Source organism: Streptomyces sp. NPDC102259 (assembly GCF_044766465.1).
Lineage (GTDB): Bacteria > Actinomycetota > Actinomycetes > Streptomycetales > Streptomycetaceae > Streptomyces.
This window is the reverse complement of the sequence record NZ_JBIWMA010000014.1, coordinates 170964-227284: the sequence shown is the minus strand read 5'-3', so window position 1 is coordinate 227284 and position 56321 is coordinate 170964. Positions and strand designations below refer to the sequence as shown.

50 protein-coding genes (2 of these 50 cut by a window edge) are annotated in these 56321 nt (G+C 71.3%); 24 read left to right on the top strand and 26 right to left on the bottom strand.

The genetic code is table 11. The features are described 5' to 3' along the window. Positions 1 to 686, bottom strand: partial view of an acyl-CoA carboxylase subunit beta gene (locus tag ACIRPU_RS29195; RefSeq protein ID WP_403872427.1) — the 5' portion only. 928 nt of this gene lie to the left of the window's left edge; only the first 686 of its 1614 coding nucleotides appear in the window; the start codon lies at positions 684 to 686; the stop codon falls past the left edge of the window. Positions 687 to 796: 110 nt separating this feature from the next. Between ACIRPU_RS29195 and ACIRPU_RS29190 the strand changes: the two genes are divergently transcribed. Then, on the top strand, positions 797 to 1663 hold the full coding sequence (locus ACIRPU_RS29190; RefSeq protein ID WP_403872425.1) for a biotin--[acetyl-CoA-carboxylase] ligase: 867 nt from the start codon (positions 797 to 799) through the stop codon (positions 1661 to 1663). Positions 1664 to 1778: 115 nt separating this feature from the next. Beyond that, complete coding sequence (locus tag ACIRPU_RS29185) at positions 1779 to 2930, top strand: adenylate/guanylate cyclase domain-containing protein (protein WP_384124055.1); 1152 nt, start codon at positions 1779 to 1781, stop codon at positions 2928 to 2930. A 3-nt stretch (positions 2931 to 2933) separates the two neighbouring features. Here the strand turns inward: ACIRPU_RS29185 and ACIRPU_RS29180 are convergent, their stop codons facing one another. After that, on the bottom strand, positions 2934 to 3623 hold the full coding sequence (locus ACIRPU_RS29180) for a hypothetical protein (RefSeq protein WP_403872423.1): 690 nt from the start codon (positions 3621 to 3623) through the stop codon (positions 2934 to 2936). A 251-nt stretch (positions 3624 to 3874) separates the two neighbouring features. Between ACIRPU_RS29180 and ACIRPU_RS29175 the strand changes: the two genes are divergently transcribed. From ACIRPU_RS29175 to hutH, 3 genes are all read left to right on the top strand, one after another. After that, positions 3875 to 4678, top strand: a complete 804-nt coding sequence (locus tag ACIRPU_RS29175) for an enoyl-CoA hydratase-related protein (RefSeq protein WP_355706691.1) — start codon at positions 3875 to 3877, stop codon at positions 4676 to 4678. Between the two features lie 149 nt (positions 4679 to 4827). Then, a complete protein-coding gene (locus ACIRPU_RS29170) occupies positions 4828 to 5970 on the top strand; it encodes a diguanylate cyclase domain-containing protein (RefSeq protein WP_403872420.1) in 1143 nt (380 codons plus the stop codon). Positions 5971 to 6054: 84 nt separating this feature from the next. Then, positions 6055 to 7623: a histidine ammonia-lyase gene (gene hutH / locus ACIRPU_RS29165; protein ID WP_403872449.1), complete on the top strand. Its 1569-nt coding sequence runs from the start codon at positions 6055 to 6057 to the stop codon at positions 7621 to 7623. 83 nt (positions 7624 to 7706) lie between these two features. On the opposite strand, the gene ACIRPU_RS29160 is transcribed toward hutH, so the two are convergent. After that, entirely contained in the window at positions 7707 to 8495 is a 789-nt protein-coding gene (locus ACIRPU_RS29160; RefSeq protein ID WP_403872418.1) for a hypothetical protein, read from the bottom strand. Between the two features lie 42 nt (positions 8496 to 8537). Then, entirely contained in the window at positions 8538 to 8918 is a 381-nt protein-coding gene (locus ACIRPU_RS29155) for an LPXTG cell wall anchor domain-containing protein (RefSeq protein ID WP_403872416.1), read from the bottom strand. Positions 8919 to 9027: 109 nt separating this feature from the next. On the opposite strand from ACIRPU_RS29155, the gene ACIRPU_RS29150 reads away from it, so the two are divergent. The 5 genes from ACIRPU_RS29150 to ACIRPU_RS29130 all read left to right on the top strand — a co-directional run bounded on the left by ACIRPU_RS29150 (position 9028) and on the right by ACIRPU_RS29130 (position 14099). Continuing rightward, positions 9028 to 9384, top strand: coding sequence for a hypothetical protein (locus ACIRPU_RS29150; RefSeq protein ID WP_384124044.1), 357 nt, complete (start codon positions 9028 to 9030; stop codon positions 9382 to 9384). A gap of 200 nt (positions 9385 to 9584) precedes the next feature. Then, the gene (locus ACIRPU_RS29145) at positions 9585 to 10847 is read left to right on the top strand and encodes an Ig-like domain-containing protein (protein ID WP_403872414.1); all 1263 of its coding nucleotides are present in this window, start codon (positions 9585 to 9587) and stop codon (positions 10845 to 10847) included. A 155-nt stretch (positions 10848 to 11002) separates the two neighbouring features. Further along, on the top strand, positions 11003 to 12484 hold the full coding sequence (locus ACIRPU_RS29140) for an ABC transporter permease (RefSeq protein WP_384124041.1): 1482 nt from the start codon (positions 11003 to 11005) through the stop codon (positions 12482 to 12484). A gap of 46 nt (positions 12485 to 12530) precedes the next feature. Then, positions 12531 to 13217, top strand: coding sequence for an ABC transporter ATP-binding protein (locus ACIRPU_RS29135; protein WP_351758305.1), 687 nt, complete (start codon positions 12531 to 12533; stop codon positions 13215 to 13217). Between the two features lie 90 nt (positions 13218 to 13307). Next, positions 13308 to 14099 (top strand): group II truncated hemoglobin, encoded by a 792-nt coding sequence (locus tag ACIRPU_RS29130; protein WP_403872411.1) that lies wholly within the window; start codon positions 13308 to 13310, stop codon positions 14097 to 14099. Between the two features lie 175 nt (positions 14100 to 14274). Here ACIRPU_RS29130 and ACIRPU_RS29125 read toward each other — a convergent pair whose 3' ends face one another. Next, positions 14275 to 15174: a helix-turn-helix transcriptional regulator gene (locus tag ACIRPU_RS29125; protein ID WP_355706616.1), complete on the bottom strand. Its 900-nt coding sequence runs from the start codon at positions 15172 to 15174 to the stop codon at positions 14275 to 14277. 172 nt (positions 15175 to 15346) lie between these two features. Between ACIRPU_RS29125 and ACIRPU_RS29120 the strand changes: the two genes are divergently transcribed. After that, positions 15347 to 16387, top strand: coding sequence for an NAD(P)-dependent alcohol dehydrogenase (locus ACIRPU_RS29120; RefSeq protein WP_403872409.1), 1041 nt, complete (start codon positions 15347 to 15349; stop codon positions 16385 to 16387). Between the two features lie 144 nt (positions 16388 to 16531). Here ACIRPU_RS29120 and ACIRPU_RS29115 read toward each other — a convergent pair whose 3' ends face one another. From ACIRPU_RS29115 to ACIRPU_RS29085, 7 genes are all read right to left on the bottom strand, one after another. Beyond that, complete coding sequence (locus tag ACIRPU_RS29115) at positions 16532 to 17632, bottom strand: FecCD family ABC transporter permease (RefSeq protein ID WP_403872407.1); 1101 nt, start codon at positions 17630 to 17632, stop codon at positions 16532 to 16534. Continuing rightward, entirely contained in the window at positions 17629 to 18615 is a 987-nt protein-coding gene (locus tag ACIRPU_RS29110; RefSeq protein ID WP_403872405.1) for a FecCD family ABC transporter permease, read from the bottom strand. The genes ACIRPU_RS29115 and ACIRPU_RS29110 overlap by 4 nt, the downstream gene beginning before the upstream one ends. A gap of 6 nt (positions 18616 to 18621) precedes the next feature. Beyond that, on the bottom strand, positions 18622 to 19674 hold the full coding sequence (locus ACIRPU_RS29105; RefSeq protein ID WP_403872403.1) for an ABC transporter substrate-binding protein: 1053 nt from the start codon (positions 19672 to 19674) through the stop codon (positions 18622 to 18624). Positions 19675 to 19748: 74 nt separating this feature from the next. Then, on the bottom strand, positions 19749 to 20660 hold the full coding sequence (locus ACIRPU_RS29100) for a hypothetical protein (RefSeq protein ID WP_403872401.1): 912 nt from the start codon (positions 20658 to 20660) through the stop codon (positions 19749 to 19751). A gap of 129 nt (positions 20661 to 20789) precedes the next feature. Next, positions 20790 to 21932 (bottom strand): serine hydrolase domain-containing protein, encoded by a 1143-nt coding sequence (locus ACIRPU_RS29095; RefSeq protein WP_403872399.1) that lies wholly within the window; start codon positions 21930 to 21932, stop codon positions 20790 to 20792. Between the two features lie 114 nt (positions 21933 to 22046). Then, positions 22047 to 22676 (bottom strand): DUF4389 domain-containing protein, encoded by a 630-nt coding sequence (locus tag ACIRPU_RS29090; RefSeq protein WP_403872447.1) that lies wholly within the window; start codon positions 22674 to 22676, stop codon positions 22047 to 22049. A gap of 182 nt (positions 22677 to 22858) precedes the next feature. Further along, positions 22859 to 23959, bottom strand: a complete 1101-nt coding sequence (locus ACIRPU_RS29085; RefSeq protein ID WP_403872445.1) for an AI-2E family transporter — start codon at positions 23957 to 23959, stop codon at positions 22859 to 22861. 314 nt (positions 23960 to 24273) lie between these two features. Between ACIRPU_RS29085 and ACIRPU_RS29080 the strand changes: the two genes are divergently transcribed. Beyond that, positions 24274 to 24726, top strand: a complete 453-nt coding sequence (locus tag ACIRPU_RS29080) for a DUF5707 domain-containing protein (protein ID WP_403872397.1) — start codon at positions 24274 to 24276, stop codon at positions 24724 to 24726. Positions 24727 to 24754: 28 nt separating this feature from the next. Here ACIRPU_RS29080 and ACIRPU_RS29075 read toward each other — a convergent pair whose 3' ends face one another. Beyond that, complete coding sequence (locus ACIRPU_RS29075) at positions 24755 to 25873, bottom strand: hypothetical protein (protein WP_384112286.1); 1119 nt, start codon at positions 25871 to 25873, stop codon at positions 24755 to 24757. Positions 25874 to 26027: 154 nt separating this feature from the next. Here ACIRPU_RS29075 and ACIRPU_RS29070 point away from each other — a divergent pair, with 154 nt between their 5' ends. Next, the gene (locus ACIRPU_RS29070) at positions 26028 to 27182 is read left to right on the top strand and encodes a cystathionine gamma-synthase (protein WP_403872394.1); all 1155 of its coding nucleotides are present in this window, start codon (positions 26028 to 26030) and stop codon (positions 27180 to 27182) included. 43 nt (positions 27183 to 27225) lie between these two features. Here ACIRPU_RS29070 and ACIRPU_RS29065 read toward each other — a convergent pair whose 3' ends face one another. The 3 genes from ACIRPU_RS29065 to ACIRPU_RS29055 form a co-directional block, all read right to left on the bottom strand. Then, the gene (locus ACIRPU_RS29065) at positions 27226 to 27474 is read right to left on the bottom strand and encodes a hypothetical protein (RefSeq protein ID WP_403872392.1); all 249 of its coding nucleotides are present in this window, start codon (positions 27472 to 27474) and stop codon (positions 27226 to 27228) included. Next, positions 27471 to 27977, bottom strand: a complete 507-nt coding sequence (locus ACIRPU_RS29060) for a sigma factor-like helix-turn-helix DNA-binding protein (RefSeq protein ID WP_355706628.1) — start codon at positions 27975 to 27977, stop codon at positions 27471 to 27473. The genes ACIRPU_RS29065 and ACIRPU_RS29060 overlap by 4 nt, the downstream gene beginning before the upstream one ends. A gap of 134 nt (positions 27978 to 28111) precedes the next feature. Further along, on the bottom strand, positions 28112 to 28621 hold the full coding sequence (locus tag ACIRPU_RS29055; RefSeq protein ID WP_355706629.1) for a MarR family transcriptional regulator: 510 nt from the start codon (positions 28619 to 28621) through the stop codon (positions 28112 to 28114). Positions 28622 to 28784: 163 nt separating this feature from the next. Here ACIRPU_RS29055 and ilvA point away from each other — a divergent pair, with 163 nt between their 5' ends. The 3 genes from ilvA to ACIRPU_RS29040 all read left to right on the top strand — a co-directional run bounded on the left by ilvA (position 28785) and on the right by ACIRPU_RS29040 (position 32209). Then, complete coding sequence (gene ilvA, locus ACIRPU_RS29050) at positions 28785 to 30014, top strand: threonine ammonia-lyase (protein ID WP_384112281.1); 1230 nt, start codon at positions 28785 to 28787, stop codon at positions 30012 to 30014. 264 nt (positions 30015 to 30278) lie between these two features. Beyond that, positions 30279 to 31349 (top strand): ATP-binding cassette domain-containing protein, encoded by a 1071-nt coding sequence (locus ACIRPU_RS29045; protein WP_403872389.1) that lies wholly within the window; start codon positions 30279 to 30281, stop codon positions 31347 to 31349. Beyond that, positions 31346 to 32209 carry an ABC transporter permease gene (locus ACIRPU_RS29040; protein WP_355706632.1) on the top strand — a complete coding sequence of 288 codons (864 nt, stop codon included), beginning with the start codon at positions 31346 to 31348 and terminating at the stop codon, positions 32207 to 32209. The genes ACIRPU_RS29045 and ACIRPU_RS29040 overlap by 4 nt, the downstream gene beginning before the upstream one ends. An 85-nt stretch (positions 32210 to 32294) precedes the next feature. Here the strand turns inward: ACIRPU_RS29040 and greA are convergent, their stop codons facing one another. Both greA and ACIRPU_RS29030 read right to left on the bottom strand, forming a co-directional pair. Next, on the bottom strand, positions 32295 to 32795 hold the full coding sequence (gene greA / locus ACIRPU_RS29035) for a transcription elongation factor GreA (protein WP_384112274.1): 501 nt from the start codon (positions 32793 to 32795) through the stop codon (positions 32295 to 32297). A 229-nt stretch (positions 32796 to 33024) separates the two neighbouring features. Then, complete coding sequence (locus ACIRPU_RS29030) at positions 33025 to 33426, bottom strand: DUF4307 domain-containing protein (protein WP_403872386.1); 402 nt, start codon at positions 33424 to 33426, stop codon at positions 33025 to 33027. A 125-nt stretch (positions 33427 to 33551) separates the two neighbouring features. Between ACIRPU_RS29030 and mca the strand changes: the two genes are divergently transcribed. Continuing rightward, positions 33552 to 34412, top strand: coding sequence for a mycothiol conjugate amidase Mca (gene mca / locus ACIRPU_RS29025; RefSeq protein ID WP_403872443.1), 861 nt, complete (start codon positions 33552 to 33554; stop codon positions 34410 to 34412). Then, positions 34405 to 34671, top strand: a complete 267-nt coding sequence (locus ACIRPU_RS29020) for a hypothetical protein (protein WP_403872384.1) — start codon at positions 34405 to 34407, stop codon at positions 34669 to 34671. The genes mca and ACIRPU_RS29020 overlap by 8 nt, the downstream gene beginning before the upstream one ends. Positions 34672 to 35062: 391 nt before the next feature. On the opposite strand, the gene ACIRPU_RS29015 is transcribed toward ACIRPU_RS29020, so the two are convergent. Beyond that, a complete protein-coding gene (locus ACIRPU_RS29015) occupies positions 35063 to 38263 on the bottom strand; it encodes a tetratricopeptide repeat protein (protein WP_403872441.1) in 3201 nt (1066 codons plus the stop codon). A 157-nt stretch (positions 38264 to 38420) separates the two neighbouring features. Here ACIRPU_RS29015 and ACIRPU_RS29010 point away from each other — a divergent pair, with 157 nt between their 5' ends. The 5 genes from ACIRPU_RS29010 to ACIRPU_RS28990 all read left to right on the top strand — a co-directional run bounded on the left by ACIRPU_RS29010 (position 38421) and on the right by ACIRPU_RS28990 (position 47273). Continuing rightward, complete coding sequence (locus ACIRPU_RS29010; RefSeq protein ID WP_403872382.1) at positions 38421 to 40490, top strand: thioredoxin domain-containing protein; 2070 nt, start codon at positions 38421 to 38423, stop codon at positions 40488 to 40490. 213 nt (positions 40491 to 40703) lie between these two features. Further along, on the top strand, positions 40704 to 42008 hold the full coding sequence (locus ACIRPU_RS29005) for a glycosyltransferase (protein WP_403872380.1): 1305 nt from the start codon (positions 40704 to 40706) through the stop codon (positions 42006 to 42008). After that, the gene (locus ACIRPU_RS29000; protein WP_403872378.1) at positions 42005 to 43654 is read left to right on the top strand and encodes a phospholipid carrier-dependent glycosyltransferase; all 1650 of its coding nucleotides are present in this window, start codon (positions 42005 to 42007) and stop codon (positions 43652 to 43654) included. The genes ACIRPU_RS29005 and ACIRPU_RS29000 overlap by 4 nt, the downstream gene beginning before the upstream one ends. Next, positions 43651 to 44841, top strand: coding sequence for a glycosyltransferase family 2 protein (locus ACIRPU_RS28995; RefSeq protein ID WP_355706639.1), 1191 nt, complete (start codon positions 43651 to 43653; stop codon positions 44839 to 44841). Before ACIRPU_RS29000 ends, ACIRPU_RS28995 begins: the two co-directional genes overlap by 4 nt. Before the next feature lie 23 nt (positions 44842 to 44864). Continuing rightward, on the top strand, positions 44865 to 47273 hold the full coding sequence (locus ACIRPU_RS28990) for a galactose oxidase-like domain-containing protein (RefSeq protein WP_403872439.1): 2409 nt from the start codon (positions 44865 to 44867) through the stop codon (positions 47271 to 47273). Between the two features lie 4 nt (positions 47274 to 47277). Here the strand turns inward: ACIRPU_RS28990 and ACIRPU_RS28985 are convergent, their stop codons facing one another. From ACIRPU_RS28985 to ACIRPU_RS28970, 4 genes are all read right to left on the bottom strand, one after another. Then, the gene (locus ACIRPU_RS28985) at positions 47278 to 48003 is read right to left on the bottom strand and encodes a Mut7-C RNAse domain-containing protein (protein WP_403872375.1); all 726 of its coding nucleotides are present in this window, start codon (positions 48001 to 48003) and stop codon (positions 47278 to 47280) included. 33 nt (positions 48004 to 48036) lie between these two features. Continuing rightward, on the bottom strand, positions 48037 to 48672 hold the full coding sequence (locus ACIRPU_RS28980) for a TetR family transcriptional regulator (protein WP_355706641.1): 636 nt from the start codon (positions 48670 to 48672) through the stop codon (positions 48037 to 48039). 4 nt (positions 48673 to 48676) lie between these two features. Beyond that, a complete protein-coding gene (locus ACIRPU_RS28975; protein WP_403872373.1) occupies positions 48677 to 50332 on the bottom strand; it encodes a DHA2 family efflux MFS transporter permease subunit in 1656 nt (551 codons plus the stop codon). A 136-nt stretch (positions 50333 to 50468) separates the two neighbouring features. Further along, positions 50469 to 51182 carry a hemolysin III family protein gene (locus tag ACIRPU_RS28970; RefSeq protein ID WP_355706643.1) on the bottom strand — a complete coding sequence of 238 codons (714 nt, stop codon included), beginning with the start codon at positions 51180 to 51182 and terminating at the stop codon, positions 50469 to 50471. A 325-nt stretch (positions 51183 to 51507) separates the two neighbouring features. Here ACIRPU_RS28970 and ACIRPU_RS28965 point away from each other — a divergent pair, with 325 nt between their 5' ends. Next, positions 51508 to 53331 (top strand): phosphoenolpyruvate carboxykinase (GTP), encoded by a 1824-nt coding sequence (locus ACIRPU_RS28965; protein ID WP_403872371.1) that lies wholly within the window; start codon positions 51508 to 51510, stop codon positions 53329 to 53331. A 244-nt stretch (positions 53332 to 53575) separates the two neighbouring features. On the opposite strand, the gene ACIRPU_RS28960 is transcribed toward ACIRPU_RS28965, so the two are convergent. The 3 genes in view from ACIRPU_RS28960 to ACIRPU_RS28950 are tightly spaced (each overlapping or abutting the next) and all read right to left on the bottom strand, a layout consistent with a single transcriptional unit that may run on beyond the window. Beyond that, a complete protein-coding gene (locus ACIRPU_RS28960) occupies positions 53576 to 54178 on the bottom strand; it encodes a hypothetical protein (RefSeq protein ID WP_403872369.1) in 603 nt (200 codons plus the stop codon). After that, positions 54165 to 55700, bottom strand: a complete 1536-nt coding sequence (locus tag ACIRPU_RS28955) for a substrate-binding domain-containing protein (RefSeq protein WP_403872367.1) — start codon at positions 55698 to 55700, stop codon at positions 54165 to 54167. Before ACIRPU_RS28955 ends, ACIRPU_RS28960 begins: the two co-directional genes overlap by 14 nt. Then, positions 55697 to 56321, bottom strand: partial view of a toxic anion resistance protein gene (locus tag ACIRPU_RS28950; protein WP_403872365.1) — the 3' portion only. It continues 557 nt past the right edge of the window; the window shows 625 of its 1182 coding nt (coding positions 558-1182); the start codon falls outside the window, past its right edge; it ends in the stop codon at positions 55697 to 55699. The genes ACIRPU_RS28955 and ACIRPU_RS28950 overlap by 4 nt, the downstream gene beginning before the upstream one ends.

The following is a 56321-nucleotide window of genomic DNA, read 5'->3' as shown; positions in this document are numbered from 1 at the left end:
CCCAGCTCCTCGAAGCCGACGTCCTCGCCGGTGACCGTCTTGATGACGTCGGGTCCGGTGATGAACATGTGCGAGGTCTGGTCCACCATCACCGTGAAGTCGGTGATCGCGGGCGAGTACACCGCGCCGCCCGCGCACGGGCCGACGACCAGGCTGATCTGCGGGATCACGCCCGACGCGTGCGTGTTGCGGCGGAAGATCTCGCCGTACGCGCCCAGCGAGGCGACCCCCTCCTGGATGCGGGCGCCGCCGGAGTCGTTGATGCCGATGACCGGGCAGCCGGTCTTCAGCGCGAAGTCCATGACCTTGACGATCTTCTGGCCGTAGACCTCGCCGAGGGCGCCGCCGAAGACCGTGAAGTCCTGGGAGAAGACGGCGACCGGGCGGCCGTCGACCGTGCCGTAGCCGGTGACGACGCCGTCTCCGTACGGGCGGTTGTTCTCCAGGCCGAAGTTGGTGGAGCGGTGCCGGGCGAACTCGTCCAACTCGACGAAGGAGCCCTCGTCGAGGAGCAGCTCGATCCGCTCACGGGCCGTCAACTTGCCCTTGGAGTGCTGCTTCTCGACGGCACGCTCCGAACCGGCGTGCGTCGCTTCCTGGATGCGGCGCTGGAGATCCGCGAGCTTGCCCGCGGTCGTGTGGATGTCGATCCCTGGGATCTCGTGGCGCTCTTCCGGCTCGGACATCGGGATGTGGCTCCCTGCCTGCTCAAAAGGGGGGACGGTTACTCATCCGTAGAGTAGTGCTGGCCCTGGGGATCGGCAGTGCGGCATTCAACACACCTAGGGTGGCTTGCATGACACCGCGAGATGCAGCAGACGAGGGCGGCAGCCGGTGGTCCGATCTGGACCGGCCGCCCCTCAACGCCCCGGCGCTGCGCCGGGCGCTGGTACGGGAGGGCGGGCTGTGGTCGCAGGTGGAGGTGGTGCAGAGCACCGGTTCCACCAACTCCGACCTGGTCGACGCGGTGAACGCGGGCAGGGCGGGCGAGGGCGCGGTCCTCGTCGCCGAGGAGCAGACCTCGGGGCGCGGCCGGCTGGACCGCCGGTGGACCGCGCCCCCGCGTTCCGGGCTGTTCTTCTCCGTGCTGCTCACCCCGAGCGAGGTGCCGGTGGCCCGCTGGGGCTGGCTGCCGCTCCTCACCGGGGTCGCCGTGGCGACGGGCCTGTCCCGGGCGGCGAGCGTCGACACGGCACTCAAGTGGCCCAACGACCTCCTGGTGACCATCGGGGGAGAGGAACGCAAGGCGGGCGGCATCCTCGCGGAGCGGGCCGGCCAGGAGGCGGTGGTCGTCGGCGTCGGCCTCAACGTCACCCTGCGCGCGGACGAGCTCCCGGTGCCGCAGGCGGGGTCGCTGGCTCTGGCCGGCGCGCTGAACACGGACCGGGACCCGCTGCTGCGGGGCGTCCTGCGCTCGCTGGAGGAGTGGTACGGGCGCTGGCGGGCGGCCGACGGCGACCCGGCGGCGAGCGGTCTCCAGGAGACGTACGCGGCCGGGTGCGCGACGCTGGGACGAACGGTACGGGCCGAACTGCCGGGGGACCGGTCGATCGTCGGCGAGGCGGTCGCTGTCGACGGGGACGGACGGCTCGTGATCGCCACGAAGGAAGGGGTACAGGAGCCGGTGGGCGCGGGAGACATCGTGCATCTGAGGCCGGCGTGAGCCGAACGCCGGGCGGCGTGTCCCCGCCGAACCGGACGGAGTGAGCTGGCGCACACCTGCCGTAGAGTTGAGGCCGGTCGATACCTGACCGCGGAAGATCGGAAGGGCAGCAGGCGTGACCGTCGACGACACGGGCTCCGGCGCGGGTGCGGACGGCCGGGGAAACCTGCCGGCCGCCGAACCCGGTGAGCCGGGCGACCCCGGTGAGGACCCGCATCCTCTCGCCCTGCGCCTCGAGCAGCTCATCCTCGGCGCAGAGCGGCGCTACACCCCGTTCCAGGCCGCCCGCAGCGCCGGCGTCTCCATGGAGCTGGCGTCGCGTTTCTGGCGGGCCATGGGCTTCGCCGACATCGGGCAGGCCAGGGCGCTCACCGAGGCCGACGTCCTCGCCCTGCGGCGCCTGGCCGGTCTCGTGGAGGCGGGGCTGCTGAGCGAGGCGATGGCCGTGCAGGTGGCGCGGTCCACCGGACAGACCACCGCCCGGCTGGCGGAATGGCAGATCGACTCCTTCCTGGAGGGGCTGACCGAGCCGCCCGAGCCGGGGATGACCCGCACCGAGGTCACGTATCCCATCGTCGAGCTGCTGCTGCCCGAGCTGGAGGAGTTCCTCGTCTACGTCTGGCGTCGGCAGCTCGCCGCCTCGGCGGGCCGGGTCGTCCAGGCCGCCGACGACGAGGAGATGGTCGACCGGCGGCTCGCCGTCGCCTTCGCGGACCTCGTCGGCTTCACCCGGCTGACCCGGCGGATGGAGGAGGAGGAACTCGGCGAACTCGTCGAGGCCTTCGAGACGACCGCCGCCGACCTGGTCGCCGCCCGCGGCGGACGGCTGATCAAGACGCTCGGCGACGAGGTGCTGTACGCGGCCGACGACGCGGGCATCGCCGCCGACATCGCGCTGCTCCTCGTCGAGACGATGAGCAACGACGAGACGATGCCCGAACTGCGGGTCGGCATGGCGTTCGGCACGGTCACCACCCGGATGGGCGATGTCTTCGGCACGACGGTCAACCTGGCCTCACGGCTGACGTCGATAGCTCCCCGGGACGCCGTCCTCGTCGACAGCGCCTTCGCCGAGGAGCTGATCCGCACCGGCGACGCCCCGGCCTCCGAGGCGGAGGCGGCGGAGGAGGCGGCCGCCGCCGAGAAGGAGGGCGAGGAGCCGCCGAAGTACCGCTTCGCGCTCCAGCCGATGTGGCAGCGGCCGGTGCGCGGTCTCGGCGTGGTCGAGCCCTGGCTGTTGACGCGGCGCAACGACGTCGACGGCTAGGGCCTAGAGCCTCGGCACGGTGGCGCCCAGCGGGTCCACGCACAGGCCGATGACGGGAACGCAGACGCCCGGCCGACGTGGATCGTCGGGCTGCTCCGGCTGGGGCGTGGGTGCGGGCGCGGGTGCGGCCGTGGTCGGGGCGGGGGCCGGTGTCCGCGGGGGCGATGCGGGCCGCGGCGCGGTGGTCGCCTCGGGCGCCGGGGCGCGGGGAGCGGGCGCGGCCGGGGTGTAGGTGGTGCCCGGGGTGAGGGCGACGGACGTCGGTGCGCCGGGGACGCCGGGGATCAGGCCGGCCTCGGGGGCGGCGCCGGCTCCGCCCATCGCGCTGGGCGCGGTCGGGGTGGGGGTGGGCGCGCCGGTCGCGGACGGGCCGGCCGAGCGACCGGCGCCGGTGTCGGCGCCGCTGTCGATGTCGGCCTCCGACGTGCCCGCGACGGGTTCGGGCCGCGGTTCGGCCTCCGCGGTGCCGAGACCGCCGGCCCCGCCCGGGTCGGGGGTCAGCCGGACGAGGCTCAGCACCCCGGCGGCCAGCGCGAGGCCGCCGGCGGCGAACAGCACCTTGCGGGGGCGGGGACGGCGGTGCCGGCCCCGGGGGCGCGGGGCCCACAGCCCGCCGCTCTCCCCGGACGCCCCCTCGTCCTGCGGAGCCGTCTCGTACTGCCCGGCCCATGTGCCCACCGGCGTGCTCGTCATCGCGTTCCCTCCCCGGTGCGGTCGCGCCCCCGATGCGCCGGGGCGGACGCACGTTATGCGCTGTCGTGAGCGATGCGGGCGGAGTTGGGCGGCATGTCACTCGAACGGGTCGGCAGGGCCGCGATCCGGGGTGAGGCCCGGCCGCAGACCGGTCCGCTCTTTCGTCTCCCGGTCCCGGCTGCGATGATCGGACGAGCGTTGTTAACCCGCGTTAACCGGAGGGTGTCGTGAGCGGTGTCGGGAGCGGTGTCATGAGCGAGGAACGGTTCGGGGAGTTCGTCCTGGTGCGGCGGCACGGGGACGGCGGGCACGTCGCCGAGCTGGTCCTCGACCGGCCGAAGGCCATGAACGCCGTCTCCACCGACATGGCCCGGTCGATCGCCGGGGCGTGCGCGGCGCTGGGCGGGGACCGCGACGTGCGGGTGGTGGTGCTGACCTCGACGCACGAGCGGGCGTTCTGCGTCGGCGCCGACCTGAAGGAGCGGAACTCCTTCAGCGACGCCGAACTGCTGCGGCAGCGGCCGCTCACCCGCGCCGCGTACACCGGCGTGCTGGAACTGCCGGTGCCCTCGGTCGCGGCGGTGCACGGCTTCGCGCTGGGCGGCGGCTTCGAACTGGCGCTGGCGTGCGACGTGATCGTGGCCGACGGCACGGCCGTGGTCGGGTTGCCGGAGGTGTCGGTGGGGGTGATCCCCGGCGGCGGCGGGACCCAGCTGCTGCCGCGCCGGGTGGGGGCGGCCCGGGCGGCCGAGCTGGTGTTCACGGCCCGCCGGGTGGCGGCGGCCGAGGCGCGGGACCTGGGCCTGGTGGACGTCCTGGTGGAGGACGGGCGGGACCGGGAGGAGGCGCTGGCGCTGGCCGGGCGGATCGCCGGCAACTCGCCGGTGGGGCTGCGCGCGGCGAAGCGGGCGCTACGCCTGGGGCAGGGGCTGGAACTGCGGGCCGGGCTCGAGATCGAGGACGCGGCGTGGCGGTCGGTGGCCTTCTCCGGGGACCGGGCGGAAGGGGTGGCGGCCTTCAACGAGAAGCGGAAGCCGCAGTGGCCGGGCGAGTGAGGGAACAGGTGCCGGGCGTGTGAGGGAGCGGCGAGCGGGCGAGTGAGGGAGGGAGCGGCGGGCTGGCGACACGCGACCGGAGGTGCGCTCATCACTCTCCGTGCCCCTTCGGCGTCCCCTTTCTGGCTGAATGTCCCTAGCCTGGGGAGATGGGTGACGACAGACGCCTGGTGGCCGTGGTGGCGCTCGCGCAGGGGATGGCGGCCGCGCACACCCCCCGTGAGTCGTGGCGCGCGGCCGCGCTCGGGGCCTGCCGGGCGCTCACCGGCGGCTTCGCCGCGCTCTCGGTGTGGGAACGGGACCTTGGGCGGCTGCGCGTCCTGGTGAACGTGGGGGACCGGGCCGCCGACGAGGACGAGTTCCCGGACGGCGAGGCCTATCCGGTGCACCAGTTCCCCGAGATCACCGAGTTCCTGCACGAGCGCTGGGTGGCCGGCGGCGAGCCGAACGCCTGGGTGGAGACGGCCCAGGGCCCCGCCGCCGGGCGCCCCGGCTACTGCCACCAGAGGGTCGCCGCGCTGCGCCGCCGGGGCCGCGGCTCCTGTGTGGTCGCGCCGATCGTGCTGCACGGCCGTGCCTGGGGCGAGCTGTACGTCGCCCGTTCCGTGAGCGCCCCCGTCTTCGACCGGGCCGACGCCGACTTTGCCACCGTCCTCGCCGCCGTCGTCGCCGCCGGGCTCGCCCAGACCGAGCGGCTGGAGGAGGCCCGCAGGCTCGCCTTCACCGACGCCCTCACCGGTCTGGCCAACCGGCGCGCCGTCGACGTACGGCTGGAGGAGGCGGTCGAGCGGCATCGTGCGGAGGGGGTCGTCGTCAGCCTCGTCGTGTGTGACCTCAACGGGCTGAAGCGGGTCAACGACACCCTCGGGCACGCCGTCGGGGACCGGCTGCTCGAGCGGTTCGGGTCGGTGCTGTCGCTGTGCGGGGCCATGCTGCCCGGCGCGCTGGCCGCCCGGCTCGGCGGCGACGAGTTCTGTCTGTTGGCCGTCGGGTCGCGCGCCGACGAGGTCGTCAAGGTCGCCGACGACCTCTGCCGGCGGGCCGGTGAGCTGGAGCTCGGCGAGGGGGTGGCCTGCGGGGTCGCCTCCACCGAGGACCCCATCGGGCCGGTGTCCTCCGCCCGCCGGCTCTTCCGGCTTGCCGATGCCGCCCAGTACCGGGCCAAGGCGGTGCGGGCCGCCCGGCCGGTGGTGGCCGGGCGCGAGGGCCCCGACGATCCCGTCGTGCGCCTCGCCGACGAGCCCTCCCGCGAGCGGGCCGGCGAGCGGCGGCGGTTCAGGGGGCGGCGTTGAGGGTGTGACCCAATCGGTAAGGGGTGAACCGGGTACCCACTGGTGACATCCTGGTCTTCACTGCGTACGCTCCTGAATATGGATATGCACACTGTGGTGGTGGGGACGTCCGGCGTGACCGCGTCCGACGTGCTCGCCGTGGCGCGCGAGGGCGCCCGGATCGAGCTCTCCGGGGAGGCGGTGGCGGCCCTGGCCGCGGCCCGCGAGATCGTGGACGCGCTGGCGGCCAAGCCCGAGCCCGTCTACGGCGTCTCCACCGGGTTCGGCGCCCTCGCCACCCGGCACATCAGCCCGGAGCTGCGCGCCCAGCTCCAGCGCAACATCGTCCGCTCGCACGCCGCCGGCATGGGCCCGCGCGTCGAGCGCGAGGTCGTCCGCGCGCTGATGTTCCTGCGGCTGAAGACCGTCTGCTCCGGGCACACCGGCGTCCGGCCCGAGGTCGCGCAGACCATGGCCGACATCCTCAACGCCGGTATCACCCCGGTCGTCCACGAGTTCGGCTCCCTCGGCTGCTCCGGCGACCTGGCCCCGCTCTCGCACTGCGCCCTCACCCTCATGGGGGAAGGCGACGCCGAGGGCCCGGACGGCGCCGTACGGCCCGCTGGCGAGCTGCTCGCCGAGCACGGCATCACCCCCGTCGAGCTGCGCGAGAAGGAGGGGCTGGCGCTCCTCAACGGCACCGACGGCATGCTCGGCATGCTGGTCATGGCCCTCGCCGACCTCGACATGCTCTACAAGTCCGCCGACGTCACCGCCGCGCTCAGCCTCGAGGCACTGCTCGGCACCGACAAGGTGCTCGCCCCCGAGCTGCACGCCATCCGCCCGCACCCGGGCCAGGGCGCCTCGGCCGCCAACATGCTGGCCGTGCTGGCGGGTTCGGAGCTCACCGGCCACCACCAGGACGACGCGCCCCGCGTCCAGGACGCCTACTCGGTGCGCTGCGCCCCGCAGGTCGCCGGCGCCGGCCGCGACACCATGGCGCACGCCCGGCTCGTCGCCGAGCGCGAGCTGGCCTCGGCCATCGACAACCCGGTGGTGCTGCCTGGGGGCACCTCCCAGGCTTTCGGCACTGGGGGAGGCAGGGTCGAGTCCAACGGCAACTTCCACGGTGCGCCGGTCGCCTACGTCCTGGACTTCCTCGCCATCGCCGTCGCCGACCTCGCCTCCATCGCCGAGCGGCGCACCGACCGGCTGCTGGACAAGAACCGCAGCCACGGCCTCCCGCCGTTCCTCGCGGACGACGCCGGTGTCGACTCCGGGCTGATGATCGCCCAGTACACGCAGGCCGCGCTGGTCAGCGAGCTGAAGCGGCTGGCCGTACCGGCGTCCGCCGACTCGATCCCGTCCTCCGCGATGCAGGAGGACCACGTGTCGATGGGCTGGTCCGCGGCCCGCAAGCTGCGCACCGCCGTCGACAACCTCACGCGGGTGATCGCCGTCGAGCTGTACGCCGCCACGCGCGGTGTGGAGCTGCGGGAGGGGCTCACCCCGGCGCCGGCGACGCGTGCGGTCATCGAGGCGGTACGCGAGGCGGGCGTGCAGGGGCCGGGCCCGGACCGGTTCCTCGCGCCCGACCTCGCGGCGGCGGACGCCTTCGTGCGCGGCGGACGGCTCGTCGCCGCGGTGGAGACGGTCACCGGACCGCTGCGGTAGCGCGAAAGGGCCCCTCCGCGGGGATGCGGCGGGGCCCTTTCGAGGTGCGGCGGGGCCCTCTCGACGTGCAGGGGGCCGGCCGGCTACTTCAGCTTGGCGACCTGTGCGTCGACCACGGCCGCCGGGACGCTGCCCAGGTCGCCGCCCTTCGACATCGCGGCGAAGTTCACCGTGTAGAAGGTGGCGACGGTGTTGCCCTTGCGCACCACCACGGTGTGGAAGGTGGCCGTGCCCGCGCCGTCCATGTCGACGTCCGCGGCGAACGTCACCGCCTCGTCACCCTTCGCGGCGCTCTTCTCGGCGACGACCTTGGTGACCTTGGTGGTCTCACCCTCGGCCGTCAGGCCGTACCCGCCGGCACAGGCCGTGACGCCGTCGGAGACGGCCTTCAGGGCCTTCTGGGCGCCGTCGCCCTCGTACGAGGAGAGGCCCACGAACGTCATGTCGACGTCGAAGGCGTCCGCGAAGTCCTCGGGCTGCACGGTGGCGCCCGACGCCTTGTCCTCCGAGACCGTGTTGCTGGCGTTCGCGTCCGTGTCGCCCGGGGCGAGAGCGGCCGTGGCCCAGGCGAGCGGGTCGCACGCCGGCTTGTCGGTCTTCACCACGGTCTTGGAGGCCGGGAGGGTGTCGTCGCCCGATTCGGACTTGTAGCCCTTGAGTTCGCCCTGCGCGAGCAGCAGCTTCTCCAACTCGGCGGTGGTGAGCGCCTTCGCGGCCGGAGCGGACGAGGAGGAGCCGGCGGACGAGGAGGCGGACGCCTTGGAGTCCGCGGAGTCCTTCGACCCGTCGTCCGAACAAGCGGTGAGGAGGGAGAGCGACAGCGCGCCTATCGCGGCGGTGGCGCACAGCCGTGCCCCCGGTGATCTCTTCATGAGCGAACTATGAAGAGCCTGTCAAAGAACAGTCAAGTTAATTCAAAAACCAAGACGTTCGCGACGAACGGAATAAACCACGAACCCCGCGCCCAACGCGAGAAGCGTGGTTCCGCCGACGACGTACGGGGTCGTGTCGAAACTGCCGGTGTCGGCGAGCCGGGTGCCGTCGTCGGCGGTGATGTCCGCCGTGGTGTCGGCAGCCGTCTCGGCCGTCGTCCCGGCGGTGCCGTCGGCGGTGGTGCCGGCGGTGGTGTGGGTCGTGGTCGTCGACGCGGCCCGTGCCTGGGTCGTGATCTGCGTCGTCGTACCCGTTCTGGCCGGAGTGTCCTGGGACGCGTTCGCGGACGGGACGAACCACAGGGCGCCCAACAGGGCCCCTGCGGCGGTGGCGGTCAGCAACGGACGTCGAGCGGATGACACGGAATATCGATCCCCTTGTGGCGCTGGCGAATTGGCCGTGTGGTCCGATGCTAATGAAAGTCGCGGGTCGCGGGAAAGTTGCGGGAGCTGTGAGCCGTACGCTCCGGCCATGAGTACTGAAGAGACATCACGTTTTGTACGAATTAGAGTAGATATTCTTCTTGAGGTGCACGACGAGGACGCCGTGACGACGGCGGCGCTGCGGCGGATCGCCGACGACGCGGAGCTCCCGGACGCCGAGCGCGCGCACGCCGAGGGCGCTGTGACGGAAGACACCGCGGAGGCCCTCGCCTATCTCGTCGACCCCTTCGACCTGGTCGGTGAGGTACCCGGGGTGGAGCTCCAGCAGGCCTCCTGGTCCAGCGAACGGATCGACTACGACCCGGATTCGCCGGAGTGGGACCTCGACGAGGATGATGTCGACGAGGATGGCGAGGCGGACGGCGAAGAGGCGCGCATCGGCTGAGCGTTCCGGGAAACTCGTCACCCCGGACGGCAACCGCCGACCGGGGTTTCGCCGTCTCAGCAGACGCACGAACCGACACCCGCACCCTCCGCGCCATGAACGTGGCGTGCCCCACACCTTCGGGAATGGGGAACGGGAGGAACCGGTCGTAGCGTTGATGTTCTTGACGGGGACTCTCTGGGTTCTGGTAATCGGCAACGATGGAGAAGCGTGTGATGACGGACAGTAGGCGGCGCCGAGGTCTGATGACCGCGTCCGCACTGCTCGGCGGTGTTCTGGTGCTCTCTGCGTGTTCCGGCGGCGGCAGTGACGCCTCCGACGGCGGAGGCAGCTCCTCGCAGGCCAAGGCCGACGAGGCGGCGGCCAAGAAGTCCTCCGAGGCCCAGATCAAGATCACGCCCGCGGACGGTTCGGACAACGCCTCCATCAACAACTCGGCTGCCGTCACGGTGAGCAAGGGCACGCTCACGGCGGTGACGATGACCACCTCCGACGGCACGGCCGTCGAGGGCGCGCTCTCCGCCGACAAGACCAGCTGGAAGCCGAACGCGCAGCTCGAGCGCTCCACCACCTACAAGGTGGCGGCCGAGGCGAAGGACTCGGGCGGCCTCGTGGCGCACGAGAACGCCTCCTTCACCACGGTCTCCCCGGACAACAGCTTCATAGGCAACTTCACGCCGGACGACGGCTCGACCGTCGGCGTGGGCATGCCCGTGTCGATCAACTTCAACAAGGAGATCACCAACAAGGCGGCCGTCCAGAAGGGCGTCACGGTCACCTCCAGCAGCGGTCAGGAGGTCGTCTGCCACTGGTTCTCCACCCAGCGCATGGACTGCCGTCCCGAGGACTACTGGAAGGAGAACTCCACCGTCACGCTGAAGCTCGCGCTCGACGGGGTGGAGGGCGCCGACGGTGTCATCGGGGTCCAGCAGAAGACGGTCACCTTCAAGGTCGGCCGCAACCAGGTCTCGTACGTCGACGCGAAGACCAAGCAGATGAAGATCACGCACAACGGCGCGGTCATCAAGACCATCCCGATCTCGGCCGGCTCGCCCGACAACAAGACGTACGAGGGCCAGATGGTGATGTCGGAGATGTTCAAGGAGACGCGCATGAACGGCGCGACCGTGGGCTTCACCGATGACGACGGCAAGGGCGAGTACGACATCAAGGACGTGCCGCACGCCATCCGCCTCACCAACTCCGGCACCTTCGTGCACGGCAACTACTGGGGCGCGAAGTCCGTCTTCGGCTCGGTGAACACCAGCCACGGCTGCGTGGGTCTGTCCGACACCAAGGGCGCCAACGACACGGGCACGGCGGGCTACTGGTTCTTCACCCACTCCATCGTGGGCGACGTCGTGGTGGTCCAGAACACCGGCGACAAGACCGTGTCCCCGGACAACGGCCTCAACGGCTGGAACATGGACTGGGCGCAGTGGAAGGCGGGTTCGGCCGTCTGAGGTAGTTCCTGACGGTCTGTTCGACAGTCGACCCACAGCTTTCCGGTGCCGCCCCCAGGGGCGGCACCGGTGTTTCCGGGGTTGATCACAGCCTTCTCATCCTTCTCTTATTTCGGCCTTATCCCTTCATCACGCGCGGTACCTACCGTGCGGCCATGTTCTTCACCTACCTGAGGCGCGAACTGCGCCGCCGTAGAAAAGCGGCCCTCGTCGTCGCCTCCGGGCTCGCGCTGGGTATCGCGCTGGTCATCGTGGTCACCTCCGTGTCCTCCGGCATGGGGAAGGCCCAGGACAAGGTCCTCCAGTCCCTGTACGGACTGGGTACGGACATGACCGTCACCAAGGCCGCCTCGCCCACCGCGAGCGCCTCGGACCGTCCGCGCTTCCAGTTCGACGCGCAGGACAGCGACTCCGACGCGGAGCAGAGCACCGACCGCGTCATGGTGCAGGGTTTCCAGACCCTGTCGACCGCGACCGTCACCAAGGTCGGCAAGCAGGGCGGTGTCTCCGACGCGGTCGGCGGACTGAGCCTCCAGGTCCTCAAGGTCGACGGCCAGTTCACCCGCGGCCAGTTCCAGCAGAACGACAACGCGAGCGGCGGCGGCCAGCAGGGCGGCGGCGCCGGTGGCAACGGCGGCGGCAACGGGCAGCCGCAGGGCGAAGTGCAGGGCGGCGGAGCCAACTTCGACGTCAACAGCTACTCCGTCTACGGCACCGACGTCACCGAGCCCGCGCTCGGCCCGCTGACCTCCTCGACGATCACCAGCGGCCGCACCTTCAAGACCACGGAGAACAACGGCAAGGTCGCCGTTCTCGACTCGGCCTACGCCAAGGAGAAGTCGCTCAAGGTCGGCTCCACGCTGACCATCAGCAAGGTCAAGTTCTCGGTGATCGGCATCGCCACGGCCGACAGCGGCGACGCCGCGGCCAACGTCTACCTTCCGCTGACCCAGGCTCAGACCCTCAGCGACTCGAAGGACAAGGTCACCACGATCTACGTCAAGGCGACCGACTCCCAGAAGATCGACAGCGTCAAGTCGACGATCCAGAAGAACGTCTCGGGCACCACGGTGACGACCTCCGCCGACCTCGCGGACACCGTCTCCGGCTCTCTCTCCACGGCCTCCTCGCTCGCCACCAACGTCGGCAAGTGGCTGTCCATCGCGGTCCTGATCGCCGCCTTCCTGGTCGCCGGTCTGCTCACCTCCTCGGCGGTCTCCCGCCGCGTCCGCGAGTTCGGCACGCTGAAGGCGCTGGGCTGGAAGTCCGGCCGGGTCACCCGGCAGGTCGTCGGCGAGGCCATGGTCAACGGTCTGCTGGGCGGCGCCCTGGGCATCGGGCTGGGCCTGGCCGGCGCGTACGTCGTGACCGCGATCAGCCCCACCCTCCAGGCCCAGTTGGGCGGCGGCGGTGGCGGCGGGGGCCAGGGCGGTCCCGGCGGTGGCGGCGGCTTCGGCGGTGGCGGTCGCCAGGCGGCGGCCAAGACCCTCGACGTGGCGCTGACGGCGCCCGTGAGCGTCACGACGGTGGCCGTCGCGGTGGGTCTCGCCGTGGCCGGCGGTCTGATCGCCGGGGCGTTCGGCGGCTGGCGCGCCTCGCGGCTGCGCCCGGCCGACGCGCTGCGCCGCGTCGAGTAGCCGAACCGCCCCCACCCCCATACGCACACCAGGAGTTGTTGTCCCCATGTACGAACTCAGAGGCGTCACCAAGCGCTACACCCGGGGCAAGGAGACGGTCCACGCCCTCGCCGGGGTCGACCTGACCATCCCGGACGGCGACCGGCTCGTCATCCAGGGCCCCACCGGCGGCGGCAAGTCCACGCTGCTCCAGATGATCGGCGCGCTCGACCGGCCGTCCGAGGGCGAGATCGTCCTCGACGGCGTCGACCTGGCCAAGCTCTCCGAGGCCAGGCTGACGAAGGTGCGCAGCGAGAACATCGGCTTCGTCTTCCAGTCCTTCAACCTCATCCCGACGCTCAACGCGCAGGAGAACGTCGAGACCGCGCTCGTCCCGCTCGGCGTGAAGGTCAAGGAGCGGCGCGAGCGGGCCGCCGAGGCGCTGAGGTCCGTCGGCCTGGGGGAGCGCCTCGGACACCTGCCGTCCGAGATGTCCGGCGGCCAGCAGCAGCGCGTCGCGATCGCCCGCGCGCTGGTGAAGCAGCCGAAGGTGCTGCTCGCCGACGAGCCCACCGGCAACCTCGACGAGAGCATGCGCGACGAGATCATGGACGTGCTGCACACCATGTGGAAGGAGCACGGGCTGACCTTCATCATGGTCACCCACGACTCCTCGATCGCGAAGAAGGCCCCGCGCGTCGCCACGATCCGCAAGGGCAAGATCACGGTGAAGGAGAACGCGGCGTCCGCCTGACGGGGCCGCGGGACACCGGTTCGCTGAGCGCTGAGCGAACGCCCGCCGGAAGACGAGCCTCCGGCGGGCCGTTCGTGCTTGCGTGGCCCCATGACGGCACCCGAGACAAGCACGCCCCGCACCACGGTCGAGTACATCCGGTACCGGATCCCCGAGGAGCGGTCCGCGGAGTTCCTGGCCGCGTACACCCGAGCCGCGCGTGAGCTCGCGGCCTCCCCGCACTGCGTCGACTACGAACTCGCCCGCTGCGAAGAGGACTTCGGACACTTCATCCTGCGGATCACCTGGACGTCGACCGAGGACCACCTCGAGGGCTTCCGCACCTCGGACCTGTTCCCCGCCTTCCTCGCGGAGATCCGCCCGTACATCGGGCACATCGACGAGATGCGGCACTACAAGGCCACCTCGGTGCGCGGGACGGGCTCCGCCGTGCCCACGCTGTACGCGTGGGCGGGCGGGGCGGAGGCCTTCGCCCGGCTCACCGAGGCCTTCTACGCCAAGGTGCTCGAGGACGACCTGCTCGCGCCGGTGTTCGCGGGCCTCGCCCCCGAGCACGCCGAGCACGTCGCCCTCTGGCTCGCGGAGGTCTTCGGCGGGCCGGCCGGCTACTCGGCGACCCAGGGCGGCCACAGCCACATGGTGGCCAAGCACTTCGGGCGGGACATCACCGAGCCCCAGCGCCGCCGCTGGGTCGACCTCATCCAGGACGCCGCCGACGAGGCGGGTCTGCCCACAGACGCCGAGTTCCGTTCGGCGTTCCTCGCCTACGTGGAGTGGGGCACGCGGCTCGCCGTCCACTTCTCCGGCCCGGACGCCAAGCCGCCGGCCGAGCAGCCGCTGCCCCAGTGGAGCTGGGGCGCGGCACCGCCGTACCAGGGCTGAGCACGGGAACATTTCCGCCCGTCCGGCGCCTCCGTACAGGGCTGAGCGCGGGAACATTCAGCCCGTCCGGCGTTTGAGGACGAGGCCCCTTCAGGGCCGAAGCGGGGGTCTGGGGGCGGCAGCCCCCAGGGGGAGGGCCCCACGGGGGGAAGGCCCCACCGGCGCGGGCGGGCTCTCAGACGGACGGCGCCTGAGAGCCCGCCCGCGTCGCGTCGACGCCCCAGCTCGCCAGCAGCCGCAGCGCCTCCGCCGAGGCCGACCCCGGATCCGCGTGGTACGTCACCATCGTCTGCTCGCCGTCGCCCATCAACCGGAACCCCTCGAAGTTCAGGGAGAGTTCGCCGACCAGCGGATGCCTCAGCAGCTTCACGCCGTGGCTCTTCTCCTTGACGTCGTGGGTCGCCCACAGCCGCCGGAAGTCCTCGCTCTTCACCGACAACTGCCCCACCAGCGCGGACAGCCGCGGGTCGTCGGGATAGCAGCCCGCGTCCATGCGCAGGGCGCAGACGATGTCGATCGCCTTCTGCTCCCAGTCCACGAAGAGGTCCCGGTAGTCGGGGCGCAGGAAGACCAGCCGGGCCCAGTTGCGCTCCGCCACCGGCAGTTCCGCCCAGTCGCCGAAGACCGCCGCCGCCATCCGGTTCCAGCCCAGGATCTCGGTGCGCCGCCCGATGAGGTACGCCGGCACCGAGTCCATCGTGTCCAGCAGCTGCCGCAGCGGGCCCCGCACCTGCTGGGGCGGCGCGGCCTGCTTCTTCTTGTGCTTCGGCTTGGCCAGGTGGGTGAGATGCGCGTGCTCGGCGTCGGAGAGCCGCAGCGCCCTGGCGATGGAGTCCAGCACCTCCGCCGACACGTTCCGCCCGTTGCCCTGCTCCAGGCGCGTGTAGTACGCCACCGACACGCCGGCCAGCTGCGCCAGCTCCTCGCGCCGCAGCCCCGGCACCCTGCGGTGCCGCCCGAAGTCCGGCAGCCCCACGTCCTCCGGCTTCAGCCTGGCCCGCCGGGTGCGCAGGAACTCGCTGAGCTCGGCACGCCGGTCCAGGGGGGCGCCGGGAGGTTCGGGGTGTTCGTCCATGCCGTCCAGTATTCCCGGTCGTACGCACACCAGCCTGACCCCGCCAGTGGTAGGCACAGCAGACGTACGCAGAGGCGTGACCTGGGTACTTCTTGTGAGATGGGGCAGGCTGGACGTCGTACCCGGCCCGAAGGCAGGCCGGAAACACCCCCCCCGCAAGGAGATTCCCCGCATGACCACCGTTGCCGCGTACGCCGCACCGTCCGCCAAGGCTCCGCTGGAGCGCACGACGATCGAACGCCGCCCGGTGCGCGAGTTCGACGTCCTGATCGACATCGAGTTCGCGGGCATCTGCCACTCGGACATCCACCAGGTCAAGGAGGGCTGGGGCGAGGCGATCTTCCCGATGGTGCCCGGCCACGAGATCGCGGGCGTCGTCTCCGAGGTCGGCCCCGGCGTCACCAAGTACGCCGTCGGCGACCGCGTGGGCGTCGGCTGCCTCGTCGACTCCTGCCGTGAGTGCGACAACTGCAAGGCCGGCCTGGAGCAGTACTGCACCGGCGGCAGCGTCGGCACGTACAACGCCGTCGGCAAGGACGGCGAGCCCACCTACGGCGGCTACGCGCAGAAGATCGTCGTCGACGAGAACTACGTCGTCCGCATCCCCGACGGCCTCGCGCTCGACGTCGCCGCGCCGCTGCTCTGCGCCGGCATCACCACGTACTCCCCGCTGAAGCACTGGAACGCCGGCCCCGGCAAGAAGGTCGCGATCCTCGGCATGGGCGGCCTCGGCCACATGGGCGTCAAGATCGCGCACGCCCTCGGCGCCGAGGTGACCGTCCTGTCCCAGTCGCTGCGCAAGAAGGAGGACGGCCTCAAGCTGGGCGCCGACCACTACTACGCCACCAGCGACCAGAAGACCTTCGAGGAGCTGCGGGGCACCTTCGACCTGATCCTCTCGACGGTCTCGGCCCCGCTGAACCTGGACGCCTACCTGGCCCTGTTGAAGACCGACGGCGCCTTCGTGAACGTGGGCGCGCCCGAGGAGCCCGTCGCCCTCAACCTGTTCTCGGTGATCGGCGGCCGCAAGACCCTCGCCGGCTCCGGCATCGGCGGCATCCAGGAGACCCAGGAGATGCTGGACTTCTGCGCCGAGCACGGCTTCGGCGCCGAGATCGAGCTGATCAGCGCCGACCAGATCAACGAGGCGTACGAGCGGGTGCTCGCCAGCGACGTCCGCTACCGGTTCGTGATCGACACGTCGACGATCTGACGGACCTCGTGACGGACCTCGTGACGGACTTCGTGACGGACCTCGCGGATCTCGCGACGGTCCGTGCGGCTTCCCGACCGTGAGTGGGCCCCCGGCGCATCTCGCCGGGGGCCCTTCCCCGTCGCCGCACGGGCGCCGGGCTCCTCAGCGGTCTCGTCGGTCCCTCCCCAGCAGCCACAGCAGATACGGCCCGCCCACCAGCGCGGTCAGCGCGCCGACCGGGATCTCCAGCGGCGGCAGCAGGGTGCGGGCGGCCAGATCCGCGCCGACCAGGACCACCGCCCCCGTCAACGCGGCCGCCACCAGAGGCAGGTGGGGCGTCCGCGTGAGACGCCGGGCCAGCTGGGGAGCGGTGAGGGCGACGAAGCCGATCGGTCCCGCCGCGCCCGTCGCGGTCGCCGCGAGCACGACGCCGAGGACGGTCAGACCGAGTCGTACCCGGCCCACCCGTACGCCGAGCGCGGTCGCGGTGTCCGCGTCGAGGCCGAGGGGACGGGCGGCCCGGCCCGCCCACACCAGCGCGGGCAGCGCGAGCAGGAGCACGGCGGCCAGCGGCCCCGCCTGCTCCCGGCCGCGGCCGTTCAGGCTGCCGGTGAGCCACAGCTTCACCTGCTCGGCGGCCTCCAGTTCGCTGTCGGTGAGGTACAGCTGGACGACCGCGGACAGCGCGACGCCGATGCCCACGCCGGTGAGCACGAGACGGTTCGGCTGCATCCCGCGGCGCCAGGCGAGCAGGTAGACGAGGGCCGCGGCCGCGAGACCGCCCGCGACGGACACGGCGGGCAGCGCGCCGGGCGAGGCGACCGTGCCGGTGGCGAGGGCGAGGACGGTCGCGGCGGCGGCCCCGTGGCCCACCCCGATCACGTCCGGACTGGCCAGCGGGTTGCGGGTGACCGTCTGCACGAGCGCCCCGGACAGCCCGAGGGCGGTGCCGACGAGGGCCCCGAGGGCGATCCGTGGGACCCGGAGCTCGCCCACGACGAGATCGTGGGGACCGGCGTCACCGCGCAGGGTGCGCCACACCTCGGCCGGCGGGACGTAGGTCTGGCCGAGGCAGGCGGAGGCGAGCATGACGGCCGCGAGGAGCAGCACGAGGGCCACGGCGACGCAGGCGGAGCGCCGGTGCACGAGGAGGGAGGCCCGGGGGTGGGGGCGCAGCACCGTGGAACCCGCGGGCCGCACGGGCGGTGCCCCGGTCTTCGCGGCCCCCGACCCCAGTTGTCCGTCCGTCGGCTCGGGGGTCATGCCGCCGCCCCCTTCCGCCGCACCAGCACCACCAGCACCGGCACCCCCACCAGCGCCGTCATCACTCCGGCCGGCACCTCCGCGGGAGCCCGTACCACCCGTCCCGCCGCATCCGCGAGCAACAGCAACGCCGCGCCCAGCAGCGCGGACAGCGGCAGCACGAGCCGATGCGCGGCGCCCCGGGCTACCCGGCGCGCGAGGTGCGGGGCGGCCAGACCCACGAAGGCGATCGGCCCCGCCGCGGCCACCGCGGAAGCGGTCAGCAGGGTCGCCCCGAGCGCCGCGCACACCCGTACCGTGTGCACCCGATGCCCCAGCACCCGAGCCGTCTCGTCGCCGAGGGCCAGCGCGTCCAGCCCCCGCGCACACCCCAGCACCAGCAGCGCGCCCACCGCCAGGAACGGCAGCATCCGTACGACGGTGTCGGCGTCGCGCCCGCTCAACGCGCCCACCTGCCAGAACCGGAACTGGTCGAGGGTCGCCGAACTCGACGTCAGGACGACGGTCGTGGCGCCTGCGGTCATGGCGGACAGGGCGGTACCGGCCAGCGCCAGCTTCACCGGCGAGGCCCCGCCCCGGCCCCGGGCGGCGATGGCGTACACCAGGCACGCGGCGGCGACGGCGCCGACGAAGGCGTACCGGACGTACCCGGAGAAGCCGTCGGCGAGACCGAGCGAGACGGCGAGGACGACCCCGGCCGCGGCGCCCTGGCTGAGGCCGAGGATGCCGGGGTCGGCGAGCGGATTGCGGGTGACCGCCTGGAGGGCCGCCCCGGCGAGACCGAGCGCGGCCCCCGCCGTCAGTCCGATCTCCGTCCGCGGCAGCCGCAGCGACCGTACGACGAGGGCGTCCGGCGAGCTCCCGCCGTGCAGCAGGGCGTCGAGCACGGCGGACGGCGGCACCGCGCGGGTGCCGACGGCGAGGCTGAGCACGGCCGCGGCGGCCACCAGGAGGACGGCCGCCGGCCAGGCGAGGTGTTTCACGAGGGGTTACCCGCCGAGGTTGTCGGCGAGCTCGGCGACGACCAGGCGGGCGGCGGTCGGGCCGGCGTTGAGGTACCACGGATCGTCGTCGACCTGCACGGCGTGCCCGGCCCCGACGGCGCCCATCCCCTTCCACAGCGGCCCGGCCACCGTGCTCGCGGCATCCGTCCCGCTCGCGTCCCCCTGGACCGAGTAGAAGATCCAGTCGCCGTCCGCGGTGTCGATCTTCTCGGCGCTGATGTCCTGTGAGATGGCGTTGAACCGCTGTGACTTCGGCCGGGAGAGCCCCATGTCGACGGCGATCGACCCGGTGAAGGAGGAGACGCCGAACATGCGGGTGCGGTCCGGGGTGAAACGCACCATGGAGACGGTCGGGTCGTCCGCGACCGCGTCCCCCTCGGTGCGCGCGTCGCCGACGATCTTGTCGAGCAGCTTCTGCGCGGCCCGCCCCTTGCCGACCGCCTCGCCGACGAGCAGCAGATCGCGCTTCCAGTTGATGCCCTGGCCGGCCGTGACCACGGTCGGCGCGATCTTGGACAGCTTGGGGTAGAGGTCGCCCAGCGAGTCGTTGACCAGGATCAGGTCGGGCTTCGCGGCCGCGAGGGACTCCAGGTTGGGTGCCTGGCGGGTGCCCGCGTCGGTCATCGCCGCGAGCTTCGCCTTGTACTGCGGGAAGGCGTCCGTCAGGTAGTCCGGGACCAGGCCGGCGTTGTCGGCCCGGGTGGAGGCGGTCGGGACGACACCGAGGCTGAGCAGGTCGTCGAGCTGGCCCGTGCTGATCACGGCGATCTTCTTCGGCTCCGCCTCGACGGTGGTGGAGCCCTGGAAGTGCTCGACCGTGCGCGGGAACGTTCCGTCGGTGTCGGTGTCCGCGCCCATGCCGTCGGCGAGGGTGCTGGGGGCGGCGGAGGGACCCGCCGACGCCCCGGCGACGAGGTTGCGCTCGCCTTCCGTTCTGGTGGACGTGGCATCGTTGTCAGCGGCGGCCGAGCAGCCGGCCAGCAGCCCTCCGACGACGACGGCCAAGCCCAGGGCGGACTTCCACTTCCACGTACGCACAGCACTGCTCCGATCACCACTGCTAAGGTGAGGCTTACCTTAGCTGGTGTCGGAGCGTGAGTGCATTCCGGCGTTCAGGACACGGACACGGACGCGGAGGCAGACGCGGACGCGGGAACCGACACGGGCACGGGCGCGGACACGGGCGCGGACACGGGAAACGACTCGCCGTCGCCGTAGGACCGTACGAGGACTCCGCCGCCCGGAGCGGGACGCACGGAATGAGCCCGCCCGAGCCCGGATACCCGCGCGCGGCCGTCGCCCCCCTCGCCCCCCTCGCCTCCGACCTCCACCAGCGTGTTCTCGTCGATGGCCACCCCGTGTGCCAGCCGTCCGCCCGCGACGACGGCGGTCAACCGCCCCAACGTCCCCCACTGCGCGGCATGGTTCTCCACCCCGAACGGCACGAGCCCCAGCCCGGCCCGGACCTCGATCTCCTCGAGATCCTCGGCGGTGTCCGGCGGACACACGGCGACCCCGTCCACCAGCCACCCCCCGACCACCGCGTCCCGCGCCGCGAGCGCGGCCCCCGCGGAGAACCCGGCGTAGGGAAGTCCGCGCTCGACGAGCAGCGCGGCCAGCGGGCCGGAGGCCTCGGCCAACGCCTCCTGATACGCGGGCGTCAGTCCGCCGCAGACGAACACCCCGGACACGTCCTCGGTGACCGCGCCGAGCTCGAACCGCTCCCCGACCGGCACCAGCGACGGCACGGGCGTACAGTCCCCGGCCCTGCGCAACGCGACGTCGTACCGGGCGAACTGCTCGGCTCCGTCGCCCTCGTCGACGATCACACAGAGGATGCGGGGCGCCGACCCGGAGTCGGCTCCCGCCACTCCCGCCGGCGCCGCCCCTGACGCCCTCGACGCGGCGCGGGCGGCACGGGCGGCGCGCAGAAACGGCCCGTGGACGACGTCGGCGACCGTCTCCTCCCACCCGCCGCCGATCAGGAACACCCGGCCGTCACTGCTCTTCGTACCGCTGCTCACGCGCACTTACCCCCTGTGTTCATGGACGACTCGGACCGGTGACTTCCGAACGGCGGCCGGTCGGTTCGGCCGGTTCGGCGGGTTCGGCGGGTTCGGTTGGTGGTTCGGTCGGTTCGGTCGGGTCGCGCTTCAGCCATCGCCCTGGAGGCCCTTGAGACCGTCGTAGGCGGCCATCACGATGTCCAGTCCCCGGGTGTCCGCCGCCGGTTCGCGCATCTGATTGGTCACGTAGGCCACCACCATGCGGGCCTCGGGCTCGATCATGACCGTCGAACCGCCCCAACCGCCCCACCCGTAGGTGCCGCCGAACCGCCCGTAGCCCAGACCCCAGCTGATCGGCATCCCCAGCCTGCGGTCCTCGCCGCTGAACTGCTCCTCCCAGGCCCGGTCCACGCCCTCCCGCGACAGCAGCCGCACCCCACGCACCGAACCCCCGCAGGCCATCGCCGACTGGACGAGGGCGACCGAGCGGGCGTTGCCGAAGCCGCTCGCCGCCGGGATCTGCGCCCGGCGCCAGGCCACGCTGTTGCCGTCGCGGAGCCGGATCGCGGTCGGGACGGTCGGAGTCGCGGGGCTCGGCGTCGCCCCGGTCGGGGCCGCCTCGTCGTTGGCCGCGCCCGCGATGTAGTCCTCGCCCCGGGAGGGCGGTGGGACCGTGAGTGCCACCCGGTGATCGTGTTCGGCCGGCAGACCCATCCGGAAGTCCGCGCCCAGCGGTCCGGCGATCTCGTCGGCGAAGAACTCACCCGGGGTCCGGCCGGTGATCCGACGCACGACCTCGCCCACGAGGAAGCCCTGGGTGAGCGAGTGGTACCCGGCCGCGCTGCCCGGCTCCCACTGCGGAGTCTGCGCGGCCAGTCGTGCCGTCGCGGCCTGCCAGTCGTAGATCTCCGCCACCGGACCGTCCCAGTCGGGCAGGCCGGCGGTGTGCGAGAGCAGATGCCGTACCAGCACCGACTCCTTGCCCGCCGTGGCGAACTCCGGCCAGTACCGGGCGACCGGCGCTTCCGGATCGAGCTCGTCACGGTCGGCCAGAACCAGCGCGCACAGCGCCGTCATCGTCTTCGTGACGGAGTAGACGTTGACGATCGTGTCCCGCTGCCAGGGGACCTCGCGCGCCGCGTCGGCGAAGCCGCCCCAGACGTCCACCACCGGCTCGCCGTCCACGAAGACGGCCACCGAGCCGCCGACGTCTCCACCGTCCAGCAGCGCGGCCAGCGCCGTGGGCACGGCTGTGAACAGATCGTCGTACGAACCCTGAAGGTCAGCCATGCCCGCCATTGAGCCCCCACCGGACGACCGGAGGCAACCGAATTCCAGCGCCGGCCCGATCCGACGGACAGGGCGCCGCCACGACCATCGACACGGCGCTACGGCGCTACGGTCCTACGGTCCGGAACCGCCGGCCGGGGCCCGGGTCTCCGTCGGCGGGGCTGCCTGCGCTCCCATGTCCAGACGGAACGGCGGATACACGTCGGTCAGCAGCGCCGCATAGGCGGCCACCCGCGCGACCCAGCGGGCCAGACCGAGGAGGAAGTCGAACAGGTGCACCGGGTAACGGCCGGTGAACGCCAGGATGATCACGGCGACGAAGGAGAGGAAGTAGACGAGCCCGCCGCCGTGCCAACGGTCAGCCCCTCCCCAGCCCCAGCCCCAGTCGCCGACGAACATCCCCACGACGATGTACTGCGGGATGGCCAGCAGCCACCACTTCACCAGCACCAGACCGCGCGACAGACGCTCGGGATGGACGACGTCGAAATGCGCCGGGTAGTCGGCCACCTCGGCGAGGGTGAACGGGGGATACCGGTCGGTGCCGAGCACGGCGTGGGCGTAGTAGGCGACGCGCCAGTTCCAGCGCATCACACCGACGTTGAAGTCGAAGAGCGAGCGGGGGTATCGGCCCGTGAAGAGGATCGCGAAGAACGCGAAGACCGTCACGAAGAAGAACGCGATCCACAGGAAGAACAGCACGATGTAATGCGGAATGGCGAGAAACCACTTCACCAGCCACATCCATCGGGACAACCGAGGATCGAGAAACGCCTCGACACGCACAGGAGATCCGGCGACCGGAATCATGGGGACCAGCTCCGTTCCCTGATCATGATCCCAGGCTCGCACACGGCACGAGGGGTCGCGACCGGGGCTTTTCCCGCTCACCCGATCCCGGCCGCCGGAGCCGCCGCTACGCAGTTCTAGGACGGGACGCCGGCGCCGGCGCCCGGCTCGGCGGTCCCCGGCTGCGACGGTTCACGGAGCTGCTCGCGCACGTAGTTCCAGACCACCGCGATGAGCGCGGCGATCGGTACCGCGAGCAGGCTGCCCACGATGCCGGCCAGACTGCCGCCCAACGTCACCGCCAGCAGGACCACCCCCGCATGGAGGCCGAGCCCACGACTTTGGATCATGGGCTGGAACACGTTGCCCTCGAGCTGCTGCACCACGACGATGATGGCCAGCACGATCAGCGCGTCCGTCAGGCCGTTGGAGACCAGCGCGATGAGAACCGCGACGAGGCCCGCGAACAGGGCGCCGATGATCGGCACGAACGCGGTGACGAAGGTCAGCACCGCCAGCGGCAGCACGAGCGGGACCCCCAGCACCCACAGGCCCAGGCCGATCAGTACGGCGTCGAGCAGGCCCACAAGCGCCTGGGAACGCACGAACGCTCCCAGGGTGTCCCAGCCACGCGCGGCCACGGTCGGGACGTCGGTGGCGAGCCGGCCGGGCAGCTGATGGGCGAGCCACGGCAGGAACCGCGGGCCGTCCTTGAGGAAGAAGAACATCAGGAAGAGGGCGAGAACGGCGGTGACCAGGCCGTTCACCACGGTGCTCACTCCCGTGACGACAGTGCCGACCATGCTGCCGAGGCCGTCCTGTGCGCGGGCGACCGCGGTGTCGAACGCCTTGTTGATCTGCGCGTCACCGATGTTCAACGGCGGCCCGGCGGCCCACTCGCGCAACTTCTGCACGCCCTCGACCACGCCGTCGGTCAGCTCGCCGGACTGGGAGGCCACCGGCACCGCGATCAGTGCCACGACGCCCAGGGCGACCAGGAGGAACAGCACCGTCACGACCGATGCGGCGAGGGCGGGCTTCCACCCGCGACGACGCAGGAAACGGGTCGGTGGCCAGGTCAGTGTGGTCATCAGCAGGCCGACCACGAGCGGCCAGACGACCGACCACATCTGGCCCAGGATCCACAAAGTCACCGCGAGCATCAGGAATATGAGCAGCAACTCGGCGGAGGCCCGCGCCGAAGTACGGAGCGCGGCGCGGGCTTTCGTGGAACTCAACGTGGCAGTCACGGATGCACCCTATGGGTACTCAAGTCATACCGGAATCGCTGCTCACAGGGTGTGCATCCCCCGGCACACGAGAGACGCCGGGTCGCGGAAGAGCCCCTGGCTCCGGACCGGGCTGCGTGCGATCGGCGGGCCTCGCGTCCCGCGGCCGCGCGGAGAGCGACGCTCGGCTCACCGAGGTTGTACCCAGGCGGAGTTGAGTAGGCGTGCTCATGTCCGGGAGGGCCCGGCGCGGCGAGTATCGGTGCAGCGGCGCAGTCGAGGCGCGCCGGCCCGATCCTGTCGAGTCAGTTGCGGAGAATCCCATGTCCCGTCGTATCGCCCTGTCCGTTGCCGCCGGTGTCGTCGTCCTCGGTGGCGCCGGTGCCTTCGCGCTGGCCCACGCCGGGGAGCAGCCTCCGGCGTCGGCGCACGGCACCGCTCGCTACGTCGCTCCCGACGGCGACCGGGACGGCTCGTTGACCTTCGTCACCGACGTCACGGCGTCCTCCGGGGTCAAGAGCGTGAAGGTGCTGGCGTGGCCGCAGAGTTCGTCCCTCGCAAAGGACGAGCTGACCAAGAAGGACATGGCCGCGGCGGAGTCGGCCGTGTGCAAGCCCTCCGGGAAGGACACCGTGCGCTGCACCTACACCACGAAGGTCACCGCCTCCGACGCCGAGTCGTCCCCGCGCGGTGCCTGGCACATCGCCGTCCTGGCCACCGCGCAGGACGGCAGCACGACCCTGGACACCAAGGCGGCCGACTTCACCATCGGATGACCCGGACACGGACGGGCCCGGGGGGCGGTCAGTGCGGCAGTGTCGCCGGGCTGCCGCCGTTCGCCTCGTAGCCCGCCACCGCCAGCGCCCGGTAGACCGCGAACTCACCGGCCGGGTCGGGGGAGAGGGTCCACGGGAGGGCGCCCACATGGCCGTCCACGTGTATGAGCTGGTTCATCGCCTCCGACCAGCGCTCGGCCCGCACCAGGAAGAAGATCAGCAGGTGGCGGACGTGCGCCAGCATCGGGTCGTCGGGGCGGGCCGCGTGCACCGCGAACAGCGCGCCGTGCATCGCCTTCGTCACGACCTCGCTCTCGTAGAAGCCGCTGACCAGGTTCACCTCGGGGAGGTGCTCGAAGACCGCGAACAGCGGCATGGCCGCGAGGAGGGAGCCCTGGGGGGCCCTCGCGGCCGCCGCCTCCGCGAACGAGTTCGCCAGTTCGCGCGAGCCGTGCCACTTCTCGCACCAGTAGTGCAGGGCCGCCAGATGCGCTCCCATGTGCGCCGGGGCGCGGTCCAGGATCTTCAGCCAGAGCTGCTCGAACTCCTTCTGCTCGTACTGAAGACCGCGGGCCACCGACAACTCGACGATGTACGGGATCGGGTCACCGGGGGAGAGCAGCGCCGCCTGACCGCAGGCGTCCTTCGCCTCCTCCATGATGATCCGGAAGTCGTCCGTGCCCCGTGTCGACGTCCGCCACGCCTGCTGCACCAGGAACTCGGCGTGCACCGCCGCGCCGCCCGCGTCCTTCGGCGCCTCCGTGCGCCACACCCGCAGCCACTGCCCGCCCGGCGTCTCGCTGACCCCGCCCGGCCGCTGCTGGAGCTCCAGCGCCGCCGCGCCCGCGAAGGCCTGCACGCGCTGCCAGCGCAGCTCGCCCCCCGTCTCCGTGCCGGCCAGCAGCTGCTGCGCGGCCCGGTAGTCCTGGGTGTGCTGCACCACGTCCAGGACGTCCAGCAGGTCCTGGTCGGGGCCGGGCATGCGGATGTCCAGTTCCTCCGTGCGCGCGAACCCGTAGGTCTCGGGGTCCGCGGCGTCCGGGTGGCCCGCCGGGACCTGCTCGATCATGCCGCGCCTGCGCCGCAGGTACGGCAGCAGCACGAAGCCGACCATGAGCAGCGCCATCAGGACGAACAGAATCTCCATGCCTCAAGCGAACCAGACCGCGCCGACAATTGGCCAACCCGCTCCCGAGCCTGTGGAAAAACCTTCGCGGAGGGGCCGTCCGCGACCGTCCGCCCGAGCCCGCGCACTCCCGCCGTCCCGCAGCAGGCCCGCGAGCGGACTACGCTCGGTGCTCATGAGCGACAGGCACATCAGTCAGCACTTCGAGACCCTCGCGATCCACGCGGGCAACACCGCCGATCCCCTCACCGGCGCGGTGGTCCCGCCGATCTACCAGGTCTCGACCTACAAGCAGGACGGCGTCGGCGGTCTGCGCGGCGGCTACGAGTACAGCCGCAGCGCCAACCCGACCAGGACCGCCCTGGAAGAGAACCTCGCCGCCCTCGAGGGCGGTCGCCGAGGTCTCGCGTTCGCTTCCGGACTGGCGGCCGAGGACTGCCTGTTGCGTACGCTGCTCAGTCCCGGAGACCACGTGGTCATCCCGAACGACGCCTACGGCGGCACGTTCCGGCTCTTCGCGAAGGTCGTCGCCCGCTGGGGTGTGGAGTGGTCGGTCGCCGACACCGGTGACGCCGCCGCCGTGCGGGCCGCGATCACCCCGAAGACCAAGGCCGTGTGGGTGGAGACCCCGTCCAACCCGCTCCTCGGCATCACCGACATCGCCGCCGTCGCCCAGGTCGCCCGGGAGGCGGGCGCCCGGCTCGTCGTCGACAACACCTTCGCCACGCCCTACCTTCAGCAGCCGCTGTCGCTGGGCGCGGACGTCGTGGTGCACTCCCTGACCAAGTACATGGGCGGTCACTCGGACGTCGTCGGCGGCGCGCTGATCACCGGTGACGCGGAGCTGGGCGAGGAGCTGGCCTACCACCAGAACGCGATGGGCGCGGTCGCCGGGCCCTTCGACTCCTGGCTGGTGCTGCGCGGCGCCAAGACGCTGTCGGTGCGCATGGACCGGCACAGCGAGAACGCCACCAAGGTCGCCGACATGCTGACCCGGCACGCGCGCGTGACGAACGTGCTCTACCCGGGTCTGCCGGACCACCCCGGTCACGAGGTCGCGGCCAAGCAGATGCGGGCGTTCGGCGGCATGGTCTCCTTCCAGGTCGCCGGGGGCGAGGAGGCCGCCGTAGAGGTGTGCAACCGCGCCAAGGTGTTCACCCTCGGTGAGTCGCTGGGCGGCGTCGAGTCCCTCATCGAGCACCCGGGGCGCATGACGCACGCGTCCGTTGTCGGCTCGGCGCTGGAGGTCCCCGGCGACCTCGTCCGGCTCTCCGTCGGCATCGAGAACATCGACGACCTGCTCGCCGACCTTCAGCAGGCTCTCGGCTAGACGGCCGTCAGCCGGCCTCCGGGGTCACCAGTCGGCCTTCGGGTCACCAGCCGGTCAGCGGTGGAGTCGTCTGCGACGGCGGCTCCACCCACGGCTGGGCCACCACCGCCCAGACCGTGAACGCCACGGCGGCCGCGCAGAGCAACAGCCACAGCAGCCGCCGGGCGAGCGCCCGGCGGCGCAGTATCCGGCCGCCCCGGCGGACGACGTCCGCGTGGAGTTCGGTCGGTACGCGCGGCGCCGTCCGCTCCATGATCTGCCGTACGGCGGCCTCCCGCTCGGGACGGTTCACGACGCCGCCGCCTTCGCCCGGCGCACCGCGGGCGCCGGTCCCCGCGGCGGATGCAGGAGCGTCGCCGTCGCCCGGTCGCAGACCGTGCGGATCCGTTCCACCGGCAGGCCGAGCAAAGCCGCCACCTGTTCGTCGGCGACGCCCTCGTAGAGCCTGAGGACCAGGACGAGACGCTCCTGGGGGGTGAGTCGTGCCAGCGGGCCGACGGCGGGGAGTGGCCGGCCGAGGGGCAGAGCGGCGTACCGGTGCCAGGCGCCGTGGGCGAAGCGGGTGGCCAGGTACTCGCGGGCCCGGTTGTAGGGGTCCTCGCCATGCAGCCGGTCCCAGCACGCGTACGTGTGTGCGAGGGCGAGTGTCAGCAGGCGCCGTGCGCGCGGGTTGTCGGCCGGAGCCTCCGCCGTGAGCAGTGTGGCGGCGTGCAGCAGCCGCCCGCCCGCTCCGGCGACGAACGCCTCGAACTCCCGGGCCCGGCGGGCTTCCTGGGCCGCACGCCTCTCTCGCACACCGAGCCTCCCGCCTGACGGCGTCCCCCTGGAGGGCCATACGCCCCGGTCTCATATGAGGCCCAGGGCGGGCTTTCGGTCAAGAGCCGCGCACGGCTGCCCGAAAGTCGCCGCACGCGCGCGTGCGGCGAGGTTCAGGAAGCGGCCGACGAGGGCTCGGCGCCCGGTACGCCCGGGGCCGCCATCCGCGAGGACAGCGCGGTGTTGAAGCGGGTGAGGAGCTCGCAGAACGTCTCGCGCTCCTCCGGCGCCCAGTCGTCCGTCAACTCGGCCATCAACTGACGCCGGGAGGACCGTACTTCCTCCAGACGGGACTGTCCGCGCGGGGACAGCTGGAGCACCACGGCCCGTCCGTCCTCGGGGTGCGAGGTCCGCTTGACCAGGCCGGTGTCGACGAGCGGAGCCACCTGTCGGGTGACGGTCGACGAGTCGATGCCCATGCTCGCCGCGAGCGCCTTGACGCCCATCGGGCCTTCCTTGTCGAGGCGGTTGAGCAGCAGGTACGCGGCGCGGTCCATGGAGTTGCGCACCTGCCCGACGCCGCCGAGCCGGGTCTGTTCGGCACGGCGGGCGAACACCGCGACCTCGTGCTGCAAGGTGTCGAGAAGGCCGGTGTCACCGACGGTCGTCATGTCCATCGACATTTCAGGTGTTGTGGGCATGGCCGGGGGCTCACTTCATGAAGGGGCTGCTGGAATGGGGGACAGAGTACGCGGCTGGAAGGCGGGTCGTACCGACGCTGCGGAAACCGGTCTCGGAGGTTGGTCACAGAGGTCGTGGCCGCCTGTGAACTGCGATGCTGGAGTCATGAGCTACCGCACGGCTGACTCCTTGCGCCCCGTCACCCTCGACGATGTGCGCGGGGCCCAGAAGATGCTGTCGGGCGTGGCGCGGACGACCGCGATGGAGGGCAGCAGGCACCTGTCCCAGCTGGTCGGGGCGCCGGTGCACCTCAAGTGCGAGAACCTCCAGCGGACCGGGTCGTTCAAGCTGCGCGGCGCGTACGTCCGGATCGCCGGGCTGCTGCCGGAGGAGCGGGCCGCCGGGGTCGTCGCGGCGAGCGCGGGCAATCACGCGCAGGGTGTGGCGCTGGCCTCGGCGCTGCTGGGGGTGCGCGCCACGGTGTTCATGCCGCAGGGCGCTCCGCTGCCGAAGATCAGCGCCACCCGTGAGTACGGCGCGGAGGTGCGCCTGCACGGTCAGGTGGTCGACGAGACGCTGGCCGCGGCGCAGGAGTACGCGGCCGAGACGGGGGCGGTGTTCATCCACCCCTTCGACCACCCCGACATCATCGCGGGGCAGGGCACGGTCGGCCTGGAGATCCTGGAGCAGTGCCCGGACGTGCGCACGATCGTCGTCGGGATCGGCGGCGGCGGGCTGGCGGCGGGCATCGCGGTCGCGGTGAAGGCGCTGCGGCCGGACGTGCGGATCGTCGGGGTGCAGGCGGCGGGGGCCGCGGCGTACCCGCCCTCGTTGGCGGCCGGGCGGCCGGTGGCGATCCGCACCCCGGCGACGATGGCCGACGGCATCAAGGTCGGCCGGCCCGGTGACGTGCCGTTCGCCATCGTCGGCGATCTGGTGGACGAGGTGCGCACGGTGACGGAGGACGAGCTGGCCGCGGCGCTGCTGCTGTGTCTGGAGCGGGCCAAGCTGGTCGTCGAGCCGGCCGGGGCGAGCCCGGTGGCCGCGCTGCTCAGCGCGCCCCGCGCCTTCGAGGGCCCGGTCGTCGCGGTGCTGTCCGGCGGCAACGTGGACCCGGTGCTGATGGAGCGCGTCCTGCGGCACGGCATGGCGGCGCAGGGCCGCTACCTGGCCGTACGCCTTCGGCTGACGGACCGGCCGGGGGCCCTCGCCACGCTTCTGGGGGCGTTGTCAGTGGTCGACGCTAACGTGTTGGACGTGAGCCATCTGCGGACCGATCCCCGGCTCGGGCTGACCGAGGCGGAGGTCGAGCTGCACCTGGAGACGAAGGGGCCGGCGCACTGCGCCGAGGTCGGCCGAGCCTTGCGCGACGCCGGCTACACCGTCATCGACTGACGTCGGCATCGACTGACGTCGGCAGGGGGCGTCGCCCGAGGGCCGAAACCCCCCGGGAGGGTGCTCGGAGCCTGCTCGGAGCCCGCTCCGAACGCGCTTCGAGCCTGTTCCGAGTCCCTTCGTCACGTGTTCGAGAAAGACATTGTGAGACGCGATACATCGCGTTATGGTGTGTCTCGCGCCGCTCCCCCCACCCCTCATCGGGCGGAACGAAACGTACAAACCTAGGCTTTCCGAAGAATCCTCAATGACGTGGAGACTGATATGCCAGGTGCCATCTATGCCGAAGGCCTGGTGAAGACCTTCGGCGACGTAAAGGCGCTGGACGGCGTGGACCTGGACGTCCCCGAGGGCACGGTCCTGGGCCTGCTCGGGCCGAACGGAGCGGGCAAGACCACCACGGTCCGCTGCCTGACCACGCTCCTGCGCCCCGACCGCGGCCGGGCCATGGTCGCCGGCCTCGACGTGCTCAAGCATCCCAACGAGGTCCGCCGCTCCATCGGCCTGTCCGGCCAGTTCGCGGCGGTCGACGAATACCTCACCGGCCGCGAGAACCTCCAGATGGTCGGCCGGCTCTACCAGATGAAGGCGGGCGCGGCGAAGGCCCGGGCCGCCGAACTGCTCGACCAGTTCGGCCTCGCGGAAGCCGCCGACCGCACCGCGAAGACCTACTCCGGAGGCATGCGCCGCCGCCTCGACCTGGCCGCGGCACTGGTCGTCTCACCGCCCGTGATGTTCATGGACGAGCCGACGACCGGCCTCGACCCGCGCAACCGCCAGATGCTCTGGGAGGTGATCAAGCGCCTCGTCTCCGGCGGCACGACCCTGCTGCTCACCACGCAGTACCTCGAAGAGGCCGACCATCTCGCGCACGACATCGCGGTCGTCGACCACGGCCGGGTGATCGCCCGCGGCACCTCCGACCAGCTCAAGGCCCGCACCGGCGGAGAGCGCGTGGAGGTCGTGGTGCACGACCGCGAACACATCGCCACGGCCGCGGAGGTGCTGGCCGGCTTCGGCAAGGGCGAGACCACCGTCGAGCAGCACACCCGCAAGCTCACCGTGCCCGTCACCGGCGGCGCCAAGCTCCTCGCCGAGGTCATCCGTGAGCTCGACACCCGCGGCATCGAGATCGACGACATCGGCCTGCGCCGCCCCACCCTCGACGACGTCTTCCTGTCCCTGACGGGACACGTCGCCGAGACGAAGGCCGAGGAGACCGAAGAGGACCGACGGGGCGACCGGCCCGGCCAGGGCCCCAAGAGCGGTCAAAAAAGCAGTCGAAGTGTTCAGAGTGGTCAGAGCGGAAAGAGTGAGAGGGAGACCGCCGAATGAGTGCCGTCACCGACGCCGTACGCGGCGCGGCGCCCAAGCCCGCCCACCCGCTCGGACAGTCCGTCCGCGACTCACTGGTCATCGCGAAGCGCAACCTGATCCGGATGTCCCGCATCCCGGAGATGGTCATCTTCGGGCTCATCCAGCCGATCATGTTCGTGGTGCTGTTCACCTACGTGTTCGGCGGGTCCATGCAGATCGGCGGCAGCACGAGCGCCACCGATTACACGAACTTCCTGATGGCGGGCATCTTCGCGCAGACCGTCACCTTCGCCACCGCCGGAGCCGGCGCGGGCATCGCCGACGACATGCACAAGGGCCTCATCGACCGCTTCCGTTCCCTGCCCATGGCGCGCGGCGCCGTGCTCACCGGCCGCACCCTCGCCGACCTCGTGCAGACGGCGCTCACCCTGCTGGTCCTGGCGGTGGTCGCCCTGCTGGTCGGCTGGCGGGTCGGCTCCGACGGCGACACCAACGCCGCCCGGGTGCTGGCCGCCTTCGGGCTGCTGCTCCTGCTCGGCTACGCGTTCACCTGGATCGGCGCCCTGATCGGCCTGAGCGTCCGTACCCCCGAGGCGGCCACCTCCGGCGGACTCATCTGGCTCTTCCCGGTGACGTTCATCTCCAACGCGTTCGTGGACACCAGCAACATGACGCCATGGCTGCGTCACATCGCCGAGTGGAACCCGTTCAGCGCCACCGTCCAGGCCTGCCGGGTGCTCTTCGCCAACCCGGGCCAGTCGGCGTCCGACGCCTGGCCCATGCAGCACCCGGTCTGGGCCTCGCTGATCTACTCGGTGCTGATCGTCGTGATCTTCCGGACGCTGGCGGTCCGCAAGTACCGCTCGGCGACGGCCTGACCACTCCCCGGACATGACGAAGCCCCCGGCGGCAAAGCGCCGGGGGCCGGTCACAAAGCGGTGGCGACGGACAGGGGTCGGTCGGTCAGCCGCTGTAGGCCTCGGCCTGGAGAATGCGCACGGACGCCTTCTTGCCGTTGGGGAGCTCGTACTCCGCGTTCTCGCCGACCTTGTGGCCGATCACGCCGGTGCCCAGCGGGGACTGCGGCGAGTAGGTCTCGATGTCCGAGCTCGCGTACTCGCGCGAGGCGAGCAGGAAGGTCATCGTGTCGTCCTCGTCACCGTCGAAGGCGATCGTCACGACCATGCCGGGCGCCACCGCGCCGTCCGTGGAAGCCGGGGTCTCGCCGACCTTGGCGTTGTCGAGAAGCTGGGTCAGCTGGCGCACACGGAGCTCCTGCTTGCCCTGCTCCTCCTTGGCCGCGTGGTACCCACCGTTCTCACGCAGGTCCCCCTCCTCGCGCGCGGCCGCGATCTTGGCGGCGATCTCCGTGCGCGCAGGACCAGTAAGGTACTCAAGCTCGACCTTGAGCTTGTTGTACGCCTCCTGGGTCAGCCAGGTGACGGACTCGCTGGTCTGGGTCACAGGTGCTCCTCGTCGGTACTGGGAATACAAAGCATCGCCCTACCAAAAGCATGTTCCTCAGTTGATGGGCGAAACCACGAGCCTAACAATTCAGTGGCCGAAGGGGGAGGACATAAGCCATCAGAATTACGTCGACGCAGGTCAGCGTGGACGTATTGCGGAGGATGACTCTCGCCCGGCGGCGCCTGTGCCGGTCTGTGTCAGTCGGCGTCGCTCGGCGTCGGACGGCTCAGTCGGCGTGACAGCCGAGCAGCTCCGCCGTCGTGCCCTTCGCCGTCGTACGCAGCGTGACCGTCCGGTCGATGCGCGTGTCCGAACCGGAGAAGCGGAAGTCCGCCCGGCCCACCTCGGCGCCGTCGGCCGCCTGTGAGCGCACCGTGCAGTAGCCGCTCGCGCCCGAGTCCTTGCGGACCTCCAGGTGAAGCCGCACCGCCTCGTCCGAGGTCGCCTTGAAGGTGATCACCTCGGCGCTGATCTTGTTCTGGCCGACGTAGTGGTAGGCGAAGTACCCGACCAGGGCGAGCAGGAGCGCGCCCAGCACGGCGCCGGTGATCTTGAGCCGGTGGTCGGCCCGCTCGTCCGAGGAGCGGCCGTAGCGGCCCTCGGGCAGTCGCGTGCTCGCCGTACTCATGATCGTCCTCCCGGCACGGAATTATTCGCCTTCCGATTCGGTCACTATAGAAGCCTGCGATCGCGCCGGTTCACACCGGGCGCCGACTTACCGAGGATTGAGTCTTGACTGACCAGCTGCGACTGATGGCCGTTCACGCGCACCCCGACGACGAGTCGAGCAAGGGCGCGGCCACCATGGCGAAGTACGTGTCCGAGGGGGTGGACGTGCTGGTGGTGACCTGCACCGGCGGGGAGCGCGGCTCCATCCTCAATCCCAAGCTTCAGGGTGACAAGTACATCGAGGAACACATCCACGAGGTACGCAAGAAGGAGATGGACGAGGCTCGCGAGATCCTCGGCATCAAGCAGGAGTGGCTCGGCTTCATCGACTCGGGCCTGCCCGAGGGCGACCCGCTGCCGCCGCTGCCCGACGGCTGCTTCGCCCTGGAGGACGTCGACAAGGCGGCCGGCGAACTGGTGAGGCAGATCCGCGTTTTCCGTCCCCAGGTGATCACCACCTATGACGAGAACGGCGGCTACCCGCACCCCGACCACATCATGACCCACAAGATCTCGATGGTGGCGTTCGAGGGCGCGGACGACGCCGTCAAGTACCCCGAGGCCGAGTTCGGGCCCGTGTACCGGCCGTCGAAGCTGTACTACAACCAGGGCTTCAACCGTCCCCGCACCGAGGCGCTGCACCACGCGATGCTCGACCGCGGCCTGGAGTCGCCCTACGGGGAGTGGCTCAAGCGCTGGGACGAGTTCGGCCAGAAGGAGCGCACGCTCACCACGCACGTTCCGTGCGCCGACTTCTACGAGATCCGCGACAAGGCGCTGATCGCGCACGCCACGCAGATCGACCCCGACGGCGGCTGGTTCCGGGTGCCCATGGAGATCCAGAAGGAGGTCTGGCCCACGGAGGAGTACGAGCTCGCGAAGTCCCGCGTCGATACCTCCCTCCCCGAGGACGACCTCTTTGCGGGCATCCGCGACAATGCCTGACATGAGCGCAAGCGTGAGCCTGGCAATGACGCACCTCGTCCCGCTGGCCAAGGAGGTCGACGAGAACAAGGTCACCCCCGGCGTCCTCGGCTTCATCGTCTTCGCGGCGATGGCCGTGGCGGTGTGGGGCCTGATGAAGTCCATGAGCAAGCACATGGGCAAGGTCGACTTCAAGGAGCCGGCGGACCCGGAGCAGCCGTCCGCCGCCGGTGCGCCGACGACGACGACCGCGACGGGGAAGCCCTCCTCGACCACGTGAGGCGAGTGCGCGGCGAGGCCGCGTGACGAACCGCTGAGCGAGCGGATCGGCAGGGACGAGCGACGGGATGCGAGCCAACCGCCCGACCCCGGCACCCGGCCCCGGCGCGTGGCCCCGGTGCCTGGGCTCGGCGGCCTCGGCCTCGGCGTCCTGCCTTGGTACTCGGGCTCGGCGCGCTCGGCCCCGGTGCCTGGCCCCAGGGCCCGGGCCCGGCGTCCGGCCCCGGGCCCGGCGCTCAGCTTCGGCGCGCTCAGCCTCACCCTCGGGGCGCTCAGCCTCAGCCTCGGCGTCCGTCCCCGGTGCCCGGCGTCCGGCCTCGGCGCCTGGGCTCGGCGGCCTCGGCCTCGGTGTCCGGCCTCAGCCCCGGCGCCCGGCCCCGGTGCTTGGTCGGCTACTCGTTGCCCACTGCCACGCCCATGACCTCTCGGCCGTGTCTGTCGGGGACCAGGCCCAGGCGCCAGGCCTGCCAGCCGGACTCCAGGCGGATGCCTCGTTCCAGCAGTAGCCCGTAGGCCTCCAGGCACTCGGTCAGTCGGGTGTCGCGCAGCGGGTGGTCCGTGCGGACCAGCTGGGCCAGTTCCTCCTGGGCCACCGCCGTGCCGACCTCCACCCCGCCCGGGGCCGCGTACGGCAGCAGGGTGCAGCGCAGGAAGCGGGCCCAGTCCTCGCCGCGCCGGTCGCCGTACGACGCGAACAGGCCGGCCGCCTCTTCGCACAGGGCCAGCGCCGCCTGCGAACGGGCGTTCCCCGCGTCGACGATCGCGAGCTCCAGGCAGGTCCAGGCCTCGCCGTGCGCGACGCCGATGCGCTGGAAGTCGGCGCGCGCGTCGACCAGGAGCTGCCGGGCGAAGCCCGAGTTGCGCAGCGAACCGGTCTGGGCGGCACGCTGGTCGCGGGTCACCCGGGCCGAGTGGTGACGGGCACAGGCCAGGCCGTAGACGTCACGCATGCGGGAGAAGAGGGAGCGGGAGCGTTCCAGCTCGCGGACGGCGTGGTCCAGGTCGCCCGTCTCCTCCACGGCCAGGCCCAGGTAGTAGACCGTCCAGGCCTCACCGCGCGCGTCCTCGTTGTCCCGGTGCCGCGCCGACGCCCGGCGCAGGTCCTCCGCCGCCGGGCCCGGGTCCCCGGCGATGAGCCGGGCGCGGGCCAGCTGGGTCAGGGCCCAGGCCTCGCCGCGGGCGTCGCGGGTGCGGCCGTACAGCTCGAGGGCCTCGCGCAGATCGGCCTCGGCCCGCGGGACGTCGCCACGGCGCAGATTCAGCTGGCCCAGCTGGAAGTGCGCCCAGGCCTCGCCGTGCACGGAGCCGCCCTCGCGGTGCAGGACCAGCGAGCGGGTGAGCAGGTCGAGGGCCTCGGCGAGATGCGCCCTGTCCCGTTCCACCGCGGCGAGCGCGTGCATCGTCCAGGCCCGGTCCGTGGCCAGCTCGGGCGCGGCCTGGAGGTCCATCGCCTCCCGCAGCTTCGCCGCCGCCTCCGTCAACTGGCCCTGGTGGTGCAGGGTGATGCCCAGCGAGCACAGGGCGCGGGCCGCGCCCGCGTCGTGGTGGGCCTGGAGATAGAGGTCGACGACCGAGCTGAGCGTCGTACGGGCCTTGTCCAGCTCGCCCAGTTGACGGGCCGCGATCCCCGTACGCCACTGCACGGACCGCACCAGCAGGTCCTGGCCGACCGACTGGGCCAGCTCGCTGATCTCGCCGAGCCGGTAGAGGTCGCCGCGCAGCAGGCAGTAGTCGCACAGGGCGCCGAGCAGGCTCAGTACGGCGTTCTGGTCCACGCCCTCCGCGTGCCGCAGGGTCGCCGTGATGAAGCTCGACTCGTCGTCCAGCCAGCGCAGCGCCTCGTCCAGGGAGGTGAAGCCGTGCGGGGTGAAGCGGTCCGAGCGGGTCGACATGTTGCCGTCGACGAGCCGCAGCACGGAGTCGGCGAGCTCGGCGTAGCTGACGATCAGGCGTTCCTGGGCCGCCGATCGCTCGGTCTGCTCCTCCTCGTCGAGGAGCCGGGAGTGGGCGAATGCGCGGACCAGGTCGTGCAGGCGGTAGCGGTCGCCGCGGACGTGGTCGACGAGACCGGCGTCGGCGAGGGCCGTGAGATGACGGGCCGCCTCGGCACGGTCCGTGCCGAGGAGCGCGGCGGCCGCGGCCGTTCCGAGCGAGGCCCGCCCGGCCAGGGCCAGCCGGCGCAGCAGTCTGCGGGTCACGTCCGGCTGGTCGGTGTAGCGCAGCCACAGCGCGCGCTCGACCGGCTGCACCGGGCCGTACACCCCCAGGTCCGCCGCCAGCGCGCGCGGTGAGCGCGGGCCCAGTGAGGAGCCCGCGACGCGCAGTGCCAGCGGCAGCCCGCCGCACAACTCCCTTATGAGGTCGGAGGATTCGGCGTCGTACGGACCCGAGGCGTCCCGGGCTGCCGCGCTCAGCAGTTCCTCCGCGCCCGCCGCGTCCAGAGGGCGCACCGCCAGCTCGTGCACCCACGCGGACAGTTCGGCCGGGAGTTCCAGCGGGCTGCGGGCGGTGACCAGGACCAGGCTGTCGGAACGTTCCGGCACGAGTGCGCGGACCTGTGCGGGGTCCGAGGCGTCGTCCAGGATCACCGTGACCGGCAGACCGGTCAGGTGCTGCTGGTACAGCTCGGTGAGTCGTTTGACCTGCTGGTCCGCGGAGGAGCGCTCACGGAAGAGGAGTTGCTCGCGCGGCGCGCCGAGCCGGTTGAGCAGGTGCAGCAGGGCGTCCCGGGTGGGCAGTGGCGCCTCCTCGGCGCTGTCGCCGCGCAGGTCCACCACGCAGGCCCCGCGGAACTGGTCGCGCAGATCGTGCGCGGCCCGCACCGCGAGGGCGGTGCGGCCGCTGCCGGGGGGTCCGTGCAGCACGACGACCGTCGGCCGGGTCCGGGTGCTGGCGCGCGCCGTCTGCACCCACTGCCGAAGCTGTCCGAGTTCGGTCCGGCGGCCGGCGAACGGGCCATCCGATTCCGGGAGTTGGGCGAAGGACTGGGCCAGCACGGTCCGTCCGCGTGCCACCGCGCTCTTGTCGGCGCCGCGCAGCTGCGGTCCCGGCGTCTTCTTCGGGCCGGTCGTCGCGCTCAGCATCCGCTGCTGATCCAGGAACGGCCGGATGCCCCGCACCTCCAGTGCGGTGAGCCATTGCAGCCGCAGTTGCTCGGCGCCGCCCGGCTGCCCGGCCTCGCCGGCCCGGTGATGCGCGGCCGGCAGATGGGAGCCCGCCACCTTCATGACGGTCGCCGCGGCGCCGACGACCCCGACGGCTACCCCGGCGCCCAGCGCGGTACCCGGGCCGGTGCCCAGCGCGAGGTCGGCGACCGCCGTCGTGACGGCCGCAACACCCGCCACCAGCAGCGGAGTCCGTCCGCCCTCACGCGCGTAGCGCTGACCGAAACTGACCTGCCGGGCCTCCGTCTCCTCCAGGGCGCGCGCGTAGGCCTCGTACTCCTCGGCGGCCGTCTGCGCCATGGCGTCCAGCGCGCCGCGCGCCCGCGTCATCAGCACCTGCCGGTCGCTGCGCCCGCCGGAACGCCGTACTTCCTCCTCCACGGCCCGCGCCAACAACCGCTCGGCTTCCGCCCTATGGCCGTCCCGCATGTCCCGTCCCCCTCCGGAGGTCACCGCTTTCCTTGGTCAAGTGTGCGGGGGGCGGCTCCGCGACGCGAGGGGGCGAAGGGGTCCGGGTCGCCGCGGCGGTGACCGCCCGGGGGCGCCTGACGTCCGACGGGCGGGGTCCTGCGGCAGGATGGACCTCATGCCGAACCGACTGGCCCATGAGACGTCTCCGTATCTCCTCCAGCACGCCGACAACCCCGTCGACTGGTGGCCCTGGTCGGCGGAGGCCTTCGAGGAGGCGCGCCGACGGGGCGTGCCGGTGCTGCTGAGCGTCGGATATTCGAGCTGCCACTGGTGCCATGTGATGGCGCACGAGTCCTTCGAGGACCAGGAGACCGCCGACCGTCTGAACGAGCACTTCGTCAACATCAAGGTCGACCGGGAAGAGCGTCCCGACGTGGACGCCGTCTACATGGAGGCCGTGCAGGCGGCCACCGGCCAGGGTGGCTGGCCCATGACCGTGTTCCTGACGCCCGACGCCGAGCCCTTCTACTTCGGGACGTACTTCCCGCCCGCGCCCCGGCAGGGCATGCCCTCCTTCCGGCAGGTGCTGGAGGGGGTGCGGCAGGCGTGGACCGAGCGGCGGGACGAGGTGGCCGAGGTGGCCGGGAAGATCGTCCGGGATCTGGCGGGCCGGGAGATCTCCTACGGGGACGGCATGGCCCCCGGTGAGCAGGAGCTGTCGCAGGCGCTGCTGGGGCTGACCCGGGAGTACGATCCGCAGCGGGGCGGGTTCGCCGGTGCGCCGAAGTTCCCGCCGTCGATGGTGATCGAGTTCCTGCTCCGCCACCATGCGCGGACCGGTGCCGAGGGCGCTCTCCAGATGGCCCGGGACACCTGCGAACGGATGGCCAGGGGCGGGATCTACGACCAGCTCGGCGGCGGGTTCGCCCGGTACTCCGTCGACCGTGACTGGGTCGTGCCCCACTTCGAGAAGATGCTGTACGACAACGCCCTGCTGTGCCGGGCCTACGCCCATCTCTGGCGGGCCACCGCCGGTGGCGGGGCCGATGAGGAGGTCAGGGAGCTCGCCCGGCGGGTCGCTCTCGAGACGGCCGACTTCATGGTGCGCGAACTCCGCACCGAGCAGGGCGGGTTCGCCTCCGCGCTCGACGCAGACAGCGACGACGGGAGCGGGAAGCACGTCGAGGGCGTGTACTACGTCTGGACGCCCGAGCAGCTCACCGAGGTGCTCGGGCCGCAGGACGCCGAGCTCGCCGCCCGCTACTTCGGCGTCACCGAGGAGGGCACCTTCGAGCACGGATCCTCCGTCCTCCAGCTCCCGCGGCAGGAGGAGGACATCGACGCCGAGCGGATCGCCGGCATCAAGGAGCGGCTGCTGCGCGAGCGCGGCGGACGGCCCGCCCCGGGCCGGGACGACAAGGTCGTCGCCGCCTGGAACGGGTTGGCGATCGCCGCGCTCGCCGAGACCGGCGCCTACTTCGACCGGCCGGATCTCGTCGAGGCCGCGGTGGGGGCCGCCGATCTCCTCGTCCGGCTGCATCTCGACGAGCAGGCCCGCATCGCCCGTACCAGCAAGGACGGACAGGTCGGGGTCAACGCGGGGGTCCTTGAGGACTACGCCGACGTGGCCGAGGGGTTCCTCGCCCTCGCCTCGGTGACGGGGGAGGGCGTCTGGCTGGAGTTCGCCGGGTTCCTGCTCGACCACGTCCTCGTCCGGTTCGCCGATCCCGAGTCCGGTGCGCTGTACGACACCGCGGCCGACGCCGAGCGGCTCATCCGGCGTCCGCAGGATCCGACCGACAACGCGGTGCCCTCCGGCTGGACCGCGGCCGCGGGCGCGCTGCTGAGCTACGCCGCGCACACCGGGTCCGAGCCCCACCGCACGGCGGCGGAGCGGGCGTTGGGCGTCGTGAAGGCGCTCGGGCCGCGCGTGCCCCGGTTCATCGGCTGGGGGCTCGCCGCCGCCGAGGCGTTGCTCGACGGGCCGCGCGAGGTCGCCGTGGTCGTGCCGGGCACGGCCGACCCGGCCTCAGCGGTGTTGCGCCGTACGGCGCTTCTGGGCACCGCTCCGGGGGCGGTCGTCGCGTTCGGCACCGAGGGGAGTGACGAGTTCCCGTTGCTCGCCGATCGGCCGCTCAGCAACGGTGAACCGACCGCGTACGTCTGCCGTAACTTCACGTGTGACGCTCCGACGACCGATCCGGAGCGGCTGCGCGCGGCGTTGACCACCGCGGTGAGCGGCTGAAACGGCCGGAAACAGCTGCTCAGAAGGCTCGATCCCGAGGGAAAAGCTGAGCACCTGTTCGGATAAGTCGGATTACGGGCGGCAGAGTTCCGAAACAATCTATTTATCGGAAGAGCTCCCGGACTTCACAGAGTCCCCCTAGTCTCTCCACAGTGACGCGACGGATGTGAAACGCCGTCGCGACAGGGGGCTCTGGGATCTGGGGGGATCTGCTTGCTCACGTCTGTCTTCATCTCTGCCGTCTCACTGGCCTTGTTCTGGATGGCGGCGTTCACCCTGTGGTGGCAGATGCACGCGTGGCGTACGCCCGAAGTGCTTGCCTCCACCCGGTTCGGCAGCCCGGACGGCGACGAACACGTCTCCTTCTCGCTGCTGCTTCCGGCACGGCACGAACAAGCCGTGCTGGACCACACCATCCAGCGGCTGCTGGAGTCCAGCCACACCGACTTCGAGATCATCGTCATCGTGGGTCACGACGACCCCGAGACCACGGCGGTGGCCGAGAGTGCCGCCGAACGCGATCCGCGCGTCCGTGTCGTCGTCGACTCCCATGAGAAGAAGAACAAACCGAAGGCCATGAACACGGCGCTGCCGCACTGCCGCGGCGATGTCGTCGGGGTCTTCGACGCCGAGGACCAGGTCCATCCCGAGCTGCTCGCCCATGTCGACCACGCCTTCCGGACCACGGACGCCGACGTCGTGCAGGGCGGGGTGCAGCTCATCAACTTCCACTCCAGCTGGTACAGCCTGCGCAACTGCCTGGAGTACTTCTTCTGGTTCCGCTCCCGGCTCCATCTGCATGCGCAGAAAGGATTCATCCCGCTGGGTGGCAACACCGTCTTCGTGCGGACGCACACCCTCAGGGAGGCCGGCGGCTGGGACCCCGACTGCCTGGCCGAGGACTGCGATCTCGGTGTCCGCCTCTCCAGCGTCGGCAAGAAGGTCGTCGTCGCCTACGACTCCGACATGGTGACCCGGGAGGAGACCCCGGGCTCGCTGATGTCCCTGCTCAAGCAGCGCACCCGCTGGAACCAGGGCTTCCTCCAGGTCTACCGGAAGAAGGACTGGAAGCAACTTCCGGGCCTCGGGCAGCGGTTGCTGGCCCGCTACACCCTCATGACACCCTTCCTGCAGGCGTTCTCCGGGGTCGTCATCCCGCTCAACGTGGCGGTCGCGCTCTTCCTCGACGTGCCCGTCGGGATCGCCTTCGTCACCTTCCTGCCGGCCGTGACGGCACTCGTCACCTTCGTCTTCGAGCTCGTCGGCCTGCACGACTTCGGCAAGCAGTACGGGCTGCGCGTCCGCCTCGTCCACTACCTCAAGCTCGTCGCGGGCGGCCCGTTCTACCAGGTCCTCCTCGCGGGAGCCGCGATGCGCGCCGTCTGGCGTGAACAACGCGGCCGGAACGACTGGGAGTTGACCTCACATGTCGGTGCGCATCTGACCGCGGCCACTCCCGGACCCGCAGCCGGACCCGCTTCCACTCCCGCAGTGATCCGAGAGGACGTTCCTGCGTGACCTCAACCCTTCCCGCGGTGACCACCGGCACGGTCCCCGCGCAGCGCCAGCCTGTGCCTGACACGCGTTCGACCGGCCGAACAGTCTCGCCGAAGCGGCTGCGCCGGTCCCGTCCCGACCTGATCCTGTGCGGCGTGCTGCTGGTGGCGATCCTCGTCGTGCAGGGCTGGAACATCGCCGACTACCCCACCCTCAGCGACGACGAGGGCACCTACCTCGCCCAGGCCTGGGCCGTCCAGGAGGGCAGGGGCCTCGCCCACTACACCTACTGGTACGACCACCCGCCCCTCGGCTGGATCCAGCTCGCCCTGCTGACCTGGATCCCCAAACTGATCAGCCCCGACTCGATGACCGTCGGCGCGATGCGCGCCACGATGCTCGTCGTCAGCGCGGTCAGCGCCGTCCTCGTCCACGTCCTCGGGCGGCGGCTGTCGCTGCCCCGCTGGGCGGCCGGGCTCGGCATGGTCCTGTTCGGGCTCTCCCCGCTCTCGGTCGTCCTCCAGCGGGAGATCTTCCTCGACAACCTCGCGGTGATGTGGACCCTGCTCGCGTTCACCCTGGCCGCCTCGCCGAGCCGCCACCTCTGGCACCACTTCGGGGCGGGCGTCGCCGCCGCGACGGCCGTGCTCACCAAGGAGACGATGCTCTTCGTCCTCCCGGCGGTCTTCGTCACCATGTGGCGGCACAGCCACCGCGACACCCGTAAGTTCGCCCTCACCGGCGCGGTCACCGCCTGTGGGCTGATCGGCCTCGCGTATCCCCTCTTCGCCCTGCTCAAGGGCGAGTTGCTGCCGGGCGGCGGCCATGTCTCCCTCTGGGACGGCATCGCCTACCAGATGACCAGACCCGGGTCGGGCTTCATCCTCGACCAGGGCTCGGGGTCCCACGGAGCGCTCCAATCCTGGCTCTACTACGACCGGGTGCTGATCCTCGGCGGCCTCGCGGGCGCGCTGCTGCTCCTGCTCACCTGGCGCTGGTCGGTCACCGCCCGCGCCCTCGCCGGACCGTCGCTGGCCGTGGCGATCCTCGCGGCGGTCGCGATGCGGCCCAGCGGCTACCTGCCCGCCATGTACGTCATCCAGGCGCTGCCGTTCCTCGCGCTCGTCCTCGCCGGCGGCACGGCGAGCATCGCCCACGCCGTCCTGCGCAGACGACGCGGGCCCGACGAGGCACGGTGGCGGACCGGCGGCCGCTACGCCCTCGCGGCCGTCCTCGCCCTGGCGGCGGGAGCGTACGTCGTCCCGCGCTGGTACGACGGCGACCGCACCGCCGTCACCGCCGACGCCAACGCCCCCTACCGGGCCGCCTCCAGGTGGCTGTCCACGGAGGTCGAGGACCCGGCCGACACCCGCGTCCTGGTCGACGACGCGCTCTGGCTGGACCTGGTGCACGCCGGCTACCGGCCGGGACTCGGAGCCATCTGGTTCTACAAGGCCGACCTCGACCCGGCCGTCACCAAGACCCTGCCGAACGGCTGGCGGGACATCGACTACGTCGTCGCCTCGCCGACCGTCCGGCGGGACGCGAGCGACCTGCCGCAGGTCGGGGCGGCCCTCGAACACTCGACGCCGGTGGCCACCTTCGGCTCCGGTGAGGACCGGATCGAGATCCGGCGGATCCAGACCGACTCCGGAGGCGTCCGATGAGCCACGACTACACCGAGTACAGCGCCCCCGTCCCCGATCTGAGCGCCGCCGAGCTCGCCGAGCCCGGCGCGGTCACCATCGTCGTACCGACCTTCAACGAGTCGGCGAACATCCGCCAACTGCTGCACCGGATCACCGAGTCGGTGCCGTCCCGGCTGCCCTGCGAGGTCGTCTTCGTCGACGACTCCACCGACGACACCCCCGAGGTCATCCGGGACGCGGCGCGCGACTGCCCCTTCCCGGTGACCGTGCTGCACCGGGAGGAACCGGTCGGCGGGCTCGGCGGCGCGGTCGTCGAGGGGATGAAGGCGGCCGGGTCGGACTGGATCGTCGTCATGGACGGCGACTGCCAGCATCCCCCGTCCCTGGTCCCGGAGCTGGTGGCCACGGGGGAGCGGTCGAACGCCGGGCTCGTCGTCGCCTCCCGGTACATCAAGGGCGGCAGCCGCGCCGGGCTGGCGGGCAGCTACCGGGTGGCCGTCTCACGCGGGGCGACCTGGCTCACCAAGTCGCTGTTCCCGCGCAGGCTGCGCGGCATCAGCGACCCGATGAGCGGGTTCTTCGCGATCCGGCGCAGCGCGGTCACCGCCGACGTCCTCAAGCCGCTCGGCTACAAGATCCTCCTCGAACTCGCCGTCCGCAGCCGTCCGCGCTCGGTCGGCGAGGTCCCGTTCGTCTTCGAGGAGCGGTTCGCGGGCGAGTCCAAGTCGAGCGCACGGGAGGGCTTTCGCTTCCTGCGTCACCTGGTCGGGCTGCGCACCGCCTCGCCGGTCGCCCGCATGGTCGGCTTCGGGCTGATCGGGGCGACCGGGTTCCTGCCCAACCTGCTGGGACTGTGGGCCCTCACCGTCGCCGGACTGCACTACGTGCCGGCCGAGATCCTCGCCAACCAGCTCGGCGTCGCCTGGAACTTCGTCCTCATCGAGCATCTGCTGTTCCGCGACCGCCGGGCCCATCGCCGCTGGTGGGACAGGGCCGGCCGGTTCGCGCTGCTCGCCAACGCCGACCTGGTGCTGCGCATCCCGCTGATCGCGCTGTTCGTGCACCGGTTCGGCATGGGCGCGCTGTCCGCGACCGCGCTGGCCCTGGTGACGACGTTCGTCGTGCGCTTCGCCGGCACCGAAGCGCTGGTCTACCTCCCCCGCAGAGGGCCGCGGGGAAGCCGCACCGCAAGGAGAGCCGTGTGAACAGACGCCGTAGACGGGTCGCGATGCTCGCGGTGACGGGCCTCACCGGAGGCCTGTTGCTGGCCGGGCCGCAGCCCGCGTCCGCCGCCAACCTCGTTCAGAACGCCGGTTTCGAGACGTCCGGTACGGACGGCATGCCGGCCTGCTGGGAGAAGTCCGGCTGGGGCGACAACGACTTCGCCTTCGCGCACACCTCGGACGCGCACACCGGCGCCAAGGCGATGAAGGTGACGCTGACCCGCCGGGTCGACGGCGACCGCAAGGCGCTGATCACCGAGTCGGCGGCGTGCGCGCCCGCGGTGACCGTCGGCAAGCAGTACGACCTGTCGCTCTGGTACAAGTCGACGACGCCCGACACCTCCGTCACCCTCTTCCGGCACGACGCGACGGCGGGCTGGCAGTACTGGACGGACCTCAAGACGCTGGACATGGCGTCCGCGTACACCCGGGCCACCGTCCGCACCCCCGCGGTGCCGGCCGGCACCGACCGCATCACCTGGGGCGTCTCCGTCTACGGGACCGGCTCGGTGACCACCGACGACTACACGATGGACCAGGTCCCGGACGTCCTCCCGCCCGCGACCTGCACCGGCACCGCCGACCAGTGCGCCAACGGCAGGTGGGACGTGCTCCCCACACAGAACCCGGTGCGCTCCATGCACTCCGTCGTCCTCAACAACGGCAAGGTGCTGCTCATCGCCGGCTCCGGCAACAGCGAGCAGCAGTTCGACGCGGGCACGTTCACGTCGGCGGTGTACGACCCGGCGACCGGCAGCTACAAGGTCGTCCCCACGCCGAAGGACATGTTCTGCGCCGGGCACGTGCAGCTCCAGGACGGGCGCGTCCTCGTGATGAGCGGCAACAAGGCCTATCCGGTGGTGGGCGGGCACGGCTACGAGGGGTTCAAGGAGTCGTACGTCTTCGATCCCGTCACCGAGACGTACAGCAGGACCAACGACATGAACGACGGCCACTGGTATCCGTCGGCCACCGTCATGGGCAACGGCGACGTGCTGTCCTTCGGCGGGCTGCGCGAGGACTCGACCGGATCGGTGACGGCCGAGCTGTTCTCGCAGGCCGAGCAGCGGTGGCAGCCGCTGTGGAAGGTCAACCAGACCTGGTCGTACTGGGGCCTGTACCCGTCGATGATCCTCATGCAGGACGGCCGCCTCTTCTACTCGGGCAGCCACGTCTTCGGCAACAACATCCCCGGCACGGGTGCGGCGGTCTACGACTACGACGCCAACACGGTCACCCAGATCCCCGGCCTCCAGAACAAGGACCAGCGCGACCAGTCGGCGAGCGTGCTGCTGCCTCCGGCGCAGGACCAGCGGGTCCTCACCCTCGGCGGCGGCAACATCGACTCCAACCCGGACGGCAACCGGCTCACCGACATCATCGACCTGAAGGCCGCGAACCCGTCGTACGTCGCCGGACCGCCGCTCCCCCAGGGCACCGTCGACCTCGGCAACGGGCCCGTGCCCGAGACCGGCGCCCAGGGCAAGATGTACGTGTCCGCCGTGCTGCTGCCCGACGGCAAGGTGCTGGAGACCGGCGGCGCGCTGCACAACCGGGCCGACCCGGTCTTCGAGTCGTCGCTCTACGACCCCGGCACGAACACCTTCGATCCCGTCGCCGCCGACCCGCAGGCCCGCGGCTACCACTCCTCCTCGTTCCTGCTGCCCGACGGCCGGGTGATGTCCACCGGCGACAACCCGGGCAACGGCACCTGGAACCACAACGTGTCGATCTACACCCCGCCCTACCTGCTCAAGGGCACCCGGCCGACGATCACGTCGGTCATCGACACGGAGTGGACGTACGGCGACACCCAGCGCGTCACGGTGGACCGGCCCATCGCCAAGGCGGAGCTGATCCGCCCGGCGGCGGTGACCCACTCCTCCGACCCGAACCAGCGCTTCGTGGACCTCCCGCTGTCGGTCGACGGCAACAACGTCGACCTCAATGTGACGAGCAACCCCGATCTGGCGCCGCCCGGCTGGTACATGCTCTTCGCGGTGGACGCGAACGGGGTGCCGTCGGTGGCGAAGTGGGTGCACCTCCAGGGCCCGGCCGCGCTGAGCGCCGACTCCGCGTCGACGTTCTCGGTGTCCTCCGGCACCGAGGCCGCACCGCACGTCCACTCCTTCGCCGACGATCTGACCGGCAAGGTCACCGGCCCCGGCAGGAAGCGGACCTCGCAAGCGGTCGGCCCGACCGTCTCCGGCTGCGACCGGCACTACGGCTCGATCAACGTGTGCGTGCCGACGGCGTTCCCGGCGACGGTGAAGAAGACGACGGCCGCCCGCTGCTCCTGGCTCAGGGCCAACGACTACGGCCGGCTGAAGGTCAACGGCGAGGACGACCCGCTGAGGCTCGACCCCGACCGCGACGGCCTCGCCTGCGGAAAGGGCGATCTGCGCAAGAACTAGGGCCTCAGCCCGTGAACTCCGCCAGGGCGCGTTCCACGATGGCCACCAGCTGCTCGTGGTGCGCGCCCTTCCAGTACGCGCGCCCGCAGGACAGGCACTGCGCGAACACGTCGTACGACTGCCGCGTGCCGTGCCGCAGCTGGTCGGCCACCTCCTCCTTGGTGGCCTTGCGCAGCATTCCGTTGCAGGCGGTGCACCTCGTCCAGGGAAGCAGTTCGGGCGCGAACCGGTCGAGGACGTCGCGGAGCTGCTCCTCGGGGTCGGTGCTGTAGACGTACGCGCCCGCCCACAGCTCGCGCCGCCGCAGCAGGCCCCGGTCCCGGCTGAGCATGACGCGCTGTTCGGCCGCCGAGCGGGTGGCGAGCGCCGGGTCGCCGATGTCGGTCGACTCGTACGCCGTGTCCACGCCGAGCAGGCGCAGCCGGCGGGCCAGGGTGCCGAGGTGGACGTCGAGGAGGAAGCGCAGCGGCGCTCCCGGGATCCGCTGCGGGCGGGCCACCGGGCGGACGGTCACCGACTCGCCGGCGGCCGGGATGTGCGAGACCGGTACCGCACGGCCGTCGACGAGCAGGGTGCCGACCTCCGTGAGGGGCACCCCGAGCGACTCGACGACATGGCCGAGGGTGGCGACGCCGTCGACGGCGAGCGCGGTGGGTCCCGCGCGCCGCGTGGGCGGGACGAACAGGGCCAGCTCCGGGGCGACTTCGACGCGGATCTCGAGTGCGTTCACCTGGTCAGGATGGCACGGGGGAGGGGCGGGGGCTCAGCGGTTTTCCTTGCTCAGGCCGTGTTCCAGCACCTCCAGCGTGCGGTCCAGGAGGGCGCCGAAGTCGTCCTCGTGGCCGTGCTCGCCCCAGTACAGGGCGGTCTCCATCAGGCCGCCGAGCAGGGACATCGTGTAGACGCGGACCTCCAGGCTGTCGGGGTCGCGGCCGGTGCGCTCGCCGATCGCGACGCAGAGCATGCGGCCGACGACCGACATGCTCTCCATCATCCGCGAGCGCACCGCCGGGACCTGGACCATCAGATGGGTGCGCATCCGGGCCACTTCCGGGTCCTCGTCGAAGCCCCGGCGGGCGCCCTCCCGCATCACGTACCGCATGGTGTCCGCCAGCGGCTCGTCGGCGGGCCGGGACCGCAGTTCCGCAAGCAGGATCGGGTCCTGCTCATCGGTGAGGATGATGTCTTCCTTGGTCGGGAAGTAGCGGAAGACGGTCGACGGCGACACCTCGGCGCGCTCGGCGATCTGGTCGATCGTCGTGGCGTCGTACCCCTGTTCCCCGACCAGCGCGTAGGTGGCGGTGCGGATCGCCTCGCGGGTCTTGATCTTCTTGCGCTCCCGGAGACCCGGCTGGGGTGGGGAGTGGTCGGCGGGAGAGCTGATGCGTGCGGCCGTCATGGGCTCATTGTCGGGCATCGGCCGTGGGGGTGACCAAGTCGGGACCGGCGTCCTCGGCTGCGGAGACCTCAGTTCCGGAGACCTCGGTTCCGGAGTCCTCGGCTCCCGCGTCCACGGTTCCCGCGTCCACGACATCGATCTCCTCCACCTCGTCCACGCGTGCGGTTCCCGGCAGGAACGCGGCCGCCAGCAGCGCGGAGGCCAGGGCGGCGATGCCGCACACCAGCATCACCAGGCTCATGCCGTGGACGTAGGCGGAGTTCGCGGAGGCGGCGAGATCGGTCAGGTTCGCCTTCTCGGCGATCACATGGGCCGCGACCACCGACTCCCCGGCGGTGTCGGCGACCCCGGCGGGCAGACCGGTGACGTCGAGACGGTCGCGGAAGGTGCTCGCGAGCAGGCTGCCGAGCAGCGCGATGCCGATGGCGGCGCCGACCTGGCGCAGGGTCATCAGCAGGCCGGATCCGCTGCCGGCGCGGTCGGTGGGCAGGGTGCCCAGGGCGCCGGCCATGGCGGGCACGATCGAGAAGCCGAACCCGAACCCGACGATCGACAGCCACAGCGCGGTGAAGCCGTACCCGGAGTCGATCGTCGTACGGCTGCCCAGCAGCATGGCGAACGCCAGCACCACCAGGCCCGCGCTCACCACCGCCCGCGCCCCGAACCGGACCACGACGGGCTGCGCGGCCCGCGAGGCGACGATCAGACCGCCCATCATCGGCAGCAGTCGCACACCGGTGCCGAGGGCGTCGTTGCCGAGGACGGCCTGGAGGTACTGCGGCAGGACGAACAGCAGGCCGGACAGCACGAACATGAGGAGGGTCGCCGCGAGCGTGTTGAACAGGAACCCGCGGTGGGCGAGCAGCCCCATGTCGAGCATGGGCCGCTCGACCCGGCGTTCGCGCAGGACCAACGCGGTGATCAGCACGACGGCCGTGGCGTCCATCGCGAGGACCAGCGGGTCGCCCCAGCCCCGGGTGGGCGCCTCGATGATCGCGTAGATGAGCGCGCCGAGGCCGGCCGCGGTGAGCGCGGTGGAGAGGGCGTCGACCTTGGGGGAGGCCGGGTCGCGGGTCTCCGGCAGCAGGAAGACGCAGGCGGCGATGCCGATGGCGGCCATCGGGATGTTGATGAGGAAGACCGAGCCCCACCAGAAGTGGTTGAGCAGCCAGCCGCCGATGATCGGCCCGAGCGGCAGGCCCAGCGTCGAGCCGGCCGAGACGATGCCGACGGCCTTGGTGCGCTCTTCGGGCGCGAACAGCGAGGGCAGCACCGACAGCGCGAGCGGCGTGACCAGCGCGGCCCCGACACCCATCACGGCGCGGGCGGCGATCACCGCGTTCACGTCCCCGGCCAGGGTGCCGACCAGTGAGCCGGCGAGGAAGATCCCCAGCCCGGTGATCAGCATGTTCCGTCGGCCGAAGCGGTCGCCCAGCAGGCCGGCCGGGAGCATCAGGGCCGCGAAGACGACGACGTAGGCGTCCGCCATCCACTGCTGCTGACCGGTGCTGGCGCCGAGCTGCTCCGCCATCGTCGGGAGCGCCACATTGAGGATCGTCGTGTCGAAGCCGAGCGTGAGCATGCTCGCGACCAGGGCCCCCAGGGCCCACCAGCGGCGTGGGTCGGACCCCACCGCGGCAGAGTTCGTGACAGTAGCCATGAAATGAGAGTAGCTCTCAAAAGATGGTGTGTGTCAATCGTCAGGCTCCCCCGGCATGCGAACCGGTGCATGAGCCGGTACACAAAAAAGGGCCACGGCTTGGGAGTCGTGGCCGGAAGAAGGCGGAAAAGTGAGGTTATCCGTGCTGGTACGCGACCAGGGAGATGCCGACGTAGTGCACGACGAAGGCGGCGAGGGTCAGGGAGTGGAAGACCTCGTGGAAGCCGAACCAGCGCGGTGACGGGTTGGGGCGCTTGATGCCGTAGATCACGCCGCCCGCGCTGTAGAGGAGCCCGCCGACGATGACCAGGACCATCACGGCGATGCCGCCCGCGCGCATGAAGTCGGGCAGGAAGAAGACGGCCGCCCAGCCCATCGCGATGTAGCAGGGGGTGTAGAGCCAGCGCGGGGCGCCGACCCAGAAGACCCGGAAGGCGATGCCCGCGACCGCCGCGGCCCAGATGCTCCACAGCAGCCACTGCCCCTTCGACTCCGGCAGGAGCAGCAGGGTGAGCGGCGTGTAGGTGCCCGCGATGATCAGGAAGATGTTCGCGTGGTCGAGTCTGCGCAGGATGCCGTCCATGCGGGCGTTCCAGTCGCCCCGGTGGTAGAGCGCGCTCACGCCGAACAGCAGGCATGCGGTGAGGGCGTAGATGCCGCAGGCGATGCGGCCGCGGGTGGAGTCGGCGAGGGCGGTGAGCACGAGGCCCGCGATGAGGGCGGCCGGAAACATTCCGAGATGCAGCCAGCCGCGGAGCTTGGGCTTGACCGGATGCGGCAGGGAGAGCGCGACGGGACCAAGGCCGGCGGCCGGCGTGTCCGTTGGCGCGTCGGGGACGGGCGCAGTCATGCGCCGAATCGTACCTACGGAACCGTAAGTTGCGGATCAGCCCGGCGTGCCGAAGGGCGAAGAGTGGCCAGCATCTCACGGGGGCCGGGCCGGGCCGGGTCAAAGGGCTGTCGCCTGAACGTCATGTGGACGCAAAACGTCGCGTCTACACGTGGCCATCCTCACTCCGCTCACCTGTGAGGCCCTATGGACATATGGGCGGTAGCATCGGATGATCAAATGAGTGCGGTCGACACCGGATGAGCGCCAAGGTCATCATCCGAAGCATCCGGGTCGCAGCCCCCACGGGGCCTCCAAACAAAAAATCCCTCATTTAGGAGCAATCGTGGCGCGCGACATCGCGGCTCCCCCCGTCATCCCCACCCACCACCAGGAACTCGTCTCCTGGGTGAACGAGATCGCCGAACTGACGCAGCCGGACAACGTGGTCTGGTGTGACGGATCCGAGGCCGAGTACGAGCGACTGTGCGACGAGCTCGTCGAGAAGGGCACCTTCAAGAGGCTCGACCCGGTCCAGCGCCCGAACTCCTACTACGCAGCCTCCGACCCCACCGATGTCGCCCGCGTCGAGGACCGCACCTTCATCTGCTCCGAGCAGGAGAAGGACGCCGGCCCCACCAACCACTGGAAGGCGCCCGCCGAGATGCGGGAGATCTTCTCGGGGGAGAAGGGGCTGTTCCGCGGCTCCATGCGCGGCCGCACCATGTACGTCGTCCCCTTCTGCATGGGCCCGCTGGGCTCCGACCTCTCCGCGATCGGCGTCGAGATCACCGACTCCGCCTACGTCGCCGTGTCCATGCGCACCATGACCCGCATGGGACAGCCGGTGCTGGACGAACTCGGCACCGACGGGTTCTTCGTGCGTGCCGTGCACACGCTCGGAGCGCCGCTGGCCGAGGGCGAGGCGGACGTCCCGTGGCCCTGCAACAGCACCAAGTACATCTCGCACTTCCCCGAGAGCCGCGAGATCTGGTCCTACGGCTCCGGCTACGGCGGCAACGCCCTGCTCGGCAAGAAGTGCTACGCCCTGCGCATCGCGTCCGTCATGGCCCGCGACGAGGGCTGGCTCGCCGAGCACATGCTGATCCTCAAACTGACCCCGCCGCAGGGCGAGTCGAAGTACGTCGCCGCCGCGTTCCCGAGCGCCTGCGGCAAGACCAACCTCGCCATGCTGGAGCCCACCGTCTCCGGCTGGACCGTCGAGACCATCGGCGACGACATCGCCTGGATGCGCTTCGGCGAGGACGGCCGCCTGTACGCCATCAACCCCGAGGCCGGCTTCTTCGGCGTGGCGCCCGGCACCGGTGAGCACACCAACGCCAACGCGATGAAGACGCTCTGGGGCAACTCGGTCTTCACCAACGTCGCCCTCACCGACGACAACGACATCTGGTGGGAGGGCATGACGGAGGAGACTCCCGCCCACCTCACCGACTGGAAGGGCAACGACTGGACGCCGGAGTCCGGCACCCCCGCCGCCCACCCCAACGCCCGCTTCACCGTCCCCGCCGCCCAGTGCCCGATCATCGCGCCCGAGTGGGAGGACCCCAGGGGCGTGCCGATCTCGGCGATCCTCTTCGGCGGCCGACGCGCCTCCGCGGTCCCGCTGGTGACGGAGTCCTTCGACTGGAACCACGGCGTCTTCCTCGGCGCCAACGTGGCCTCCGAGAAGACCGCCGCCGCCGAGGGCAAGGTCGGCGAGCTGCGCCGCGACCCCTTCGCCATGCTGCCGTTCTGCGGCTACAACATGGGCGACTACATGGGGCACTGGGTCGACGTCGCCAAGGGCAAGGACCAGGCGAAGCTCCCGAAGATCTACTACGTCAACTGGTTCCGCAAGAACGAGGCGGGCAAGTTCGTCTGGCCCGGCTTCGGCGAGAACAGCCGCGTCCTGAAGTGGATCGTGGAGCGCCTGGACGGCAAGGCCGAGGGCGTCGAGACCCCGATCGGCATCCTGCCGACCAAGGACGCCCTCGACACCAAGGGCCTCGACCTGGCCGACTCCGACCTGGAGTTCCTCCTCACCGTGGACAAGGAGGTCTGGCGCGAGGAGGCCGCCCTGGTCCCCGAGCACCTCAACACCTTCGGCGACCACACCCCGAAGGAACTGTGGGACGAGTACCGCGCGCTGGTGCAGCGCCTGGGCTGACGCCCACCGAAAGACTCCGCGGCCGGCATGGATGAGCCCTGACCAGTGATCGTCACGGCCGGCCGCGGTGCGATGCGGCGAGGCCGCGTACAACGGCGTACGCGGCTCTGGGTCTGTCGTCTGCTCCCCGTCCGCCCCGACGGGGTGCAGATGACAGACCTTCGCTTTTGTGGTTCACGGGTTCACGGGTGCGGGCTGGTGCGGGCTCGTCGTGGCCGGTCGCGCAGTTCCCCGCACCCCTGGACTACGGCGAGCGGTCTTCCAAGTAGCGGGTGTGGGTTTCCTGGCGTCTGGCCTCGGTCTCCCGCAGCCCCGCCGCCAGCCGCTCCGCCTCGTCCTGGAGCAGGGCCAGCTGGCGTTCCAGATGCCGTTCCGGTGGTTCCTGGCCGGGCGTCATCCGCGTCCACCAGCGGGTCCGTACGAAGCTGTCGACGGCCTCGGGCAGGTCCTGCCGTACGGCCCGGGAGAGGGCGTGGACGCCCTCCGGGTCCTGGGCGAGGACCTCGGCGACCCAGCCGGACTCCAGCAGCGCGGCCAGCAGGCCGGTGAGTTCGGTGAGCCGCCCGGCGGCGGCCGGGGGCAGGTCGATCTCCGCGAGATACCCGCCGAGCCGCTCGAAGTCGTCGCGCAACGCGTCCAGCTGGGCCGAGGGATCCGGGAAGTCGGGCAGCGGCGGCCGCTCCGGCGGGGCGATCAGCGCGCCCGCGCCGTACAGACCGACCACCACGACGGGCCAGTACGCGCCCGCCGCTCCCATGAAGGTCAGGACCAGTCCGGCCAGCCCGGCCGCGCTGCCCGCGATGTTCTTGCGGGACTCCAGGTACCCGACGAACCTACTGGTAGCCACGGATCTCCTCGAAGGCGCCGTCCAGCGAGCCGTGCCGCGCGTCGAAGAGCCGGCCGCCGGTCAACTCGGCGATGTGCTCCAGTTCCGCGCGGTCGGAGTCGCCGAACAGGATGGGGAAGACGGGGATCCGTTTCCCCGCCGGGGTGAGGTCGTCCCGGTAGAAGGCGTCGAAGTCGTCGGCGTCGTCGCCCTTGGTGTTCTCGCCGTCCGTCATCAGCACGATGGACGTGAAGGCGTCCCGGTCGGTGCCCAGGTGGTCGTAGGCCTTCTCCAGCGAGGTGTAGATCGCGGTCTCGCCGTCGGCCGTGAGCTTTTTGGTGTCCTGGCGGATCGCGGCCAGTCCGGTCTGCGGGTCGGCGGGACTGACGACATGCGTGGCGACGCTCTTCACGTCCGACCCGAACGGCATCAGCGTCACCTCCTCGCGGTCGCGGAAGTCACCGGTGAGGTCGGCGAGGGCGTCCTTCAGCCGGCTCAGCCGGTCGCCCTCCATCGAGCCGGAGGTGTCGAGGACGTACACGGTCCGCGACGGGCGGCGCAGCTCGTTCTCGTAGGCGTCGAGCAGTCCGTCGGCGACGGATCGGCTGCCGGGGAAGGGCAGTTCGCGCCGGCGGGTGGTGTCGAGGCCGGCCGCGGGCGGTACCGAGGCGACGACCGGGCGGCGGTGCGTCCGGGTGGTGATCAGCCGCTGGACGGCATCCGTGCGCAGGGCTTCGGCGACCCGCTTGACGTTCGCGCGGGTCGTCGCGTCGGTCGCGGCGAGGGAGGAGAGCGGGTAGTCGGCGGTGACGACGCCGTCCGTGGGGCGGATCACGGTCAGCCCGGGGATGCCCTTCAGCACGGACTCGTAGTTGAGCAGCGCGTCGACGTCACCGCGCCGGGTGTACGCGCTCGCCAGCCAGCCCGACGACCCCGAGGTCAGCTGCTGCCCCTTGAAGAACTCCTTCAGCTTCGGCGTCGCCTTCGTGACGTCCGCGTCGGTGAGCGCCGACTGGGCTCCCGAGAGCGCCGAGGCGACCGAGATCAGCGTGGCGAAGCCGGAGTTGGAGCGGGCCGGGTCGGTCATGCCGTAGGTGAGTCTCCCGCTCCGGACCGCCTGCTCGATCTGCGTCCAGGTGACCTGGTCGGCCTTCCAGCCGAGGGTGGCGAGCGTGCCGGTCCTCACGCCCAGGGCCACCGGGCTCGACATGATCGGCGTCTCCGAGACGACCTTCTTCGCCGCGTCGGGGCGCAGCCGCAGATAGTCGTCGGAGGACAGCCACAGGGCGTCGTACTTCCCGTCGGTGCCGCCCTTCGCCAGCAGGTTCACGGCGTCCAGGGTGCCCATGTAGGTCGGCCGGACCTTGACGCCGGTGTCCTTGCGGACCTGCTCGAGCACCGGCGCCATGTCGCTCAGCTCGCTGGAGGCGAGGATCCGCAGGGTGCCCGGCTCGGGCGCGTCGGGGTCCGCGGCGTCGCTCTGCGCCGAGCAGGCGGTCAGCAGCAGGGCGAGGGCCGTCAGGGCGAGGAGGGGACGTCTCATGCGAGCCCGCCTTCCAGGGCGCCCCGCGAGCGGCTGCGGTCCAGATAGGTGCTCGCCTGCTGGAGCTCGGCCGTCAGGTTCTCCACGGTCACCGCCATCGCCTCGGTCGCCTGCACCTTGTAGGTGTCGATGGCGTCGAGGGTGCGGTAGATCTGCTGGAAGGCGGCGCGCAGGGTCTCGGCGCCGACCGCCGGGTCGGCGGCGATGCGCTGGATCTCCCCGCTCTGCGTCGCCAGCATCTCCGCGTTGCCCCGGATCAGTTCCTCGGTGGTGCCGCGCAGCGCGTCGACCTGCTCGATGACCTTCTTCTGGTGGTCCAGCGCGGAGGCCAGCATCACGGAGATGCGCAGGGCCGACACCGTGGTCGTGGCGGCCCGGTCGACGCCCTTGATCAGCTCGTCGTTGTTGCGGCGCACCACGTCCATGGCGAGGTATCCCTGCGCGCAGACCGCGAGCTGGGTGAGCAGGTCCTGGTGTTTCTGCCGGACCGGGAAGAGGACGTCGGCGCGCAGGCTGTCGGCCCGTTCGGGCTCGGTGGCCTCGGCGTCGGCGACGCGCTGCCCGACCGCCGCGTCCAGGGCGTCGGTCAGGACCACGTACTCCTGGAGCTTGCCCATCGTC

Excerpts from the sequence above, each read along its gene's own strand:
- ACIRPU_RS29190 (WP_403872425.1), top strand. The coding sequence starts at position 797 with ATGACACCGCGAGATGCAGCAGACGAGGGCGGCAGCCGGTGGTCCGAT.
- ACIRPU_RS29180 (WP_403872423.1), bottom strand. The coding sequence starts at position 3,623 with ATGACGAGCACGCCGGTGGGCACATGGGCCGGGCAGTACGAGACGGCT.
- ACIRPU_RS29175 (WP_355706691.1), top strand. The coding sequence starts at position 3,875 with ATGAGCGAGGAACGGTTCGGGGAGTTCGTCCTGGTGCGGCGGCACGGG.
- ACIRPU_RS29170 (WP_403872420.1), top strand. The coding sequence starts at position 4,828 with ATGGGTGACGACAGACGCCTGGTGGCCGTGGTGGCGCTCGCGCAGGGG.
- hutH (WP_403872449.1), top strand. The coding sequence starts at position 6,055 with ATGCACACTGTGGTGGTGGGGACGTCCGGCGTGACCGCGTCCGACGTG.
- ACIRPU_RS29160 (WP_403872418.1), bottom strand. The coding sequence starts at position 8,495 with ATGAAGAGATCACCGGGGGCACGGCTGTGCGCCACCGCCGCGATAGGC.
- ACIRPU_RS29150 (WP_384124044.1), top strand. The coding sequence starts at position 9,028 with ATGAGTACTGAAGAGACATCACGTTTTGTACGAATTAGAGTAGATATT.
- ACIRPU_RS29145 (WP_403872414.1), top strand. The coding sequence starts at position 9,585 with ATGGAGAAGCGTGTGATGACGGACAGTAGGCGGCGCCGAGGTCTGATG.
- ACIRPU_RS29140 (WP_384124041.1), top strand. The coding sequence starts at position 11,003 with ATGTTCTTCACCTACCTGAGGCGCGAACTGCGCCGCCGTAGAAAAGCG.
- ACIRPU_RS29135 (WP_351758305.1), top strand. The coding sequence starts at position 12,531 with ATGTACGAACTCAGAGGCGTCACCAAGCGCTACACCCGGGGCAAGGAG.
- ACIRPU_RS29130 (WP_403872411.1), top strand. The coding sequence starts at position 13,308 with ATGACGGCACCCGAGACAAGCACGCCCCGCACCACGGTCGAGTACATC.
- ACIRPU_RS29125 (WP_355706616.1), bottom strand. The coding sequence starts at position 15,174 with ATGGACGAACACCCCGAACCTCCCGGCGCCCCCCTGGACCGGCGTGCC.
- ACIRPU_RS29120 (WP_403872409.1), top strand. The coding sequence starts at position 15,347 with ATGACCACCGTTGCCGCGTACGCCGCACCGTCCGCCAAGGCTCCGCTG.
- ACIRPU_RS29115 (WP_403872407.1), bottom strand. The coding sequence starts at position 17,632 with ATGACCCCCGAGCCGACGGACGGACAACTGGGGTCGGGGGCCGCGAAG.
- ACIRPU_RS29095 (WP_403872399.1), bottom strand. The coding sequence starts at position 21,932 with ATGGCTGACCTTCAGGGTTCGTACGACGATCTGTTCACAGCCGTGCCC.
- ACIRPU_RS29090 (WP_403872447.1), bottom strand. The coding sequence starts at position 22,676 with ATGTGGCTGGTGAAGTGGTTTCTCGCCATTCCGCATTACATCGTGCTG.
- ACIRPU_RS29080 (WP_403872397.1), top strand. The coding sequence starts at position 24,274 with ATGTCCCGTCGTATCGCCCTGTCCGTTGCCGCCGGTGTCGTCGTCCTC.
- ACIRPU_RS29075 (WP_384112286.1), bottom strand. The coding sequence starts at position 25,873 with ATGGAGATTCTGTTCGTCCTGATGGCGCTGCTCATGGTCGGCTTCGTG.
- ACIRPU_RS29070 (WP_403872394.1), top strand. The coding sequence starts at position 26,028 with ATGAGCGACAGGCACATCAGTCAGCACTTCGAGACCCTCGCGATCCAC.
- ACIRPU_RS29055 (WP_355706629.1), bottom strand. The coding sequence starts at position 28,621 with ATGTCGATGGACATGACGACCGTCGGTGACACCGGCCTTCTCGACACC.
- ilvA (WP_384112281.1), top strand. The coding sequence starts at position 28,785 with ATGAGCTACCGCACGGCTGACTCCTTGCGCCCCGTCACCCTCGACGAT.
- ACIRPU_RS29045 (WP_403872389.1), top strand. The coding sequence starts at position 30,279 with ATGCCAGGTGCCATCTATGCCGAAGGCCTGGTGAAGACCTTCGGCGAC.
- ACIRPU_RS29040 (WP_355706632.1), top strand. The coding sequence starts at position 31,346 with ATGAGTGCCGTCACCGACGCCGTACGCGGCGCGGCGCCCAAGCCCGCC.
- ACIRPU_RS29030 (WP_403872386.1), bottom strand. The coding sequence starts at position 33,426 with ATGAGTACGGCGAGCACGCGACTGCCCGAGGGCCGCTACGGCCGCTCC.
- mca (WP_403872443.1), top strand. The coding sequence starts at position 33,552 with ATGGCCGTTCACGCGCACCCCGACGACGAGTCGAGCAAGGGCGCGGCC.
- ACIRPU_RS29020 (WP_403872384.1), top strand. The coding sequence starts at position 34,405 with ATGCCTGACATGAGCGCAAGCGTGAGCCTGGCAATGACGCACCTCGTC.
- ACIRPU_RS29015 (WP_403872441.1), bottom strand. The coding sequence starts at position 38,263 with ATGCGGGACGGCCATAGGGCGGAAGCCGAGCGGTTGTTGGCGCGGGCC.
- ACIRPU_RS29010 (WP_403872382.1), top strand. The coding sequence starts at position 38,421 with ATGCCGAACCGACTGGCCCATGAGACGTCTCCGTATCTCCTCCAGCAC.
- ACIRPU_RS28995 (WP_355706639.1), top strand. The coding sequence starts at position 43,651 with ATGAGCCACGACTACACCGAGTACAGCGCCCCCGTCCCCGATCTGAGC.
- ACIRPU_RS28990 (WP_403872439.1), top strand. The coding sequence starts at position 44,865 with ATGCTCGCGGTGACGGGCCTCACCGGAGGCCTGTTGCTGGCCGGGCCG.
- ACIRPU_RS28980 (WP_355706641.1), bottom strand. The coding sequence starts at position 48,672 with ATGACGGCCGCACGCATCAGCTCTCCCGCCGACCACTCCCCACCCCAG.
- ACIRPU_RS28975 (WP_403872373.1), bottom strand. The coding sequence starts at position 50,332 with ATGGCTACTGTCACGAACTCTGCCGCGGTGGGGTCCGACCCACGCCGC.
- ACIRPU_RS28970 (WP_355706643.1), bottom strand. The coding sequence starts at position 51,182 with ATGACTGCGCCCGTCCCCGACGCGCCAACGGACACGCCGGCCGCCGGC.
- ACIRPU_RS28955 (WP_403872367.1), bottom strand. The coding sequence starts at position 55,700 with ATGAGACGTCCCCTCCTCGCCCTGACGGCCCTCGCCCTGCTGCTGACC.